We start from the raw sequence: 44,188 nt of genomic DNA on the forward strand, positions 1-44,188 counted from the left end.
CGTGGTTTTCCGACGGACAGAAATGGGATGTATTCCCTGCCGGAGCATTGGCATGGCGTATTTCGGAAGAATCGTTTATGGAAAATACCAAAGATTGGCTTGATAACCTGAAACTCAGATTTGGCTATGGAGTAACCGGGAACTCGGGAGGTGTAGCCCCTTACAGTACGCAAACTAATGCCTATGCTTACTCGTCGGCCGGAATTTCTATTGATGGTAAAAATGTACCGTTCACTCAATACACAGGTACATACGGAAGTAAAGGTTTGGGCTGGGAAAAATCGTATAATATGAACATCGGACTAGACTTTACGTTATTCGGCGGCCGTATCGATGCGGCATTCGAATGGTTTAATACCAAAACCAAAGACCTCTTGTTTATGCGTACTATGCCTATTACCAGCGGTGCGACCGGTTGGGGATCACCTCTGAAAAGCTGGGAAAATATAGCTGAAACCAGTAATAAGGGAATAGAACTGACAGTTAATTCGCGTAATATCCGTACCAATGATTTTACGTGGAACTCGACCTTAACATTTACATGGAGCAAAGAAAAAATAGAATCGTTACCTAGCGGTGATCTGGTCGCCGAAAATCTATTCGAAGGCCAGCCTATCGGTAGTTTCTATGATTATAAGTATCAGGGTATCTGGGGATCTGATACTCCGGCATCGGTACTCGAAGCTTATGGCGTGAAACCCGGCTGGATTATACTGGCGACCAATCCGCAGATAGTGGACGGCGTTAGTGACGAAGGTGTACATAAATATAGCGAGAAAGACCGTTACTTGCTCGGACATTCAAATCCCGATTGGATTGTCGGATTCAACAATACATTCCGGTACAAAGATTTCGATCTGTCTGTTTTTGTGATGGCACGTTACGGACAAACAGTTAAAAGTAACCTGATGGGTTGGTATAATGCTAAGATAGGCGATAATAATAATCAGATATCGGGTGCCGATTATTGGACGGAAACTAATCAGGGAGCTTACTTTCCGGTAGCAGGTAGCGGCGATGAGCAAGCCGCTTATATGCCTTCACTTCAATACCGCGACGGATCGTTCGTGAAAGTGAAGAACATCACGTTAGGTTATACATTGCCCCTGCGAATATCGCAAGTAGCGTTGATGGATCGCTGCCGGTTTTATTTCACAGCTTATAATCCGTTTATCTATGTAAAAGACAAACAACTGAGAGGTACTGATCCCGAAACAAAGGGCTCTGATTCGTTCCCCCTATACAAGCAGTTTGTATTTGGCGTGAATCTCACATTCTAAGGCATTACCGTATGTTTGTTTAACTCATTAATAAAAGAAATCCAATATGAAAAAGATATTTAATAAAAATATATTATTAGCCGTAATGCTGGCATCTGGCCTTTGCCTTCCTTCTTGTTCACTTGAAGAAGAGAATCCGGCCGGTTTTACTCTGGAGATTACAGCTGAAACAATTCAAGGGTACGAATCGCTGATCAATCAATGTTATTTCTCGATGCAGCGTTATTTCTACGGAACCGATAACTGGATGACATTGACAGAAGGGGGAACCGATTTATGGACATATCAGGGCAATCTGTCTACAACGTGGACTCAGTGGTTCTGGTATTTTGCCGGAGCAGCACCCAATACCACTTATACTAATGGATGGTGGAATGGTACTTACGATGGTATCGGCTCATGTAATGTAGCTATCTCGCTGGTTAATAAGCCACCATATAAGACTGAAGAGGAGCGGAATGCAGTTGTGGCACAGGCTTACTTTCTGCGTGCGGTATATTATTTCAATGCCGTGGAACAATTCGGAGGGGTAACTATGATAACCGAACCTGCAACAGGAATGAACTTCCATCCCGACCGGACAGACCCGCTTACGATATACAAGGAGGTAATTATCCCCGATCTCGAATTTGCATTCAAATGGTTACCTAAAGGAGATGATAATACGACAAAACCGACTAAAAAAGCAGCTCTCGGATTTTTGGCGAAAGCTTGCCTGCAAACAATAGAGTATGATGCCGGAAAAGAGTATGCGGCCAAAGCCCTCGAATATGCCAAAATGCTGATACAGGATGCCGAGTCGGGTGGGGCGCAATACAATGCCTATATGTATGAGCAGTATACCGATGTATTTAAAGAATCGAATAACTGGACAAATAAAGAAGCTCTGTGGAAGCATCGCTGGTATGCCGGATCTGATGGACATGGTTCGAGTAACGGAAACTATAAGCTGAACCGTAACAATGAATATTTCTACTGTAAAGTAACCAATTTCGGTGCGCGTATCGACGATCAGGCTACCCGTCTTCTTTGGGGTGGTAATCAGCCCGGAATATTTATGCCTACACAACATTTGTTAGAATTATTCGTGCAGGAAGACGGAACTCTCGATCCGCGTTTCCACGAATCGTTCCAGACCGAATGGGATGCAAATACCGTTTACTCGTGGGATGAAAGTTCCGTGAATCGATTTGATAAAGTAGCAGCCGTTAAAGGTAAAAGTTTGGCGGTAGGAGATTTGGCCATTAAATTTATTATGCCACAAGATGCCGATTATGCCACCGAGTCGAAGGCGAAACATACAAGTCCTTATCTTACTATCGACTATAAAGATGTATATAACGATGCGGCAAAGAACATAAATATGACTTATATTTATCAGAATCCAACAGCCGGCTATAACTCTAACGGTACTTCGGAGAACTTGTTTAATGTATTTTATCCATCGTTGACCAAACACAATAGTAGTAACTATTTTGTGGCCAATGCTGGTAATAAACGGAACGGAAACCTCAATGCGACATTTATTATGCGTATGGCTGAAGTTTATCTTATTGCAGCCGAAGCTGACCTATATGTCAACGGCGGATCGTCGGCTTTAGGCTATATAAATAAGATACGAACCAGAGCCGGAGCCAAAAGCCTGACAGGTACACCTACTATCCGTACTATTCTCGACGAACGCGGACGCGAATTGTGTGGCGAGTACAATCGCTTCTATGACCTGAAAAGAACAGGTATGCTAAAGGATGTGAACTATTTGAAAACGACACATCCCGATCTTGCTAAATTCTTTAAGGCTGAGTATGCTTTACGTCCTATCTCGACTACTTATACCGAAGTACTTGAAGGTGGCGGAGCATATTATCAGAATCCCGGATATTAACCTTGAATCAGTAATATTCTTCAGGATTTGTTAATCGACAGGATTAATACATCTGAACATTGAAAATGCCATTCCCTCGCCTCTACATAGAGATTAGAAAATGGCATTTCTTTTTTATATATAGCGTTTTGTAATTATTATTCACTTAACAAAAATCGCATCTTTATCATTAACAAAAAGCAGATTTTAGCCGAACATAGTTACAATTCGTTTTATACCTTCAACCAAACGGTCTACTTCTTCGTGTGTATTGTAAAAAACAAACGAAGCTCTTACAGTTCCTTCTATACCCAGAACATCCATTAGCGGTTCGGCACAATGATGTCCGGTACGTACTGCAATTCCCATCTTATCAAGTAACATACCCATATCATAATGATGAATATTTCCTACAAGAAATGAAATAACCGCACTTTTGTGTTCAGAAGTTCCGAATATTTTTAGTCCATCTATATCAGACAGGCGCTTTGTAGCATATGCAAGAAGTTCGTCTTCATAGGCTTTGATATTTGCTATACCCAAAGACTCTATGTATTCTATGGCTGTACCTAATGCTATGTAGTCAACATAATTAGGAGTACCTGCTTCGAACTTGAAAGGTAACTCATTGAACGTTGTTTTAGCAAATGAAACTTTACCGATCATTTCGCCTCCTCCCTGATAAGGCGGCATTTGGTTTAGTAGCTCTTCTTTTCCATAAAGAACACCGGTACCGGTAGGACCATATATTTTATGACCGGAAAATACCAAGAAATCACAATCCAACTTCTGCACATTTATCTCAATATGCTGAACAGCTTGAGCTGCATCAAGCAGTACAGGGATATTATGCTTATGAGCTATTTCTATTACCTTTTCTACGGGATTAATAACTCCCATCACGTTAGAGACATAGGTAATAGACACTAACTTCGTCTTGTCTGAAATAAGTTTTTCGAACTCATCCAAAATAATCTCGCCCTTGTCATTTATAGGAATCACACGGAGTTTTACTCCCGTAATGCTTTCCTGTAATTGCCATGGAACTATATTGGAATGGTGCTCCATTGCACTTACGATTATTTCATCCCCTTCTTTACAAAACTGGCGGCAAAAGCTGTGAGCAACCAAATTAATACTTTCGGTTGTGCCTTTTGTAAATATGATTTCATGAGAATGTTGGGCGTGAATGAATCTTTGCACAATCTTCCGGGCATCTTCGGTTTGTTCTGTAGCCACCTGACTTAGGTGGTGCACCCCCCGGTGGATATTAGCATTAATAGTTGAATATACTTCAGCTATTTTATCTATCACACACTGGGGTTTTTGTGTTGTCGCCCCATTGTCGAAATATACAAGCGACTTCCCGTATATTTCTGTCGAAAGTATAGGGAAGTCTTTTCTTATTTTGTTTATATCTAATGACATAATCTTTTACCTGTCCTTAGGTTCTATATTCTTGAATTTTTCGAGCAAGTCTCTAAATTCATTTTCAATAACCGGCTTTATAATACGCTTGCCCGAAATTGGATATTTGTCCAGATAGCTTTGTGGTCTTATAGGCCTCCTTTCAAAGCCACCACCACAATTGGGGCAGACATTAAAGAATACCTTCTCCACACAATCTTTACAGTAAGTACATTCGAAAGAACATATCATAGCTTCTGTACTGTTGTAAGGAAGATTTTTACCACAATTTTCGCAACAAGCTCTTATATCAAGCATCGTCAAATTATTTACAAATAGCACAATCCCCGCACCGGGCATCTTCCCCTCTAAAACGCTTTTCGACTAATTCTTCAAGACGGGCTCTCAGCACATCTATATGTATTAGTTTCAAAACATCAGCAGTAAACGCCTGCATTAATAGCAGTTCGGCATCAGCTTTAGCAATACCTCTTGCGCGAAGATAAAATAATGCATCTTCATCCAATTGACCGGTTGTCAGTCCATGTGAACATTTTACATCATCAGCATATATTTCGAGCTGAGGTTTTGAATACATATGGGCATCATGAGAGGCACATAAGTTATTGTTAGTCTGATAGGCTTGTGTTTTCTGCGCATCCTTCTCTACAAGTATACGTCCACAGAAAACTCCTTTGGAATGATCCTGTAAAACGTATTTAAATAACTGTGTACTTGTACAATGTGGTTTAGCATGATCCATAAAGACAAAGTTATCTACATGCTGTTCTTTATCGGAAATAACAACACCGGCAACTTGTGCTTCCGAATGCTCACCACCAAGAACCACATTATAATTGTTACGGGTAAATCCGCAGTTTAATGTGATGTTATTTAATAAAGTAGTAGAATTCTTACCTTGTTTTACAAATGTCGAAGAAAGTCTAGTTACCTGATTCGAGTTTTCTTCCAGTTCGTAAAACTCTACATGTGCATCATCATCAGCAAATATCTCAGTAACCTGTGTTGCCAAAAACTTATTGTCAGTGACAGTATGGTCACAAGCTAACATTTTTACCTGTGCATTTTTACCAACGATAATCAGTAGGCGGCGGTTTACCAGATAATCCGTATTAGCGGTAAGTATATTGATCAGCTGTATAGGATGCTCGATAACTTTATTATCGGGAACATATACAACAAAACCATCTTGAGCAAACATGGTGTTGAAAGCTGCAACTCCGTTTTTTTCTATTTGGGCGATCTTGCCGTAATATTTAGCACAAATATCAGTGTGCTGTTCCGCAAAATCATTAAGGCTTCCGATGAATACACCGGAAGGGAAATCCATTTCGGGAAGGCCTGCTCCATGAAAACCATCATTCAAAAGAAAGAATAGATTGGTTGATAATTCAGGAACATTGCATTTATATGATTTATAAGGATCTACTTTTACAGGAAAACGGTTTAAATTAACACCGAAATCAGGGGCAAACTCTCCTGCGACATCCGAATATTGGAAGTCTTCGAGTTGCCGGTTGGGAAAACCTATTTTTTTGAAAACCTCGAACGCTTTATCCCGTTGACTGTTCAGCACATTGGCTGATTTACTGTCAATAAGATCGCGATGTTGGTTAAACAAGTCTATATATTGAGTTTCTATCATCGAATCTTTACTATAAAATGTAGTGAATAAAATAAGAATAAAGGTCTCAAACCTATTTATTACTTTTGCAAGTAAAGAGCAATACCATTTGTTATGATTTGAAAATACGTTATAAGATATTTGCCTTTACTTAATATAAATCATTAATCCGGAGATCAGTCTTTATATTCTTTAATAATCCAGTCATAGCCTTTTTCTTCAAGCTCAAGAGCTAGTTCCGGGCCTGCACTTTTCACAATACGCCCTTTGTAAAGAACATGTACAAAATCGGGCTTAATATAGTCTAGTAACCGTTGATAGTGAGTAATTACAATAGTAGCATTGTCTTTGCGTCTCAGCTTATTTACACCTGCTGCAACAATACGCAAAGCATCGATATCGAGACCTGAATCTGTTTCGTCCAAAATGGCTAATTTAGGATCTAACATAGCCATCTGGAATATTTCGTTACGCTTTTTTTCTCCTCCGGAAAAACCTTCGTTAACCGAACGGCTGGCAAGTGTACTGTCCAGTTCAACTAATTCACGTTTTTCTTTCATTAATTTTAAGAAATCTGAAGCGGGAATCGGGTCTAATCCTTTATGTTTGCGGGTTTCGTTTACCGCTGTACGCATAAAGTTTACCATACTTACACCCGGAATTTCTACCGGATATTGGAAACTAAGGAACAAACCTTCGCAGGCTCTTTCTTCAGGATCAAGTTCAAGCAGGTCTTTACCTTGAAATTCTACTTCACCTTCAGTTACTTCGAAAGCAGGGTTACCAACCAAAACTGAAGCAAGAGTACTTTTTCCGGCTCCGTTAGGTCCCATGATAGCATGGATTTCGCCTTCTTTTACTTCAAGGTCTAAACCTCTTAAAATCTCATTTCCTTCTACATTTGCATGTAGATTCTTTATACTTAATAATTTAGTCATTATACTTTAATAAATTATATGAATAAAACCGGGCTTTTCCGGCTCTCATCCAGACAAGGATATCTTGCCAGAGACAAATTTATTCTTAAACAGAGTTAATTTGTGATTTAGAACAACGAAAATAGTAAAAAGTTTTACTATACCGTCTCTATTGAGGATATAATAAATTTATAAGGTCATATCCAGTTCCACTCTAACCGGGCAATGGTCTGAGTATTCGATCTCGCGGAATATGGATGCGCTTTTCAGCCTGTGTCTGGCTTCTTCGGATAATAAATGATAATCGATCCGCCAGCCCAGGTTTTTACCCTTAGCTCTGGCTCTAAAACTCCACCATGTATATCTTTCGGGGCTTTTGTCGAATACGCGGAAAGTATCGATCATTCCCGTAGCAACAAAACCATCGAACCATTCTCTTTCTTCGGGAAGGAAGCCCGACATTGTGGTATGTTTCTCCGGATTGTTTATATCTATAGCCTTGTGGCATATATTGTAGTCTCCGCAAATCAGTATTTCTTTGCGTTCCTTTCTTAATTCGGAAATAAAGACAGTAAAGTCGGCCAGAAATTCCATTTTAAAAGCCTGGCGGGCATCGCCGGTTGTACCCGACGGCATGTAAACACAGATAATAGTTAATGGACCGAAATCGGCACGGATTACGCGGCCTTCGTCATCGTATTTTTCTATTCCCATTCCTATCTTAACAAGATCGGGCTGGGTTTTAGAGATAAGGCCTACGCCACTATACCCTTTCTTTTTAGCCGGATGAAAATAACAATAAGGATATCCTATCGAATTCAAGCTTACAGTATCAATCTGATCTTCTTGTGCTTTTAGTTCCTGAAAACAAGCTACATCAGGTTGTGAAATCTCGAGCCAGTCATGCAGACCTTTACTTGCGGCCGAACGAATACCATTGACATTATATGATATAATCTTCATGAATGTAAAAAATAGAATATGTGAAAAAAGAATTTATTCTTGATCTCTAATTTCTTTAATCTCAACCTCTTTTACCTTTTTAAACAAATCGGAAGCGAATACAAAGTCATTCAGGGCTTCATTATCAGCCATCAGTATATCCTGATTTGTACCTTCCCATTCGAGATTACCTTCCTTTATAAAGAAAATCTTTTCTCCGATATTCATAACGGAGTTCATGTCGTGGGTATTTATTATGGTTGTGATTTTGAATTCAGTAGTAATCTCATGTATTAACTGGTCTATAACCAGAGATGTCTGCGGATCGAGACCCGAGTTGGGCTCATCGCAATACAGATATTTCGGGTTGAGCGATATGGCTCTGGCTATGGCTGCACGTTTCATCATACCTCCACTTATTTCAGAAGGATATAAGTGTCCTGCATCAGAAAGGTTTACACGATCGAGACAAAATTGGGCTCTTTCTTTCTTTTCGCTTCTAGACATGGAAGAAAACATATCTAGCGGAAAATAAACATTTTCGAACACTGTCATTGCATCGAAAAGTGCTGATCCCTGAAAAATCATGCCCATTTCCTGACGCAAAGCTTTCATCTGGGCTGTAGACAGTTTTGTGAGATCCCTCCCATCATAAAGTATCGAACCGCTGGTAGGGCGCATCAGTCCAACCAGATTTTTCAGTAATACCGTTTTACCCGAACCGCTTCGTCCGATAATCAGGTTTGTTTTGCCTTCTTCGAATATCATGCTTACTCCTTTGAGTACTTCACGACCTTCGAATGATTTCCTCAGATTTTTTACTTCTATCATCTTATCCCATCATTAAATCGGTGATTACTAAGTCTGAAATAAGTATCAGTATACTCGTAATAACAACGGCATTTGTACTGGCTTTACCTACATCAAGCGACCCTCCTTTGGCATAGTATCCATAGTATGCAGATATGGAGGCTATTAAGAAAGCGAAAAATATAGTTTTCATGATGGCATACCAAATGTAGAATTCTTTGAAGAAGCTTTGGAGCCCGTATTCAAAGTCGACAATAGTCACAGCATGGGTTATAAAACACACGGCAAACCCTCCGAGTATACCGAAGAACATACTCAATACGACTAGTACGGGAACAAATACCATTAACCCGATAGTTTTCGGTAATACTAGGTAATTAGCAGAGTTAACTCCCATTATTTCAAGTGCATCGATCTGTTCGGTAACTCGCATAGTCCCTATTTCGGATGAAATATTCGAACCTACTTTTCCTGTTAGTATGAGGCACATGATGGTTGATGAGAATTCGAGAAGAATAATCTCTCTGGAAGTAAACCCGACAGTATAACGGGGTAGAAGGGGATTGGATATGTTTAACGCGATTTGTATTACGATTACAGCACCGATAAATAACGAAATTATAATAACAATGCTGATTGAATCTACCCCTAATTTATTGATCTCCTTTATTAGCTGATTGAAAAATACTCTCCATTTTTGAGGACGGGTGAATACTTTCCGCATCAATAAGATATACTGTCCCAGTTTTTCGAATGAACTTAGCAACATATGATTGGTTATTTCTGCTTGTGACTAATTACGATTGATAACTTATCAACTGGACAAAGGTATAAAAAAATTACAGATTTACGGTGTTCATGCTTTGGGGTTCGTTAATATTAACCATCCCATTATCGTTATTGATAAATGTTTTTTTCGCTATATTCCCTGCTATTTTAGTCGTGGCTGCATCGAACGAAGCTCCTATGATACCCCCCATGAACGGAATCATTTTTGTAATATTCCCCAGGCTTTTACCTCCGGCTTTAGTTGCGGCTTTTTGGGCTGCTTTTCTAATCATTTTTTCACCGGCTTTTATCCCCGATTCTTTTGCCAATTCTTTAGCTCCGTTGCCTGCCATACATATATAGATCATCGATTTTACCCGGTCGCTTTGCAAGTCATGACCACCCATATAAGCAATAGCGGCAATCATTCTTATTTGTATGTATATCACGCTGGCTATATTTGCCGGAACTGCAAATGGCATCATGGTAAAACCTCCGAATCCGGTGATAAATCCGCTTGTGGCAGATTTGGTTACCTGCCATTTAATCAGACGGTCAGCCTTTTGTTCAAGTGTTCCCTGGGTAATCATATAATTGTGCGCCAGAGAATATGCTGATTCGGTACCGCTGAACCCTGTCAAGGCCTTATTATAAGCCCAGTCCAGGAGTTTTGTGGTGATACTTTTATTATTTGACATATTATTTATTTATGTTGATTTGAATATCAAATATATAATAAGATATGGGATTATATATTTAAGAAAATCTAATATTATTAAATTTATCCGGTCAGATATAAAAACGGAACAAGCATTACGCTTATTCCGTCCTAATAAAATATATTGATGTTGTTTAAGTCTACTTACGACCGTGCCTGTTACTGAGCGTCTGTTTCATAAAGTCCTCTTCTGCCTGTAGGTATTTGTATATTTTTTCGGCAGAAAGTACTTTTTTGAATTTAACCAGATATTCTTTATTTAACTGGGCTTCTTTTAGTTTCGCTTCTGTACTTTCATTGATTAAGCGTTCGTAATCCGCTTCGGTCTTATTATTTTTTTTCCGGAGTTCACGTACATTCTTTCTAACCTCTCTGTTTATTTCGAAACGTTTATCCATTAATTCGTTCGTAATGGGGATAAATGCTTTTGCCTCGGCGTCAGTCAGTCCTGTTTTCTTAATTATAAATTCAGCTTTCTTCTTTTTGAAATCATTTATATCGAAAGCATTTTTTTGGGCCAACAATTGTATGTTACAACTCAAAAGAAGCAACAGTGTTAAGAGTGTATATTTAAATTTTGAATTTGACATAATCTTGTTCAGAATTAAAAATTATTCATAAAAAGAATCTTTATAAGCGAGTAACGTAGCTTCCTCTTCGATAAAATCATAATAATCATTTTCGAGAGAAGCCGTAGTGTCAGTAGTAGAGCCAGATTCTATGGACGTTGGGTGTGAACTGTTCGATTCCAGATAATTGATACCTACCAGTGATACGGCAACAAATACAGCTGCAGCCGCAGACCAAGTCGTGATAGATCTCCACAGAGGCACTTTCTTTACCGAAGGAGCCTTTTCGGGGAGCTTATCCATAATCTCGAGATTAAAGTTCTCAAAATAATTTTCGGGAACTCTAAACGGATTTCTTTTGTCATTGTCGTTTAGCATATATTCTCCTTTCTTTATAATAAAGTCTCAACTTACTTTTTTGCAGAAATACAATAGCTTACAGTTAGTATATACTATTGATTTCTGATCTTTACATATTAATAGACTAACCAAAAAACAAAAGGTTTAATTGGGTAGTGATAAAAATTCTTCAATTTTTTTTACGGCATGGTGGTAGGATGCTTTTAATGCACCTACGGATGTGTCGAGTATTTTCGACATATCTTCATATTTCATGTCGTCAAAATATTTCATATTAAATACAATCCTTTGTTTCTCCGGAAGAGTAAGTATTGCCTTCTGTAGCTTCAATTGGGCTTCATCGCCGTCGAAATACGAATCACCTTCGAGTTTCGAAAGCAGGAAGGAATCGTCGTCGTCGATAGCTATATTCTGGGACTGTTTTTGTTTATTGATAAAGGTAATGCTTTCGTTTATAGCTATTCGGTATAGCCATGTTACTAATTTAGCATCGCCACGGAATGAGTCCAGATTTGTCCAGATTTTTATAAATGTATTTTGTAATACATCATTTGCATCATCATGAGATAATACCATCTTTCTTATCTGCCAGTACAGTTGTTCACTGAAAGCCTTTACAAGATCACTGAAAGCTGCTTTTTGCTCTTTCGGATCCTGTAACCTGTCGATCAATTTATGTTCGGCTTCTTCGGTCATAATTTGTTTTCAAATATAAGGCAAATAATAAAATATTGGATTATCACATGTCGGAGTCGTCCCCGAAATCGTCATTGTCGTTGGCTGTTGTACCTTGTCCGTCTTCGAACCATGAGATGAATCCATCAACTTTATTTGTGTTGCTGTTCCACCATTCGAGTGAAACAGGGAAATAAGAAACGCTTGTATACCTGCAATAGGTGTCAAAATATCCGGATTCTAAAATTTCAGAATAGATAGGAACGAAAAAATCCCAAAGAAGACCTTTACGCGAATCGTCTTGCATCTGTCCTAGTGTGAAAAATATCTGGCGTGACGCTTGTTCGAAAAAAGCATATTGGAAACGCTGGTCGTCTATCTTGGGTTGTATATTTCTTAATTGGTCATATAACTTCTGACGGTCGATACCATCTTCCGGAGTCAAAAGAGGCGAGCCATTCGGTATTTTTTGAGTAATTATATCATACATCTCGCCGAATGCATCTTTAGACCTGTCAGTATTAGGTTCGAGTAAAAGGAAGAAATGGAATGCCATGAAGCTTTGTACCCATCTTTCCGAATCACTTAATACATACGCATATAATAGGAAAGCACTGGGATGTGTGGTATCTATTTCTATAGCCTTTTGTAAATGATAGATAGATAACCTAAGGTTCTTCATTTTGAAGTAACTTAACCCCAGATTATAGTGTATCAAATACTCATCGCCACATCTCTCCAGCCCTTCATTCAATAACTTAATAGATTGATCCAGTTTGTTCATTTCCGATAAAGCCGTGCTCTTTACACAGTACGCATCTACTAAAAGAGGCTTGAAGTTGGCATTGATAACCTTGGTACTATATTTTAGAGCATTATCGTAATCCTTCAGCATCAGATATGAAAGAGCCATTTCGTAAGTGGCAGACATAGACGAAGGGTTTGCTTTTAATGCTTGCTGATAATAGCTGATAGCATCATTGTATCTACCCTTATCGTGTAAGCTAACTCCTTTACGGATTAATTTATCCGATGAAGGTTGAGAGTATGCTGTTAATGAGCAAGAGATGAAAATAAAAAATGAAATAAGTAAAAAACGCATCCCGAATTATATATGTGTGTAAAAATCAGATATATTTTACATATAACTGACAATAAAAGCATTGCAGCCTTTGAGAAATAATTTAACCCTAAAAATACAGGTCAAATACTAAAAGCGTGTAAAATTAAGAAAAAAGTAGCTTATAATCTAATGATTCGAAAAGACATGTTCTGTAAAAATTCTAAACGGTTCCTTTTTTTACTTTGATATTAATTAAGTCTGGAGTTTGGTGCAAAAAAAGCTTAAAATATTTTACCTTTGTGAGCTAAACCAAATCTGCAATTTACAGATGAGGTGTGAATAAGGTGCTTTTTTTATTAAAGCTTGATAATGAGCTAATAAATAATTATATAGAAAGAAGATGTTAACACTGAAGACTATCAATGATAATCCGGAAGCGGTTATCTTGAAACTGGCAAAAAAGCATTTCGATGCCAAAGAATTGGTTTATAAAGTACTGGATGAAGATAAAAGACGTAAAGAAACTCAGTCGGAACTAGACGGCCTGTTGTCGGAAGTGAACTCTAAATCGAAGAGTATTGGCGCTTTAATGAAAGAAGGTAAAAAAGAAGAAGCCGAAACTGAGCGGAATTTTGTACAGGAACTAAAAGTCCGTATCCAAAGTTTAGAAGCCAATCTTAAAGAAGCGGAACGTGAATTGCAGGAGCTATTGGTTTTATTACCCAATATTCCATCTGATGAGGTTCCGGAAGGACGTGTAGCTGAAGATAATGTCATAGAGAAGACCGGTGGAATTGTACCCCAACTGGAAGAAGGTGCTGTTCCCCATTGGGATTTAGCAAAGAAATACGATTTGATCGATTTTGAACTGGGTGTGAAAATATCCGGAGCAGGCTTTCCTGTATATAAGGGAAAAGGCGCACGTTTACAGCGCGCACTTATAAACTTCTTTCTGGATAAGGCTCGTGAAGCCGGATATCTTGAAGTACAACCACCATATGTTGTAAATGCAGCATCGGGATATGGAACAGGGCAATTGCCCGATAAAGAAGGACAGATGTACCACGCAACAGCAGACGACCTTTATCTGATTCCTACAGCCGAAGTACCTGTAACCAACATCTACCGGGATACTATTCTGGAAGAAAAAGACCTGCCGATAAAAAATACAGCATATTCGGCATGTTTTCGCCGTGAGGCAGGCTCATACGGAAAGGATGTACGGGGGCTTAACCGCCTGCATCAGTTCGATAAGGTGGAAATTGTTCGTATAGATACGCCCGAACATTCTTATGAATCGCTCAAGGAAATGGTTGCTTATGTAGAGTCTCTGGTTACAGAGCTCGAACTACCTTGGCGTATACTCCGGTTATGCGGAGGCGATATGAGTTTTACTTCAGCCTTGACGTTCGATTTTGAAGTATTCTCAGCAGCACAACAGCGATGGCTGGAAGTAAGTTCCGTTTCCAACTTCGAAAGCTATCAGGCAAACCGTTTGAAATGCCGCTATCGTACAACTGATAAAAAGACCCAACTGGTGCATACATTGAACGGAAGCGCATTAGCATTGCCACGTATTGTAGCAGCTTTACTCGAAAATAACCAGAAGTCTGATGGTATACATATACCCAAAGCATTAGTTCCTTATACAGGATTTGATATAATAGATTGATATAGACTGAAATGAGATTGAAAGAATTAAATATTTACATGGTATTACTGTCTGTAGTTCTACTTCTGTCATCGTGCGGAGACGATTACAAAGAAAGTGGTATAGAAGGGCAATGGCAATTACAGACAATAGAAATGGCCAATGGAAAAAGCGTCAAAGTTGATACTGTCTTTTATTCTTTCAAAAAAGATGTTTTTCGTTATCTGAGATTGAAGACAAACACACAGACATTTACCTGTTTCGGTAATTATTCTGTATCGGATGAGAAATTGGAAATAGATGTAAACAGAGACTCATTTGAGCCGAACGATGATACAGCCGGGTTGGATTGGGATACCCTGATACGTACTTTTACAATCAAGAAGCATTCGTCATCGACTCTTGAGCTTGAATTCGAGGGAGATACTTACTATTTCCGCAAGTATTGAGAGGCTTGTTCAGCTATTATTTTACTATCTGATGAGGTCGAAAGATATAATTCTTATCATTATTTAAAGGATATTAGCAGAAAATGTTTAAACTATTTTAAGTATTGGGCTGTTATTCCATATAAACTAAATTTATTACTTTTGTAAAATAACTATTAACAGTGAGATTATGAATAAACTACTAGGGTTTGGATTGATGTTGTCTTTGCTGGTTGCATTTGGCTCTTGTAAGCCTAAGCAAAGCGCATATAAATCTATATACGAATCGGCAAAAGAAAGAGAATTAGAAGAAAATAAAACAGCCAGTAATTCTGCTGCTGCACAACCTTCTACGCCGGCTTATCCCGTATATAACTCAGATGTTTCGAACGAAGCCGTTAGATCTGAAAAAATTACACCGGTTTACGATTCGGATGCAGCAGGTCTGAGAGCTTACAGTGTAGTAATTGCTTCACTTAGTGTAAAACCAAATGCAGAGGCTCTAAAAGCTAGAATGGAACAAGAAGGATACAGCATTATCTTGGCTCAGAACGAACAAGGTATGTATCGTGTTATTATTGCCAGCTACGATGATAAGGCATCTGCTGTAAACAGTAGAAATGCTATCCGTGACAAATATTTGGCAAAAGGTTCGAGTGATGTTCTAAGAAGAACTTACGGTATACCTTTCGATGATCTTTGGATACTTCAAAGACAATATTAAAAACTGGGAAGATATATAAAACTTTAAAACGAATGGCTATTTCTGGAAAACAGGATAGCCATTTTGTTTGATTCTTTAATAATCATTATGCAGATTCGTTTTTTAGGCACAGGTACATCAACAGGGGTACCCGAAGTAGGATGTAATTGTGATGTGTGTAAATCGTCGGACAAACGCGATCAGCGCTTGAGAGCATCTGTCTTGGTCCGTACAAGAGGTAAAAATATACTCATCGATTGTGGGCCCGACTTTAGGTATCAGATGCTACAGACCGAATACGAACCTATTGCAGGGCTTCTTATTACACATGAGCATTACGATCATGTAGGAGGTATAGATGATTTACGTCCTTTTTGCCGTTTTGGAGATATAGAAGTGTATGCCGAATCGTATGTAGCTGATGCCATCGTAAAACGTATACCTTATTGTTTTTCAGAGTACAAGTATCCGGGAGTTCCCAATTTAATATTGAGCAGGCTCGAGAATAAATCTTTTTTATTAGGAGATATTGAGATTACCCCTATCCGTGTATTGCATGCCCAACTCCCTATATTCGGCTATCGAATAGGAAATATGGCTTATCTTACGGATATGAAAACCCTTCCGGAAGAAGAATACTCAAAACTTCAGGGATTAGACATTCTTGTAATGGATGCCCTTCGTATCAAAGAACACATATCACATCAAAATCTCGCAGAAGCATTGATTCAAGCTAAACGAATAGGTGCTAAGCGTACTTATTTTGTCCATATGAGCCACCATATAGGCTTACATGCCGAAGTTGAGAAAACACTACCCGAAAATGTGTATTTAGCTTATGACGGGCAGGAAATAGAAACTATGGATTAATCTCTTTTATCCGTATACTTTTAGGGCAAACTTTTAAAATAGAAATGTGCGTTTTGTTCCTTCATCTTAAGTATCTCTAAAGGTGGCATACCCGATAATAACCTGCATTCTTTGATAAAATGCGCCTGGTCGAAATAACCGTTATTTAAAGCAATCTGTAAATAGTCTTTATCAGGCGATAGTAGCAATGCTCTGATAGTCGCTTGGAACCGGCTCGTAATCTGAAACTTTTTCGGACTGATATTAAATTCATTTTTGAATAAACGTTCAAAATGCCTAAGGCTGATATTTAAATCTTTAGCTAATAAGCCTAGCGAAAGACTATCGTGATTCCCATAAATATAAGAGATTGAATGATCAAGTAGGGGGATAATACTACTATGTTTATAGAATTGCTTTAAAAAGAAATCATTTAATATATCTATTTTACGGCTCCATAATTGTTCTTCCTGTAGTCTATCTACAGTATTTTTCCCTTCGTTAGCCCAAATCTCATTAAATGAAAGAAAGTTATTGGAGAATTCTTTAAAGTTTAACGAGCAGAAATGGCGGAACGCTCCACTCCTGAATCTGATCGCCAGAAAGTCTAAATCTCCATCAGAGGATATTAAGATTGGTTTTCGCGGACAAAAAATATGAGATGTTGGCAATATATTTTCCTCTGTACGAAATGAAGACGAAAAGTGTATAAATAGATCAAGCCCTGTACCTGTAAATAAAGGGAATAATCCGGGCGATTTTTCTCCATTGGAATTACAACGCCAATACCTGTCGATATAAGGCCGTAAAGATATTGGCGGTTTGTAATATGTATACTGCATTATTATTAAGCTATCAAGCGATAATTTTAACAATGGCTTCTTTCGACTGTAGACTATTCAACACAGCAGAAAAAGATAAATAATGTCCGGTTTTTAAGTGAAAATTAAAACTTTCGGAATCTTTAAATTTTTCATAAAAGATAAAATCTGTCGGACTTTCGATAGATTGGTATAGTTCATAAAATAAACAGCCCGATTCTGATCTTGTTCCTTTTATTAAGTCTACTGTTTCAGCTTTAAATTTATCAATACATTCTGGTTTCACAAAAAACTGCGCGATTATAACTTGTTCCATCTTGATAAAAATTAGGTCGATTAATAAATTTTTTTCTGGAGTAAAAGTATTAAAGACCTATATTCTATGATTGTAAAAAAACGACATCGGGCAAATTTATAATAAAATTTGCCCGATGAGAGTTTTATCTCGAAAGATGGAACTTACTCTAAGTAAGTATATCCGTACAGTCCCGAACGATAATTGGACAAGAATTCTTTGCCTTCTTCTACTGTTATCGACCCTTGTTTTACACAACTTGTCACCCATGTTTCGACAGTCCGAACCAATTTCTTTGCATTGTATTGCGCGTAATCAAGAACTTCTGCAACAGTTTCACCATCGATCATTTGTTCAATCTTATAGCCCGATTCGTCAACCGAAACGTGTACAGCATTAGTGTCACCAAACAGATTATGAAGGTCTCCTAAAATCTCCTGATAAGCACCTACAAGGAAAACTCCTAAATAGTAAGGTTCATTCTTTTTCAGAGAATGTACAGGTAGATATGCCGACTGGTTAGCAGCGGGGATAAAATTGTCAATTTTTCCGTCCGAATCACAAGTTACATCTTGTAATGTTGCCATCTTGTCTGGCTTTTCACCTAATCTGTGTATCGGTATGATCGGAAATATCTGGTCTATAGCCCATGAGTCCGGTAGAGATTGGAACAGTGAGAAGTTACAGAAGTATTTATCCGGTAAAAGCTTCGACAATTGTTTCAATTCTTCGGGAGCATGTTTTATTCTTCCTGCCATCGAACACACTTCGCGGGCGATAGAAAAGTATAAACGTTCTACCTGAGCCCGTGTTTTCAATGTTACCATTCCGAGGCTGAATAGGTCAAGCGCTTCTTCCCTTATTTGTTGCGAATCGTGCCATGCTTCGAGCATACTTCTCTGATTCAGGTCGTCCCATATTTGGTACAGTTCACGAACTAATTCGTGATCATCCTCTGCAATTTCTTCATTTTCATTCCATTCGGGTAATCCGGCTGTTTCGAGAACTTCGAATACCAATATGGAGTGATGTGCTGTCAGAGAACGCCCCGATTCAGTTATGATATTAGGGTGGGGCAGATTATTCTTATCGGCGGCATCTACTATTGTCGAGATTGAGTCATTTACATATTCCTGTATGCTATAGTTTACACTACTCTCGCTGTGAGAAGAGCGTGTTCCGTCATAGTCGATACCCAAGCCTCCGCCGATGTCTACAAACTCAACATTAAAACCTAATGAATGAAGTTGTACATAGAACTGAGATGCCTCACGCAAAGCGGTTTTGATGCGTCGTATTTTTGTAATCTGACTGCCAATATGAAAATGGATCAACCGAAGAGACGATTGCATATTGTTTTTCTCAAGAAAAGCCAGTGCTTCTAATAATTCACTGGAATTGAGCCCAAACTTACTGCCGTCTCCACCCGATTCTTCCCATTTTCCACTTCCGCTGCTCGCTAATTTGATACGTATTCCGATATTCGGTTCAATCTTCAGACGTTTAGCTATTCGGGTTATAAGGGACAATTCGTTCAGTTTCTCGACAACAATAAATATGCGTTTACCCATCTTTTGAGCTAACAATGCCAATTCTATATAACTTTCGTCTTTATATCCGTTACAGATAATTAAAGAATTGGGATCGGTATTGATTGCGATTACAGCGTGTAGCTCAGGTTTAGAGCCGGCTTCGAGTCCGATATTAAACTTTTTACCGTGACTGACCAATTCCTCTACTACAGGGCGCATTTGATTAACCTTGATCGGATAAATAATATGGTTCTGAGCCTGATAACCATATTCTTTTGATGCTTTCTGAAAGCACGTCGAGATTTTCTCGATACGGTTATCCAAAATATCCGGAAAACGAACTAATACAGGTGCTGCTACATCCCGTAACTGCAACTCGTCAACTAGTTCCTTAAGATCAACTGCTACTCCGTCTTTACGTGGAGTAACTATGACATTACCTTTGTCATTGATTGAAAAATAATTAACACCCCAACTGGTGATGTTATACAATTCTTCCGAATCTTCAATACGCCATTTTCTCATTATTGCAAATAGCCTCCTTTTTATAAAATTAATACTCTGAAAACTAAGGTACCAGACCTCTTTTATTATTTTATAAAGCGTAACAAATCAAGGGCTGTTACGACTTCGAAATGTGTTACAAATTTATTCCTTTTCCAATACTTTGGTTATTTCTGCTATATATAAGTAATGGAAGTCTTTGCTTGGATACCAATGGCCGATTAAGCCTTTCTCTAAAAAAGAATTTTCGGTTATTTCCTGTACAAACAATTTCCTCGCAAAAATACTGGTATGCGCTTCCTCGAAGAATGGAACTTTATTGTCATGGATAATATGTAAATCTGCTTTTAAGATTTTATCTTCGTCCCGTCCGGAGGCATTTCCCAGATATGCAAGCTTCTTCTTAAATGAATTATCGAAAAATGTCAGGGAAAAAGAATCAGCATTGTCTACAAACTCTTTAGTATAACGCTGTGGACGTATAACAACAAATACTACCTCCTTGTTCCACATAATACCTAGTCCGCCCCAACTGGCAGTCATTGTATTGACTACTCCGTCTTTTTCGGCAGTAACGAGCATCCATTCGTTTTTGAGATCAAAAGGCGAAAATTTCAACTCATTAGCTTTTATTTCTTTGAAGTTATCCATATCAGTACTTGTTTAATAAGATTCTTAATCTACTAATAACAAATCTAATCTGTCAACCAAAGTATCCAGATCAGTTGTAGATATATTAAGAGGGGGAAGCAGTCGTATAGAATTGTTTTTGTATCCGGTTATTATTCCGTTCTCGAACAATCTGTGATGAATATTTTCTCCATCAATATCCATTTCAAGTTCTATAGCCATCATCAGCCCTTTACCCCGTATATCCTTTATTTTTCCGGAATGTTTCTGCTTGATTCTCTCCAGTTGTTCTTTGAAATAAACACCCATATTCAAAGAAGCTTCAACAAGCTTCTCTTCTTCTATAACTTTAATAACTTCCAAAGCGATAGCACAGCCTAACGGATCATTCTGATGAGATTGGGCATAACGAAAAGGTTTATTCTCGAATTGTCTGAGTACATCATTACTGATAGTTATCGCACTGATCGGAAAACCATTTCCCAGAGCTTTACCGGATACTACTATATCAACAGGAATATTGTAGTGCTGATATCCATACCATTTTCCGGTTCTACCCATTCCGGTTGTGACTTCTTCTGCAATAATCATGCAGTTATTTTCTTTCGCCAGATTGACAATTTTTCGGACAAACTCATATTCCGGAAATTGGACAATGTCTATTGATGCACCTCCTGTCTCCAGAACAAATGCAGAAATATCTCTGAAATCGATATTCGAAATATCGTCTGTTTTGTTAAACCTGATGTTGACAATATTTTCGTTTTCTTCAGAAATTTGTCCCCAGCCGTATGCACTCAAATAGGTATTATCTATTTTCAGTATTTTTTTACGCCCTGTCAGATGACGAGCTAAAGAAATAGCCAGATTTACAGCCTCGGAACCCGAACTAAGAAAAACACTGGAACCATTATGTAAACCTGTTATCCTTAATAGTTGTTCAGATAAGTCCTCTGCAAATCGATTCGTGAATTTATATCCGTGATGAATAGCTAGTTTAGTCTGTCTCTCTATAACTTCCGTAATTCTTTTGTGGGAATGTCCGATATTGGCACACCATACCCCCGATTCGAAGTCTATATATTGCTTACCATCCGAATCATACTGATAATATCCCTCAGATTTTACCAATACTTTTTCCGCAGAGGGATAAAAGGGTATGATTTTTTTCATTATATGTAAGTAGCAGAAACTATTAATAGTATATCTAAACTTATGATCAGCTTTGTCTTTATTTACCAAAGCTATAAAAAGTATATTCTGTTGAAATGCTTTCTTTTAATCCAGTTTCAAAACAGCAAGGAATGCTTTTTGTGGAACTTCTACGTTACCCACTTGTTTCATACGTTTCTTTCCTTCTTTTTGCTTTTCCAGAAGTTTACGTTTACGCGAGATGTCACCTCCATAACATTTTGCCGTTACATCTTTACGTACTGCCTTAATAGTTTCACGGGCTATGATCTTTGCTCCGACAGCTGCCTGTATAGCAATATCAAATTGTTGGCGTGGGATAAGTTCTTTCAATTTCTCACACATGCGCCTACCAAAATTTACGGCATTATCCTGATGGGTTAATGTAGATAGTGCATCCACCGGTTCACCATTAAGCAGAATATCCATCTTGACAAGCTTTGCCTGACGATAATCATGCATATGGTAATCAAAAGAAGCATATCCTTTCGAGATACTTTTCAACTTGTCATAAAAGTCGATAACGATCTCACCTAGAGGTATATCGTATGTAATCTCTACACGGTCTCCCGATATATACTCTTGTTTGAGGAGTATACCTCTTTTCCCTAAACAGAGGGTCATAATAGGACCGATATAGGTCGTATTGGTAATCACCGATGCCCGTATATATGGTTCTTCTATATAGTCAATAAGAGTAGGATCGGGGAGTCCCGACGGGTTGTGCACTTCTTTTACATTGCCTTTCTTATCATATACAAGATACGAAACGTTGGGGACGGTAGTAATTACATCCATATTAAATTCTCTGTCGAGACGTTCCTGTATAATTTCCATATGCAGTAGTCCGAGGAATCCGCAACGGAATCCAAAACCAAGGGCAATCGACGATTCGGGTTGGAATGTCAGGGAGGCATCATTCAATTGCAGTTTTTCGAGGGAAGCGCGCAGGTCTTCAAAATCTTCACTTTCGATAGGATATACCCCTGCAAACACCATTGGTTTTACTTCTTCAAAGCCATCGATCGCTTTTTCGCAAGGATTTTTCACATGAGTGATAGTATCACCTACCTTTACTTCCTTCGATGTTTTTATACCCGATATGATATACCCGACATCTCCGCAGGTTACTTCCTCACGAGGTGACATATCGAGTTTGAGTACACCAATTTCGTCGGCATCGTACTCTTTACCTGTCGCGAAGAATTTTACAAGGTCCCCTTTACGGATACTCCCGTTTACTATTTTAAAATATGCTATGATTCCCCGGAATGAGTTGAAAACCGAGTCGAAGATCAATGCTTGTAAGGGAGCCTCCGGATCACCTTTAGGTGCGGGAACACGATCTATAATAGCATCTAGTATATCATAAACACCTTGTCCGGTTTTTCCACTGGCGCGGATTATTTCTTCACGTTTACATCCAAGTAGTTCAATAATCTGGTCTTCTACTTCATCGGGCATGGCACTCGGTAAGTCTATCTTATTTAAGATCGGGATGATCTCAAGGTCGTTATCGATAGCCATATACAAGTTCGATATGGTTTGAGCTTGTATCCCTTGTGCGGCATCTACTATAAGCAGTGCACCTTCGCATGCAGCGATAGACCGTGATACCTCATAGGAAAAATCGACGTGTCCCGGAGTGTCTATCAGGTTCAGTATATATGTTTCATCTTGGTATGTATATTGCATTTGTATAGCATGGCTTTTGATTGTGATACCACGCTCTCGCTCTAAATCCATATTGTCCAACACCTGTGCTTGCAGGTCTTTACCTTCTACAGTTTTAGTGTATTCCAGTAAACGGTCAGCCAAAGTACTTTTACCGTGGTCAATATGTGCTATAATGCAAAAATTACGTATTTTATTCATCTTCTAGAAAGGCAATCTGTTGATTTTTTATCATTGAGATACACTACCCCAATTTATGGATTGCAAATATACACAAAGAATTACAGTCTCGAAATAACATTGAGTTATAAAATCACAATGTCAGCCTGTATATCCACAAAAGAATCCCCGGATATCATACAGGTATCCGGGGATTTTGATTTATAGCTGACTAAGTTATTTTATTTGTACGAAGCAGCGATTTTTTCTAAAGCTTGAGGATTGGATATTCCTTTAGCTACATCCATTAAAGCGATCTCATCCCTGTCCCCTGTTCCGGTTGCAAGAGGTAGTTGTTGAGGTATTTTAGGCGTTTCTCCGAATAATGTTTGATATAAAACGATTGAGTTTAAGAAAACTGCATCATTCAACATATGGCGAGAACTGTCGGTGTGGCGTAATACATCCTTGCCTTCTTTCTCGGCAGAATACCCTTCTTTCCCTTGATAAGCGGCACCTAAAGCAGTTGCAAATTTAAGGATACCTGTGTTAGTCAATGCTTTTGCTACTTTTACGGCATTATCACTCAATACTTTCTGGTAGTCGTCATAATCAGAATCTTCATAATCGATAGGGAACATAAGTTCGTAGATATATGCTGCTACATCAGGACTGTTCTTGATGATCAGGTCATGGATAGATTTACAGTCGGCTATATATTGCTTTTCATCTTGAGCAGCTACCGGGGTTGATTCCTGTAAGATTACATAGTCGAAGTAGTTCCCATCCTGATCGGTTTCAGCAAAAAGTTTATTTGCTTTCGCTTTGTTTGCCGACAATATCTTGTCGATGCTGACACCCATTTCTATTAGTGTTGCAACTTCAACTTGTTTACCGTTTTCTTTAGCCAGAGCCTCGAGCATCAACGGAAAACTTGCGAAATATTCGGTGTGGCTGTTCCCTACAAATAAAACCCTTATAGGTCCTTCCGACTTTGGCGGTATGGGTTTTGCAACAGTTTCTTGTTTAGCTTCTGTTGTACTCGCATTATTACTGTCCGTTTTGTTACCGGATGTGCATGATGTTAGGAGGAAAGCTCCAACTAAAGTGTACAAAAAGAATTTTTTCATAAAAAAAGAGTGTTTTGATTTAGTATAAAAAAATGAATAATCCCTAGTTTCGGCTTGCAAAGATATACAAAGAATCATTTAACCAAAGAGCAAACGTCCGGGTTCCGAAATAAAAGAGGGAAGTATGGTTACTTCCCTCTTTATTTATTTTGTATAGAGTAGGACAATTAAGGGATAAGGGCTGCTGCACCTAATAATCCTATATTTTCTTTTCGTGAGACAAGTATTTCGACACTTTTAATGATATGAGGGTGTAAGAATGTGTCCAGTTGTTGATACATAGTTTTAGCAAAATAATTGAATGCCGGCGCTATGTTTCCGCCGATAACGATAGCTTCCGGATCATAAACTGATAGAACTGCTTTTAGAAGATTCCCTACATGGAATCCAAACTCTTCCCATATCCTCAATGCTTCCGGATCATTATTGTTAGCTCTGAGCAGGAGTACATGTCCTGTTGTGTTAAATCTTTGAAAAAAGTGAGCCGAACAATAACTTTCATAATCGCTGTCGAGATAAGATAAGCTACCTATCTCCCCGGCACCGGTATTCATACCTTCATAAAGCATATTATTGACAATAATACCGGCTCCAACACCGGCTCCCAAAATCACACCGACAATATTCTGGTACATGGTGGCTTCGCCATAGTACCGTTCGCCGAAAACAAAACAGTTAGAGTCGTTATTCACTACAACCTGTACCTGAAATTCGGATTCTAATATTTCTTTCAGGAATATTTCTTTCCATGATGGTATATTTATAGTATTGTAAACTATGCCGTGCCTGGCATCTACAATAGAAGGAACACCTATACCTATACCTTTGATATTGGAATTCATTACTTTCCTGATAGTATTAATAAGACTATCAATTGTCTCTTGTTCCGATTTATCATAAGGAAAAGGATCTGATACTATTTTATGAATAATACCTCCATCTACAACTCCTGCGCGAACATTTGTTGCTCCTAAGTCTACACCTATTCTCATGTCATTTTCTGATAATACTTCTTAGCACCCGGCTAAACACCTGCTATTTATTTAGCATTTAATAATCAGTATATTGGATTTCAGCGAAGAAATTCCATTGGGTTATGCAAATATAAGTTAAGCAATCGGAAAAACATAAGTTCTTGTCCATTAATTACCGAATAAAAAAAGAACATAAGTATTGAAATATGAGAAAATAGAGAACTATTTTTACGAAAAATACAAAAAGAGCTGTCCTCCATAATTGGAAACAGCTCTTTTTCTTTTTCTCATATTTTTTATTCTACGAATCCTCTGTTTTTCAATAAATAGATCGGATTGGGTTCTGCTCCTCTGAATTTTTTATATAATACCATCGGATCCTCAGATCCTCCCTTTGATAATATATTATCGCGGAAAGATTGTCCTGTAGTGCGATCAAAGATACCTTTCTCTACAAATGCTTCGAAAGCATCAGCATCAAGCACTTCAGACCAAAGGTAGCTATAGTATCCGGCAGAATATCCTCCGTCGAATATATGTGCAAAATATGTACTTTTATATCGGGGAATAATTTCAGAAATCAGACCGATCTCATTCATTTTATCTTGTTCAAACTGATCAACATCAAATTCTTCGGACGCAGTAATTACATGCCATTTCATGTCGAGGATTGCGGCTGCAACTAATTCGGTTGTTTCGAATCCCTGATTGAAATTCGCTGCTTCCTGCATCTTTTTTACTAGATCGGCAGGGATTACCTCTCCCGTTTGATAATGCTTAGCATATATTTTCAATACTTCGGGGTGTAAAGCCCAGTGCTCGAATATCTGAGAGGGAAGCTCTACGAAATCTCTTGATACAGCTGTTCCCGACAAACCATTGTAATTGACATGCGAAAGAAGTCCGTGTAGTCCGTGTCCAAATTCATGAAACAAAGTAGTTACTTGTTCCAATGTCAGCAACGAAGGTTTATCTTCGGTAGGCATAGCAAAGTTCCCGACATTGTATATGATAGGGTGGATGAATTCCCCGTTTTTGACACTTTGTTTACGGAAACTGCTCATCCATGCGCCATTGCGTTTGCCTGTGCGTGGGAAAAAGTCGAGGTAAAGTATACCGATATAAGATCCATCGGCATTATTAACTTCAAATACCTGAACATCTTTTTCGTATACAGAAACATCGTTCAATGGCTTAAAAGTAATTCCGTACAGTTGATTCGCTACGAAGAATGCTCCGTCACGAACATTATTAACCATGAAGTAAGGACGTATAGCCTCTTCGTCTAAAGAGTATTTTTCTTTGCGAAGTTTTTCAGTGTAATACCACCAATCCCATGACTCGAGTTTGAAATTACCTCCCTCACGGTCGATCATTTTTTGTAATTCAGCTGCTTCTTTTTTAGCTTGAGGAAGTGCATATTCCCATAACTTGTTCAACAGATCAAATACATTATCCGGAGTTTTAGCCATTGTTTCGGCTAACACATAGTCGGCATGAGAATTATATCCCAAAAGATTTGCCTTTTCAAGACGAAGATTAACAAGGTTGCTGATAATCTGCTTATTGTCGAATTGATTGTTATTGTTGCAACGGTTGTACATTGCTTTATACAGTTTCTCTCTCAGAGCTCTGTTATCAGCATATTGAAGGAAAGGCAACCAGCTTGGTTTGCTTAAGGTAAATACCCATTTCCCGTCTAGTCCTTTAGCTTTAGCTGTTTGTGCTGCGACTGAGACCACATCAGCAGGAAGTCCCGCTAGATCCTGCTCATTATCAATTTCTAACTGAAAATTATTAGTTTCGGCTAATAGGTTTTTGCCGAACGAAAGTGAGAGTAGACTTAGCTCTTTATTGATCTGGCGTAAACGGTCTTTCTGTTCTTTGTTCAAAGCAATACCCGAACGTACAAATGACTTGTAATACTTATCTATCAAGCGTTTTTGTTCTGTTGTTCGGTTTGTGTTCAAGCTGTCATCATAAACAGTTTTGATACGGCTGAATAGTTTTTCATTCAGGTAAATGTTATCATTGTGTTCAGATAGCAGTGGGGATATTTCTTCTGCAATTGTCTGAATGTCCTGATCGCTATCGGCTCCGCGTATGGCACCGAATACAGTCGATACCCGGTCGAGAATCTCTCCGCTTTCATCTAATACAAGAACTGTATTATCGAAAGTAGCAGCAGCCTTGTTATTTACTATTGCTTCTATCTGTTGTGATTGTTGTTCGATACCTTTGATGAAGGCCGGTTTGTAGTCTTCTTTTTTGATGAGGTCGAATGGGGGAGTACCTTTCGGTGTTTTGAAATCTTCCAGAAAAGGATTTTTTGCATCCATTTTAATGTTGTTTGGATTATCCTGTGCATTTGTTGATGCACACAGAGCTAAACTTAATACAATTAAGAGTTTCTTCATAAATATGTAAATATGTCAAAATTTTATTTTACTCGGAGGTACTATCAGCCATACTTGCAGCATTCATATTATCTATTTCAGTGTCAGTAGGCCATTTATCTTTTGATGAAAGATAGGTAAACTGGGTACACGAAACCAAATTATCTATTTCGTTACAACTTTTAATAACCAGCCGTTCGGAAGAAAGTTCCAGAATCTCCATCATTTGAGCCGAGCCGTCATCCGGCCCAACCATTACAAAATGGGTATCATCTACAATTTTCCAACCGTCTTCCAATACATCATTACCTATTTTGCTGTACACAGAGTATACCTTGTCTTTCTCGAAAAACATACTCGAGACATCGTCTTTTTTGAAAAACTCGTCTTGACTGATCGATTCATTATCTGCCGTCTTTTCTTCGATACGCGTAGCATAAAGAAACCATACCCCTTGCTTCATTAATTCGTCGGACACATCATTCTGTGCATTTGTTTGAATTATGGAACAAAGAAAAATGAAAAGTAATGTTGTCGTTCTTAAATAGTTCATAATTATATCAATTTCAGAGTCTGCATCTGTGGCTTAGTCCAATCGGTATCCGAAATTGCGTAATATGTTGTCCCTATTGCGCCAGTCTTTTTCCACTTTTACAAACATTTGTAAAAATACTTTTTTATCGAAAAATTTCTCAATGTCTTTACGTGCCATTGCTCCGACTTTTTTTAGAGCCAGTCCTTTATTTCCAATAATAATTCCTTTTTGGGAATCGCGTTCTACAATGATCAGAGCACGGATATTTATTATATCCTTTTCTTCCTTAAACTCTTCGACCACGACTTCTACCGAATAGGGAACCTCTTTCTGATAATACAGTAATATTCTGCCACGAATGATCTCCGTAACAAAAAAGCGTGCGGGACGGTCTGTCATAGCATCTTTTTCGAAATAAGGAGGAGATTCCGGAATAAGTTCCAATATCCGTTTTTTGACGGTGTCTATATTGAATTTATTCAAAGCAGAGATCGGGTATATTTCTGCTTTTGGCAATAGGACTTTCCATTCTTCGATTAAGGTTATTAAGTCTTTTTGATTGGTTTGGTCTATTTTATTGATGAGGAGTAATACCGGCGCATCCATGTGTTGCACTTTATGAAGAAACTCTTCATTCTTAGAAGTCTTCTCGATCACGTCCGTTACATATAACAGAACGTCGGCATCACCCAGTGCCGATTCAGAGAAGTTTAGCATAGATTCTTGTAGCTTATAATTGGGACGAAGCACTCCCGGAGTATCAGAATATACGATCTGGTACTCTTCAGTATTTACAATTCCCATAATCCGGTGCCTGGTTGTCTGAGCTTTAGATGTTATTACGGAGATTTTTTCTCCTACTAATTCATTTGTTAGCGTCGATTTTCCAACATTCGGATTACCAACAATATTTACGAATCCTGATTTATGCATTAATTGATGATTACTTTTGCAGTTTTTCGAATAAATTCATTCGTATACAAATATATAATAAAAAACGCACCTTACAAAGATGCGTTTCTTATTGTGTATTGTAAGATATTTTAAATGAACCGGTTATTTACTACCGTCATATGCCCATTTGATATACACAGAACCCCATGTAAATCCGGCACCAAATGCAGCTAGAATAATGTTATCTCCTTTTTTGAATTTATCTTCCCATTCGAATAAACACATAGGGATAGTTCCTGCACTTGAGTTTCCGTATCTGTCAATATTTACAATTACTTTGTCTTTGGTCAACCCCATGCGATTGGCGGCTGCATCTATTATGCGCAGGTTAGCCTGATGAGGTATAAACCAATTAACATCGTCTTTAGTCAAATTATTGCGTTCCATTATCTCGGCAGATACATCAGCCATACGCGATACTGCATGCTTGAATACAACCTGACCTTCCTGGTATACATAATGCATATCTTTTTCGATCGTTTCGCTACTGGCCGGATAAGCAGACCCACCTCCATACATATGTAGATGAGGAGTACCAAATCCGTCGGTATGTAGTATTGTATCTCTTACTCCGTACTCGTCTTCGGTGGGCTCAAGCATCACAGCTCCTGCAGCGTCTCCAAAGAGTGGGCAGGTGGTTCTGTCTTTATAGTTGGTTATAGAAGTCATTTTATCTCCGCCTATAACAATTACTTTCTTGTATTTTCCTGATTTGATGAAATTAGAACCAACTTCAAGTCCAAATATAAAACCTGAACAGGCTGCCTGAATATCGAATGCCATCGAATTTTTGATTCCACAATTGTGTGCAACAAGTGTTGCTGTAGAAGGGAATGGGTAATCCGGAGTAGTAGTGGCACAGATAATTACATCTACATCTTCGGGTTTAGTATTTGTTTTTGCCAATACTTGTTTTACGGCTTCGGTAGCCATAACGGAAGTTCCCTTGCCTTCACCTTTTAAAATATGACGTTCTTTGATTCCGACACGTGACATAATCCACTCATCATTGGTCTCAACCAGTTTCTCAAGATCCTGGTTTGTAAGTATATCTTCGGGAGCATATCCTCCAACGCCGGTTATCGCTGCTTGAATCATAATTTTATCAAGTTTGTTTATAAAAAAAATGCCCTATGTTATTAGGGCTTTTATTGTTTAGACAATTAAAGAGCAACTTCTTTCTCTATTGCTAATTTGCCTCTATAGTGACCGCATTCTCCACAAACCGTATGGTAAACATGCCATGCACCACAGTTAGGACATACAGCTAATGTAGGAGTTACAGCTTTGTCGTGAGTTCTTCTTTTTGCTGATCTAGACTTCGATTGTCTACGCTTAGGATGTGCCATTTTATCTAATTATTTAATTTAAATTTTATACTTTGTTATTTATATTTATTCTTCGTCTCCAACTAATCCTTTTAAAGCATCCCAACGAGGATCGGTAACGTCTTCGTCGATGCTTTCTTCTGTTGAATCATCAAAATCGTCATCATCCGAATCATCATCCGAAGAGCTGACGGCTTTGTGCTTATTCAGCTTGGTTGACATAGTCTTGTTACACTTACCCGGAGCATGCACTCGTTTCATAGGTATGCTTAGTGTAACAAATTCATAAAGAAACCAAGCGATATTTATTTCACCTTCTTCTTCGGGAATGATCACGACTTCGTCACTCTCTTCCGAATATTCTTTTCCGAATTTAACTATAAGCCTGTTATTTGAATTGACTTCAATGATTATATCATCAAGACATCTGTCACAAGGCACAGTTACTGTTCCTTCTAAAGAAAAATTAAATTCGAAAGTAGAAGACACCCTTTTTACAGTAGCTTCCACCTTCACATGCCCTTTTTTTACATCCGAGTCAGAATCTCCAATTAACTTGAAGTACTGATCGCCAAGGGTATAATCCAACTGGTGGATTCCCTCGCTTAAGTTCCTTAAAGGAACATTATAGAGACTAAATTTTCCCACTTTTACAAACAGATCCTATTAAATAAAACAGAATGGCTGCAAAGATAAAAACTTTTTTCCTAAATCCCATGCCTATAACATTAAAAAAGATTGGTAGCCGTATCTAATGATGCAATATAAATTAAGGTTCGAAATTTATCTTATTTTAAATGTTATTTTCCTTCATGAAAATTTGTTTGTAAATATGTTTTTATATATTTAGTTTGTATTTCTTATACTTAAAGTCCGGCGGCGTAATGCCGGCTTCAAAAAACGGGAATGAATCAGCTTTAATGAAAAAATATTATATATTATTTGTATTGTTCCTTCTGGGAGGATGCCTTGCCTGGGGACAAGGCTCTAAGAGGGTTATATACTATACTGCAACTTTTGTAGATGGTGATACAATATATAATGCTTATCTGCCCGAAACAATAGTATTTGGCCCCTTGAAGTTTAAGAATGATAAGGAACGGCAAGAATATACGAAACTGGTAAGAGATGTGAAAAAGGCTTTGCCGTATGCAAATCTAGTATCTCAGAATATTATCGAAACATATGAAATGATGGAAACCCTTCCGGATAAAAAGGCGAAGCAAAAGCATCTGGAACAGGCTCAGAAATATATTATGGCGGAATATAAACCCAAAATGAAAAAGTTAACCAAAAATCAGGGGAAGATATTGGTAAAGCTGATCGATAGGCAAACCAATAGTTCTACATATGATATCGTGAAATCATTAGTTGGTCCCCTCAGGGCTACTATTTATAATACATTTGCAGGAATATTCGGTAATAATCTGAAAACAGAATATGACCCTGAAGGAAAGGATAAGATGATAGAACGCATCGTAGTCGAAATAGAACAGGGTAAACTGTAAAGGAAAATATTTTTTTATCTAAGATTATTTCGGAATATAAGATAATCCGAATATTTTTGCAGACTATATATAAATAGAATAATATAGAATCTCAACTTGAATTATGTATGTAATAGGTATTGCCGGAGGCTCCGGATCAGGAAAAACAACATTGGTCGAAAGTATTTTATCAGGCATTCCCCGGGAAGAGATTTCTATATTGCCTCAAGATGCTTATTACAGGGACAATAGTCACATTCCATTAGAAGAACGTTTTACGCTCAATTACGACCATCCCGATTCGATAGAATGGGAGCTTATGCACAAGGATATACAAATGCTAAAGGCGGGGGAGACTATTGCTTGCCCTACTTATTCGTATTTAACATGTACCCGCTTGCCCGAAACCATTCCTGTAGTTCCTAAAAAGATACTGCTGGTAGAGGGTATCCTTATATATACATCATTGATGCTTTGCTCGGAGCTGGATATGAAAATATTTTTAGAGGTTCCCGCAGATCAGCGATTGACTCGTATTATTCAGCGCGATATGGCATCGAGAGGACGTACAGCTCTGGAAGTAATAGACCGTTATTATAAAACGGTACGTCCTATGCACGAAGAGTTTATCGAACCTTCGCGCCAACAAGCCGACATGCTGGTGATGGGTGGAGGGTTAAATAATAAGGCAGCCGAATTTATTGCAGCTGCTATCTTGGAAAAACTAAAATAAATCTTGTTCAGAATAAAAAGAGCGGAGGTGTCAAGAATATCTCCGCTTTTTTTATCTATTTATAGCTTGAGCCACCACAATGATAAGTTGAAAAGGCTCTTATTATTAAATACTTACTTAAATAAATATTCGGGCTCTTCGCCAAATACGAAATTAGAAAAGCCAATCTCACCCAAATAAGAATATTCGGACAGAACCTCTTTCGCTATTTTCATAAATGCTTTTTTATCGTAGATAATAAAGTCCATATACGAAAAATAGAATCCGGTTGCTCCGCCTATTGTATCTGCTATACGTTCTTTTTGTGTAATTGCAAGGATCTTGTCTTCTATCTCACCTCTTAAAGGAACCATCTGATCTTGCGGGATATTGGTGTTCTTGTAAAATAGGAAGCCGTATACAATACCATCCTGTTCGAATTTTTCGAAAAGTTCGGCTGTCTGGTTGTAAAATGCATTGAGCACAGGTATACATGCTGTATAACCGATAAATATATCTTCGCGTAGTTGCCAGTCTTTAGCTTTCGATGGTTCCATCTGGTAACTGCTGCATTTTTCTATAATATTTTCGGCCGGAAACCACTTGTACTTGTTTATACTTTCGTCAATCAGAGCTTTCAGACTGCTTATAGGAGTAGGGTTTCCGTTTAGAGGTTTATCTATAAACTCAATCATTCCTATATATTCCATTGTATATAATTCTCCGATAAACTGGTCGAGTAAGATAAAGAACATACTGTAGCGCTGGTTCTCTTCCAGGGTCAATAGTTCTTTCGAATATACACTTATATCTACTTTCTGATTCTGTTCGTTTACTTCGGCAAATATTTGTACTTTATCCTTATCCAGATTTGTATCGTACATTCTAAGACCGAATTCAGAATCGGCTTTACCGGGTTTGGAAGAATAAAAATTCCATATCTTCTTCAACTCTTCAGGTGCAGCTTGCTTCCAGTATTCGAGCGGGAATAAAGATGCGCGGTCTCCTTCGGGAGTAAGTATCAATTCGTACTTGCCTTCTTCGTTTATACCCATCTCGAAATATACATTATGGAAAGCATCCGATAATGTTTTGTTTACAGTGTCGAGTAGTTCTTCTGCTTCTGTTTTATTGTCCATCATTTCGCGGATAGACGCTTCCTCTTTGGCAAATATTTTCCAACATTTGTCTACTCCTTCTTTAAAAGATTTACTCATGCAAATAATTTTATGTGTTGTAAAAAGTTATAATTCTTTGTTGAATATGAGTTGCATTACCACAAAGGCCGGTGATGTATGGTGTTGAGGGCCTGTTATCCATTTAGGCATATGCTTGATCAAGCGGTAAGCTTCGTAATCGAGATGTAAATTGCAACTGTCTATTATTTTTATATTGTTCAAATATCCGTCTTTTTCTACAATAAAACAAAGAACCAGATATGCATGTTTATCTAAATCTTCTTTATTTGTTTCTAAAGAACTTATCCGGATATGCTCATTCAGGTAGCTTATCATAGACTGATAGCCTCCGGGAAAAACGGGAATATGTTCCGACGAAACACTTGGCATAAAGGTGGGGTTGAGTGTGATATAACGTATATCATCAACCAGTTCTTGTTCAATCGCATTACCTTGTAATATAATGGCAGCGACTTTCTTTTTTTCGGTAGCCGAATACTGAGGGTCGTTGAATAAAAACCTAAATTTTTCTTCTTCACCATCTTTGTACATCGGTAGGTACGAAACAGGCGGTAGAAATGATATATATCCATTTCCTTTGTTATAATCTGTCCTGCTTTTCTTTATCTTCAAAGCTTGCATAAGCGAGTCGCGATGAGGCGAATCGTTATATTTCAGATAGATAACATCCTTTATAGAGTCGGGTTGGGCAGATGTTTTTAAACTGAAAGAAAAAATACAACCCAAAACAATAAATAAAAAATACTTCATACTTCAATTAACAACTTTTAAAAACCTATTCAGGTTTATAACAATGAAAGGAGAAAAAGTGTTTTCTCTTTAGAATTAAAGCCTTTGAACTAAGTCAAAGGCTTTACATGTGTATAGAAGGAGAAGCCTAATCTTCCGTGGTCTGAGTTGCTTCGTATGCTTTCAGTAATTTATCCTGTACGTCTGATGGCACAAGTTCGTAACTTGAAAACTTCATGATAAACGAAGCCCTCCCTCCAGTTAATGAGCTGAGAGTTATGGAATAATTAGACATTTCTTTTAATGGGACTTTAGCATTAAGTACCTCTATTTCGTTATCGCTTTCCATACCGAGAATAGTTGCCCTGTGATTTTGTAAATCACTCATGACATCTCCTAATTTATCAGCCGGAGTGAATACGGTAACATCATATATCGGCTCAAGTATTTTAGGTCCGGCGTTCCGGAATGCTTCGTTAAAGGCATTCCTGCCTGCCAGCATAAAGGATATTTCATTGGAGTCTACCGGGTGCATTTTGCCGTCGTAAACAATTACGCGGACATCACGGGCATACGACCCTGTCAGTGGACCTTGTTCGAGGCGTGCCATGATACCTTTTATAATAGCAGGCATGAAACGCGAATCGATAGATCCGCCTACTATACTGTTGACGAATACAAGTTTTCCACCCCATTCGAGATCGAATGTCTGTACATCCCGCGATTGTACTTTAAATTCCTGTCCATTAAACTTATAACTGTCGGGCATAGGCATACCTTCGCTGTATGGCTCTACAATAAGGTGTACTTCTCCAAACTGCCCGGCACCTCCCGATTGTTTTTTGTGGCGGTAATCTGCCCTCGAAGGTTTTGTTATTGTTTCTCTGTAAGGAATTTTCGGTTCGGAATATGTAATAACTATTTTGTCATTGTTTTCGAGTCTCCATTTTAAAGTTTTCAGATGGAATTCTCCCTGCCCCGAAACGATCATTTGTTTCAGCTCTTTCGAGTTTTCTATCAACCATGTCGGATCTTCTCCGTGCATACGCTGTAACGCCTCATTCAGTTTTTCGGCATCTCTTTCGTTTACAGGTTTAATGGCTCTGCGATATTTAGGGTCGGGATATTTGATGAAGTTGAATTTATTCTCGATACCTTTTCCGTTCAGGGTGTTACCGGTACGTACATCCTTTAGTTTGACGGCAGCACCTATATCCCCGGCAACCATTTCATCTACTTTGACCCGTTGTTGACCTGCTACAGAAAATATTTGCCCCATGCGTTCTTTAGAACCCCTGTCTGAATTTACCAAATCATCTCCTTCATGGACAGAACCGCTCATTACCTTGAAGTAAGAGATATCTCCAACATGTGGTTCAATAGTCGATTTAAAGAAAAATAAACTGGTTGGGGCCTTAGAGTCCGGCTTCACTTCTTCTCCTTCGGTATTGATCGGGTGAGCCATATCAACAACGTAGGGAACTACGTTACCTAAGAATTCCATTGTACGCCTGACACACATATCGCGAGCTGCACAGACACAGAAAATAGGGTAGATGTCTCGTTTAACCAAGCCCCATCGTATTCCGAATCTCATTTCTTCTTCGGTGAGGGAACCCTGTTCGAAAAATTTCTCCATTAGTGAATCTTCGTGTTCGGCAGCTGCTTCCACTAGCTTTTGATGAAGTTCTTCGGCTTTTTCTCTTTCTTCATCGGGTATTTCGAGTACTTCCGGAACACCGCCTTCGGGTTTCCATCTGTACATTTTTTTCTTTAGTACATCAACTACTGCATTGAAGTTTTCGCCACAATTAAGTGGATACTGCACTAATACAGCTTTTTCGCCGTATCGTTCTTTTAGCTGGTATACAGTATTGTCAAAATCTGCTTTTTCGTGATCAAGTTGGTTGACTATGAATATAACCGGCTTATGTAGTTTCTTTGTGTATCTTAATTGGTTTATCGTTCCTACTTCCAGTCCATGCTGGGCATTCAGTACCATTAGTGCTGTATCTGTAACATTGAGTGAAGTAACTACATTGCCTATAAAATCATCTGATCCGGGGCAGTCAATAAAGTTAAGTTTACGGTTCATCCATTCTACCGAGAATATACTGGAAAAGACCGAATAGCCATATTCCTTTTCGACCGGAAAATAATCCGTGACGGTATTTCCTGCTTCCACAGTTCCTCTGCGTTTAATTACTCCGGCCTCGAAAAGCATAGCTTCGGCCAAGGTCGTTTTACCGGAGCCTGAGCTCCCGAGAATTGCAATGTTTTTGATTTCGTTAGTTTGGTAAGTCTTCATGGTACAAAATATTTATAGGTTGTCGATAAATTAGGACTTACATCCTGTTTGTTGAATTCACTAACCACAGGCACCTTATTATATTATAATATAAGGTGTATCTATGATTAGGAAGTATATCATAAAATCCTTTATTCTTATTTTGCGTATGAGTTGAATCGCTATTCTTCTGCGTGAATAATGCCGTGTTTTCGTCCCGAAAAACGGTCTTTTCCAAAATTAATAAATGTTCTGCTTATATGATGGAGTTAATTTGCTGAAAATTATATGTTATTGAGCAGGAATTACAAATTGATTAAAGGTATGTAAGGTGTCAGTTTTCCTTTAAATGAATATATAGTAACACCGGATAACTAGGTGAGTTATCCGGTGTTACTAGAGTTCGTCTTATTGTTATTTATATATACCTATATAATATACCGATCAAAAACCAAGGTAAATAAAGGTATTAACTGCCAGATATGCAGATCTGTTGTCTAAAGCAGTTCCACTACCAAGTGGCAAATATCCCGTACCACTGTATGTATGTGTATGGGCAGTGCCTCCACTGGCAGACGTTCCGCTATATGCGTGTGTATGTGCTGCTCCTGCACTACTTGATGTTGCACTATATGTATGTGTATGTGCTGCTCCTGCAGATGTTACGGATGTGCCGGAGAGAGTATGTGTATGTGCTGCACCTGCACTAGCGGCTGTACCTGTGTATGAGTGTGTATGTGCACCATTACTACTAGTTGTAGCTGTTTGTGTAGAGGTTAAACTCCAATAACCGGAATTAGCCCCCACATGGCTGAAAGTACCTCTGGTCGGCACTTGAAAAGTGTGTGTATGTGCACCATTACTACTCGAATTAACCGAACCATATGTATGTGTATGCGCAGTATTGGTTGAGGTTAAGCTGATACTATGTACGTGTCCGGTACTGCCGGATGTTGCACTCAGGGTGTGCGAATGTCCTACACTGGTAGATGTTGCACTGTAGGTATGATTGTGAGAACCTTCGGACGAAGACGTTCCGATCATAGTACCTGTCATAGTAACATTGGGGAGGTTTACCTGAGCTATTGTCTGGCTGTTGGCTCCTCCGGTACTACCCAGAGCTTCGGTTCCGGTTTTAGCCTTTAAGACCCTGTCTGTAGCATTCGGGAGATTGGCTGTGAAGCCAAGACTGGTCGCTATTGCTTGCGCATTAGCCGAAAGACTTGTTATGGCTCTGCCGTCTAAGAGATACCAACCATCGTGATCTGCTGTTCTGAAAGAATTGACAACATCTCCCGGCCTGTACAGGTCACTGAAAGGATTCAGTTTCTGCCAAAGGCTACCATCGAAATAGTAGTATCCTATGGTTGTGATGTTTGCTCTTTGTCCCGTGTTACCACCTCCTGTTATGGCTGTAATGTATACAATGGTTCCCTTCTGATCTGCTCCATATAAAGAGTTTCCTTTGCCGGTAAGATCAGCTAGAGTAAGTCTCGGCGCCTGCATTCCGGCAGCACGATCTGTTTCGGGGTCGGCTATAATATCTAAAGTCGATTTAGGTGTTTGGGTTCTGATACCAACTTGGCTGAAGACGGGTGTATTATATGTGAATAATATGATTATGAACATTAATACAGCTTGATATGACTGTTTTTGCTGTTTCATCGTTTTTTTGTTTTTAAGAATTAAACTGGTTTTACAAACCGAGATAAATAAAAGTGTTAACACTCATAAACGGAGCCCTGTTTTCTAATGTAGTAGCACTTCCGCCCGTCATTACCGACGAAGTTCCGCTTACTGTATGTGTATGAGCTCCGGCACTACCCGATGTCGCGCTGAAAGTATGTGCGTGCCCGACACTGGATGAAGTTCCTGCCAGTGTATGTGTATGAGTCGTGCTTCCAGTTGCTCCACTGTAAGTGTGCGTATGTGTATTGCTACTCGAAGTTGCGCTGAATGTATGTGTGTGTGCTCCGGCACTACTTGATGTAAAGGTCATATCGTTATCGACACTCCAAAGTGAATTCAAAGAAGTTACACCGCGGTGCGAAGCACTGTTTCTGTTAGGGCGTGTAAATGTATGCGTATGTGCCCCGGCGCTGCCTGATGTTCCGTTTGCTGTGTGTGTATGTGCAACACCTCCATTGGCAACTGTCATAGTACTGTATGCATGTGTATGCGCAGTACCTCCACTGGCAGATGTTCCACTGAACGTATGTGTATGCGCAGCACCTCCACTAACGGATGTTCCACTGAATGTGTGCGTATGCGCGGCTCCTCCGCTTTCGGATGTTCCGCTTATACTGGCTGATAAGGTTATGTTCGGTAAATTTTCCTTAGTTATGGTTAAGCTGTTTGTACCTCCGGTGCTTCCTAAAGTTTCGGTACTCGATTTTGTTTTTAATACTTTGTCTCTGGCATCCGGAAGGGTGGTGCCGAAGCCAAGGCTGGCAGCAGCAGTCCGCGCATTTGCAGGAAGGCTCGTAATAGCCCTGCCATCTAACAAATACCATCCATTGTGATCTGCTGTTTTGAACGAATCTTTGATATTTCCGGCTGTTTGCGACGGTGCATAAAGGTTGAATCTTACCCAACTGCTGCCATCAAAATAGTAATATCCGGGTACGGCAATGTTAAGCCTTTGTCCGGTATTACCACCTCCTGATATATCGGTAATGTATATTATACAACCTTTTTGGGCTATTCCGTACAGAGATTCTCCTTTAGCTGTTAACTGTGCCAAAGTGAGCCTTGGTGCAGTGAGCCCGGCTATATGGCTAGTGCTTGATACTGCTGCAATATCCAGTGTTGATTTTGGGTCCGAAGTATTAATGCCTATTTGAGAATGGACAGGAGTATTATATATAGATATAATGAATAAAGACATTAATATGGGAAGAAATGCTTGTCTTCTTTGTTTCATTGTTTTATATTTTTGTTGAATTTAAGTATATCAAAAACAGCTCTACAGCCATTTTATTATTGACCTAGATATATAAAAGTATTTACTACCATATATGCCGATCTGTTATTTAAAGCTGTTCCGCTACCTCCGGTCGGGAATGATGCTGTCCCGGATATTTGATGTTGGTGTGCTCCTGTAGAAGCGAAAGACCCGCTTACCGAGTGTGTATGTGCATTGGCTGTGGGTAGTGTTCCGCTTACGGTATGTGTATGTGCATCGGCTGTAGCTAACGATCCGGTAACGGCATGTGTATGCCCTCCGGCAGAACCTGTTGTTCCACTCACTGTATGCGTATGTGCTCCGGCACTGGATGTAGTAGTGTTTGTAGATGCTAACATACTCCAGATAGCTCCGGCATTAGGTCCTCTGTCGACATCGGAGTTTATATAATAAATGGATGTAGCGGTGTGTGTATGTGCTCCGGCTGAGGCTAATGTTCCACTTACAGCATGTGTATGTGCTCCGGCAGCAGCCAAAGTGCCGGCAACTGTATGTGTATGCGCCCCTGCTGCAACCAGATTAGTACTAACTGTATGGGCATGCGCATCAGCGGTATTCAGGGTTACTGTACCTGTAGTATGTGTGTGCGCTCCGGCAGAAGCCAGATTTGCAGTAAGAGTCCCGGCTAAAGGTGCGGATGGCAAGTTGGCCTGAGTTATCGTTTTAGTAGTAGTTCCGCCCAGAGTACCCAATGCTTCCGAAGTAGTTTTCGTTTTTAAAGTCCTGTCACTTGTATTCGGTAGGTTGGTAGTAAATCCAAGGCTGGTTGCTTTTGCCTGAATGGCTGCCGGGAGGGTAGAAATAGCCCTGCCATTCAGTAAGTACCAACCTTGATGGTCTACAGTCATGAATGAGTATTTGACATCTCCGGCTACATCGTCGGTAATTTCAAAGGCACCGAGTTTTTGCCATGCCGATCCGTCGAAATAATAATATCCGGCAATAGTGATATTTACTCTCTGCCCGGTTTTATTTCCTCCTGATATATCGGAAATAAATATAATTGTCCCTACCTGAGCTGTCCCGTATAAAGAGTTTCCTTTGGCTGTGAGTTCTGCTAATGTCAGTCGGGGTGCCTGTATACCTGCAATGTGGGTAGTCGCATTGATGGCGGTAACATCTAATGTCGATTTCGGGCTTTCGGTATTGACTCCTACCTGAGCGGAGACAATTCCCATCGAAAAAAGTCCGAGGATTAGTAAGCTTGTTTTCTTCATTGTCATTTATTTGAGTTGTTGTTTTTTATATTGAGTGTTGTTTTATTTTTATAATAGACAGCAAAGTGCAATCACTGCACTTTGCTGTAAGTATAGAAGGTCTTTTGCCATATTTCTTCAGAAGTAGTATTCGAACGACAACAAAACAACAATTTTTCTACTTGAAATAAATTGGCAGACCAACTAATGTTAATATATGGTAATGTTATTAGATATCTATATACGTGAGGTATTAACGTGTTTTTACTACACATTAATAAAGAGTTATAGTGATACTTAGTGCTTTTTACAATAAATCAAATCAAAAGCTATTTTGATATACAAAAAATAAATACTATATATTACGGATATATGCGCATGTGGAGTCTCTCTCTCTCTCTCTCTCTCTCTCTCTCTCTCTAATATTTCAGCGCATAAAGACAAATTTAAATTGTTAAAATTTAAATTTGAACTATTTATAATGTTGTTATGTGTGAAATTATTCGCCACAGTAATCTGTTAAAAAAAATGTTATTGCGACAAATTTAATAGTTTTTTTGAATTAAACAAAACCCGACTATCTAAATGGGATAATCGGGTCGTTTTTTATTTTATCTTAAAGTGAATATAATATTAACAAATGCATCATAATTAGGCAGAGTATTAACAGTATAACTTAAAACCCCTGTATTACTTATTCCCGTTATTGTTATGCATGGATCACAGTAAGTTACATAATAATTTAATTGCGAATTATTAAAGTATGAAATTCTAACCGGAGCACTGGTGCTTTTTACTTTCGGTGTGTTAAACCCTGTATAGTATATATTGTATAAATCGAGAGTTTGAGTACCTGTCAGTAAACTACCCGAACCATCCGACGTCGGAATATTCACCGAAGGCATATACAAAAAGTGGCGGTTATAAAGAGTTAAACAAGACCACGAAAAAGTCCCCGGATTAGCAGGCGTATCTTTATACTGAGATACGCATTTATAATCCGTATCATACACCGTTAAGCCCGAAGCCGGACTTGCGATAGCCAATTTCTGAGAAGTTGTCATTCGAGGAATAAGCAAGCCTTTGTCATTGTTGTACGCATTGATATCCAACACTGACGAGCTGCTGGGATTATCCGTATTCACCCCTATCTGGGCTATGCAATATGATGTTGTATATAAGACATAGATAATTGTTAAGAGTATGTGCTTCATATTTATTCCATTAATTGTTTTGAGTTTAATAGATCGGAACGGGTCATCCTGTTCGATTTTAGGGTACAATTTACAATGTTAGCCTCCATAGTTATGGGAGTAAGGGATGTTCCATCCGATTTATAAGGTATAACAGTAATAGTGTAAAGTCCACTATTGTTGTAAGAGTGTAGCTGCTTATATATGCTCTGAGAGGTTGTTACTGTTTGGTTGATGATTGCCGTTCCATCACCAAAATTCCAAGTAAGCCTTGAGGGAGCATTTCCACCCGATAGATCGACTTCTACGCTATATGTCCGGTTATGTGAAGTACATGCAAACGGAAGTTCTTTAGGGATAATACGGATAAAACCTGCTGCGAAAGTGGGTAGTCCTAACCCGGATTCATACTTTAGGTAGTTAGGGAAATATTTAATAGTAGATCCACCTGCATCCGGATTGATTATTACATACAAATGTTTACTGTAATTGAGCCCTATTAAGGATTCGATTCCGTATAATCTGCCATCCATCGCCTTTTTTGCATTGGTCACCCCATGTCTTAATAAGGTCATGGCAGAACCGGCTCTTAAATTATTCCATGTTTGGACAAAAAGAGAGCCTGATTGGTTCGTGCCTGAAACTGAGTTTGCACTACCAATATATAGATATTGATTATTGGGGGAAAATGTACCTCCATAGGATGCCAAAGCCATAGTTGATATTCTTATATCAGATAAGAGTCCTGTTGTTGGATTAAATATAGAAGTAATCACTTGCTGACCAGCCCAGTTGCAAGCGAATACTTTAGTGTAATCGCTCGAAATACCTATTTCTCCCTGATATGTGCTACTTGCAGCTGATATTGAAGTATTCGAAATAGTTTGATGAGGTGTAGTTGAAATACCGCTTGAGGTTATTGCCCATACGTAAAAAGTTTGAGCTGTACGGTGAATAAGCCAGTAGTCCAGACCATTAGTGTTGGGTACAACGGCAATGTTTTCATATACAACCCCGGCCTTGATGACATTGTTTTTGCTTGTTACAGCTCCGAGTCCTCCATTTTGAGACAAATCGACGATAGAATAACAAAGACCATCGGGATCTAAAGCCTGAGGTACAGTTATTACATAATATTCGGTAGTACTCCCCGGTTTTGGCACGGCTACTCCCGATTGTGTAGATGAATAATTACCCAACAGTCCCGTTCCGTTTGTCATTACACTGCCGTTTTTATCATAAACAGTCGACCCATCCGACGAAAACAGCAATCGTCCATCATACGTCGCCACCGTAAAACAGCCCTCCCTCGTAGAAAGCGGACCAACAATAGATTCCGGCATATCCGTAACAGTAGAACCATCACTCGCCGTAGCACTACTCAACGAATTAAAATTCAGCCCCGCATTAAAACCAAAATACCACCAGCTGGTTTCCTTCTGAGCAAAAGTGTTTAATTGGACTATTAAAAACAATAATCCTGCATATATCAGTTTTTTCATTGTTATTCGTTCTAATTAGAAAAATAAAAAAGTCAGAGACCTTACTTCAGTACAAACACCACCGTCAAAAACGAATCATAATCCGACTCCACCTTAATATCATACGTCATCACCCCATTATCATTAATCGAAACATTCCCCATCAC

Annotated in this window: 42 protein-coding genes (1 of these 42 only partly in view); 8 read left to right on the top strand and 34 right to left on the bottom strand. The window is 38.7% G+C overall.

Annotated features, from left to right (window positions below):
- Both BUC12_RS06740 and BUC12_RS06745 read left to right on the top strand, forming a co-directional pair.
- Nucleotides 1-1,280: the 3' portion of a SusC/RagA family TonB-linked outer membrane protein gene (locus BUC12_RS06740; RefSeq protein WP_062177853.1), read on the top strand. 1,810 nt of this gene lie to the left of the window's left edge; only the last 1,280 of its 3,090 coding nucleotides appear in the window; its start codon lies off the left edge, out of view; it ends in the stop codon at nt 1,278-1,280.
- 46 nt (nt 1,281-1,326) lie between these two features.
- The gene (locus BUC12_RS06745; protein WP_062177677.1) at nt 1,327-3,165 is read left to right on the top strand and encodes a RagB/SusD family nutrient uptake outer membrane protein; all 1,839 of its coding nucleotides are present in this window, start codon (nt 1,327-1,329) and stop codon (nt 3,163-3,165) included.
- Between the two features lie 186 nt (nt 3,166-3,351).
- Here BUC12_RS06745 and BUC12_RS06750 read toward each other — a convergent pair whose 3' ends face one another.
- The 12 genes from BUC12_RS06750 to BUC12_RS06805 form a co-directional block, all read right to left on the bottom strand.
- Nucleotides 3,352-4,572: an aminotransferase class V-fold PLP-dependent enzyme gene (locus tag BUC12_RS06750; protein WP_062177680.1), complete on the bottom strand. Its 1,221-nt coding sequence runs from the start codon at nt 4,570-4,572 to the stop codon at nt 3,352-3,354.
- 6 nt (nt 4,573-4,578) lie between these two features.
- Nucleotides 4,579-4,869: a DUF1272 domain-containing protein gene (locus tag BUC12_RS06755; RefSeq protein WP_062177683.1), complete on the bottom strand. Its 291-nt coding sequence runs from the start codon at nt 4,867-4,869 to the stop codon at nt 4,579-4,581.
- 7 nt (nt 4,870-4,876) lie between these two features.
- The gene (sufD, locus tag BUC12_RS06760) at nt 4,877-6,217 is read right to left on the bottom strand and encodes a Fe-S cluster assembly protein SufD (RefSeq protein WP_062177686.1); all 1,341 of its coding nucleotides are present in this window, start codon (nt 6,215-6,217) and stop codon (nt 4,877-4,879) included.
- A 155-nt stretch (nt 6,218-6,372) separates the two neighbouring features.
- Nucleotides 6,373-7,134: a Fe-S cluster assembly ATPase SufC gene (gene sufC, locus BUC12_RS06765; protein ID WP_062177689.1), complete on the bottom strand. Its 762-nt coding sequence runs from the start codon at nt 7,132-7,134 to the stop codon at nt 6,373-6,375.
- 168 nt (nt 7,135-7,302) lie between these two features.
- Nucleotides 7,303-8,076: an exodeoxyribonuclease III gene (locus BUC12_RS06770; protein ID WP_062177692.1), complete on the bottom strand. Its 774-nt coding sequence runs from the start codon at nt 8,074-8,076 to the stop codon at nt 7,303-7,305.
- 33 nt (nt 8,077-8,109) lie between these two features.
- Nucleotides 8,110-8,886: an ABC transporter ATP-binding protein gene (locus tag BUC12_RS06775; RefSeq protein ID WP_062177694.1), complete on the bottom strand. Its 777-nt coding sequence runs from the start codon at nt 8,884-8,886 to the stop codon at nt 8,110-8,112.
- A gap of 1 nt (nt 8,887) precedes the next feature.
- Nucleotides 8,888-9,631: an MlaE family ABC transporter permease gene (locus BUC12_RS06780; protein ID WP_394333928.1), complete on the bottom strand. Its 744-nt coding sequence runs from the start codon at nt 9,629-9,631 to the stop codon at nt 8,888-8,890.
- Nucleotides 9,632-9,704: 73 nt separating this feature from the next.
- Nucleotides 9,705-10,331 (bottom strand): EcsC family protein, encoded by a 627-nt coding sequence (locus tag BUC12_RS06785; protein WP_062177699.1) that lies wholly within the window; start codon nt 10,329-10,331, stop codon nt 9,705-9,707.
- Between the two features lie 160 nt (nt 10,332-10,491).
- Nucleotides 10,492-10,941 carry a hypothetical protein gene (locus tag BUC12_RS06790; protein WP_062177701.1) on the bottom strand — a complete coding sequence of 150 codons (450 nt, stop codon included), beginning with the start codon at nt 10,939-10,941 and terminating at the stop codon, nt 10,492-10,494.
- Between the two features lie 21 nt (nt 10,942-10,962).
- Nucleotides 10,963-11,298 (bottom strand): hypothetical protein, encoded by a 336-nt coding sequence (locus tag BUC12_RS06795; RefSeq protein WP_062177705.1) that lies wholly within the window; start codon nt 11,296-11,298, stop codon nt 10,963-10,965.
- A 126-nt stretch (nt 11,299-11,424) separates the two neighbouring features.
- On the bottom strand, nt 11,425-11,976 hold the full coding sequence (locus BUC12_RS06800; RefSeq protein WP_062177709.1) for an RNA polymerase sigma factor: 552 nt from the start codon (nt 11,974-11,976) through the stop codon (nt 11,425-11,427).
- 43 nt (nt 11,977-12,019) lie between these two features.
- On the bottom strand, nt 12,020-13,057 hold the full coding sequence (locus BUC12_RS06805) for a tetratricopeptide repeat protein (protein ID WP_062177712.1): 1,038 nt from the start codon (nt 13,055-13,057) through the stop codon (nt 12,020-12,022).
- A 361-nt stretch (nt 13,058-13,418) separates the two neighbouring features.
- Here BUC12_RS06805 and serS point away from each other — a divergent pair, with 361 nt between their 5' ends.
- The 4 genes from serS to BUC12_RS06825 all read left to right on the top strand — a co-directional run bounded on the left by serS (nt 13,419) and on the right by BUC12_RS06825 (nt 16,670).
- Nucleotides 13,419-14,690: a serine--tRNA ligase gene (gene serS / locus BUC12_RS06810; RefSeq protein WP_062177717.1), complete on the top strand. Its 1,272-nt coding sequence runs from the start codon at nt 13,419-13,421 to the stop codon at nt 14,688-14,690.
- Between the two features lie 11 nt (nt 14,691-14,701).
- Nucleotides 14,702-15,118: a lipocalin-like domain-containing protein gene (locus BUC12_RS06815; protein ID WP_070808562.1), complete on the top strand. Its 417-nt coding sequence runs from the start codon at nt 14,702-14,704 to the stop codon at nt 15,116-15,118.
- A gap of 169 nt (nt 15,119-15,287) precedes the next feature.
- Complete coding sequence (locus tag BUC12_RS06820) at nt 15,288-15,821, top strand: SPOR domain-containing protein (protein ID WP_062177722.1); 534 nt, start codon at nt 15,288-15,290, stop codon at nt 15,819-15,821.
- Nucleotides 15,822-15,908: 87 nt separating this feature from the next.
- Entirely contained in the window at nt 15,909-16,670 is a 762-nt protein-coding gene (locus BUC12_RS06825) for an MBL fold metallo-hydrolase (RefSeq protein WP_062177725.1), read from the top strand.
- A gap of 20 nt (nt 16,671-16,690) precedes the next feature.
- Here the strand turns inward: BUC12_RS06825 and BUC12_RS06830 are convergent, their stop codons facing one another.
- The 14 genes from BUC12_RS06830 to BUC12_RS06895 form a co-directional block, all read right to left on the bottom strand.
- Entirely contained in the window at nt 16,691-17,491 is an 801-nt protein-coding gene (locus tag BUC12_RS06830) for a helix-turn-helix domain-containing protein (protein WP_062177728.1), read from the bottom strand.
- 13 nt (nt 17,492-17,504) lie between these two features.
- The gene (locus BUC12_RS06835) at nt 17,505-17,786 is read right to left on the bottom strand and encodes a putative quinol monooxygenase (protein ID WP_062177731.1); all 282 of its coding nucleotides are present in this window, start codon (nt 17,784-17,786) and stop codon (nt 17,505-17,507) included.
- Nucleotides 17,787-17,929: 143 nt separating this feature from the next.
- On the bottom strand, nt 17,930-19,822 hold the full coding sequence (gene speA, locus BUC12_RS06840; protein ID WP_062177734.1) for a biosynthetic arginine decarboxylase: 1,893 nt from the start codon (nt 19,820-19,822) through the stop codon (nt 17,930-17,932).
- Between the two features lie 123 nt (nt 19,823-19,945).
- Entirely contained in the window at nt 19,946-20,452 is a 507-nt protein-coding gene (locus tag BUC12_RS06845; protein ID WP_062177737.1) for a flavin reductase, read from the bottom strand.
- A 24-nt stretch (nt 20,453-20,476) separates the two neighbouring features.
- The gene (locus tag BUC12_RS06850; protein ID WP_062177740.1) at nt 20,477-21,604 is read right to left on the bottom strand and encodes a class-III pyridoxal-phosphate-dependent aminotransferase; all 1,128 of its coding nucleotides are present in this window, start codon (nt 21,602-21,604) and stop codon (nt 20,477-20,479) included.
- Nucleotides 21,605-21,709: 105 nt separating this feature from the next.
- Nucleotides 21,710-23,497, bottom strand: coding sequence for a translation elongation factor 4 (gene lepA / locus BUC12_RS06855; protein ID WP_062177743.1), 1,788 nt, complete (start codon nt 23,495-23,497; stop codon nt 21,710-21,712).
- Nucleotides 23,498-23,697: 200 nt separating this feature from the next.
- Nucleotides 23,698-24,585 (bottom strand): hypothetical protein, encoded by an 888-nt coding sequence (locus BUC12_RS06860; protein ID WP_062177746.1) that lies wholly within the window; start codon nt 24,583-24,585, stop codon nt 23,698-23,700.
- Between the two features lie 167 nt (nt 24,586-24,752).
- On the bottom strand, nt 24,753-25,577 hold the full coding sequence (locus BUC12_RS06865) for an ROK family protein (RefSeq protein ID WP_062177749.1): 825 nt from the start codon (nt 25,575-25,577) through the stop codon (nt 24,753-24,755).
- A 278-nt stretch (nt 25,578-25,855) separates the two neighbouring features.
- Nucleotides 25,856-27,976, bottom strand: a complete 2,121-nt coding sequence (locus BUC12_RS06870) for a M3 family metallopeptidase (protein ID WP_175552615.1) — start codon at nt 27,974-27,976, stop codon at nt 25,856-25,858.
- 28 nt (nt 27,977-28,004) lie between these two features.
- A complete protein-coding gene (locus BUC12_RS06875; RefSeq protein ID WP_139262016.1) occupies nt 28,005-28,508 on the bottom strand; it encodes a hypothetical protein in 504 nt (167 codons plus the stop codon).
- Nucleotides 28,509-28,541: 33 nt separating this feature from the next.
- A complete protein-coding gene (era, locus tag BUC12_RS06880) occupies nt 28,542-29,423 on the bottom strand; it encodes a GTPase Era (protein ID WP_062177756.1) in 882 nt (293 codons plus the stop codon).
- Nucleotides 29,424-29,546: 123 nt separating this feature from the next.
- Complete coding sequence (locus BUC12_RS06885) at nt 29,547-30,542, bottom strand: beta-ketoacyl-ACP synthase III (RefSeq protein WP_062177758.1); 996 nt, start codon at nt 30,540-30,542, stop codon at nt 29,547-29,549.
- A gap of 65 nt (nt 30,543-30,607) precedes the next feature.
- On the bottom strand, nt 30,608-30,793 hold the full coding sequence (rpmF, locus tag BUC12_RS06890) for a 50S ribosomal protein L32 (protein ID WP_073357300.1): 186 nt from the start codon (nt 30,791-30,793) through the stop codon (nt 30,608-30,610).
- 45 nt (nt 30,794-30,838) lie between these two features.
- Nucleotides 30,839-31,420, bottom strand: a complete 582-nt coding sequence (locus BUC12_RS06895) for a YceD family protein (protein ID WP_062177760.1) — start codon at nt 31,418-31,420, stop codon at nt 30,839-30,841.
- A 272-nt stretch (nt 31,421-31,692) separates the two neighbouring features.
- On the opposite strand from BUC12_RS06895, the gene BUC12_RS06900 reads away from it, so the two are divergent.
- Nucleotides 31,693-32,280, top strand: a complete 588-nt coding sequence (locus BUC12_RS06900) for a DUF4294 domain-containing protein (RefSeq protein WP_073357302.1) — start codon at nt 31,693-31,695, stop codon at nt 32,278-32,280.
- Nucleotides 32,281-32,383: 103 nt separating this feature from the next.
- Nucleotides 32,384-32,992 carry a uridine kinase gene (udk, locus tag BUC12_RS06905; RefSeq protein WP_062177765.1) on the top strand — a complete coding sequence of 203 codons (609 nt, stop codon included), beginning with the start codon at nt 32,384-32,386 and terminating at the stop codon, nt 32,990-32,992.
- A gap of 113 nt (nt 32,993-33,105) precedes the next feature.
- Here udk and BUC12_RS06910 read toward each other — a convergent pair whose 3' ends face one another.
- The 8 genes from BUC12_RS06910 to BUC12_RS06945 all read right to left on the bottom strand — a co-directional run bounded on the left by BUC12_RS06910 (nt 33,106) and on the right by BUC12_RS06945 (nt 44,042).
- The gene (locus tag BUC12_RS06910; RefSeq protein ID WP_062177768.1) at nt 33,106-34,188 is read right to left on the bottom strand and encodes a hypothetical protein; all 1,083 of its coding nucleotides are present in this window, start codon (nt 34,186-34,188) and stop codon (nt 33,106-33,108) included.
- A 27-nt stretch (nt 34,189-34,215) separates the two neighbouring features.
- Nucleotides 34,216-34,920, bottom strand: a complete 705-nt coding sequence (locus BUC12_RS06915; protein ID WP_062177771.1) for a hypothetical protein — start codon at nt 34,918-34,920, stop codon at nt 34,216-34,218.
- A 127-nt stretch (nt 34,921-35,047) separates the two neighbouring features.
- The gene (locus tag BUC12_RS06920; protein ID WP_062177774.1) at nt 35,048-37,207 is read right to left on the bottom strand and encodes an elongation factor G; all 2,160 of its coding nucleotides are present in this window, start codon (nt 37,205-37,207) and stop codon (nt 35,048-35,050) included.
- A gap of 423 nt (nt 37,208-37,630) precedes the next feature.
- Nucleotides 37,631-38,851 carry a hypothetical protein gene (locus BUC12_RS06925; RefSeq protein WP_062177778.1) on the bottom strand — a complete coding sequence of 407 codons (1,221 nt, stop codon included), beginning with the start codon at nt 38,849-38,851 and terminating at the stop codon, nt 37,631-37,633.
- A gap of 31 nt (nt 38,852-38,882) precedes the next feature.
- On the bottom strand, nt 38,883-40,109 hold the full coding sequence (locus tag BUC12_RS06930) for a serine-rich family protein (RefSeq protein WP_139262017.1): 1,227 nt from the start codon (nt 40,107-40,109) through the stop codon (nt 38,883-38,885).
- 56 nt (nt 40,110-40,165) lie between these two features.
- The gene (locus BUC12_RS06935) at nt 40,166-41,368 is read right to left on the bottom strand and encodes a hypothetical protein (protein WP_175552616.1); all 1,203 of its coding nucleotides are present in this window, start codon (nt 41,366-41,368) and stop codon (nt 40,166-40,168) included.
- Between the two features lie 590 nt (nt 41,369-41,958).
- On the bottom strand, nt 41,959-42,561 hold the full coding sequence (locus tag BUC12_RS06940; protein WP_062185286.1) for a hypothetical protein: 603 nt from the start codon (nt 42,559-42,561) through the stop codon (nt 41,959-41,961).
- 2 nt (nt 42,562-42,563) lie between these two features.
- Nucleotides 42,564-44,042, bottom strand: coding sequence for a PKD domain-containing protein (locus BUC12_RS06945; protein ID WP_062185291.1), 1,479 nt, complete (start codon nt 44,040-44,042; stop codon nt 42,564-42,566).
- Between the last annotated feature and the right edge of the window lie 146 nt (nt 44,043-44,188).

The organism is Indolivaga macrotermitis, assembly GCF_900128985.1.
Classification (GTDB): Bacteria; Bacteroidota; Bacteroidia; order Bacteroidales; family Dysgonomonadaceae; genus Dysgonomonas_A; species Dysgonomonas_A macrotermitis.

Coding starts and splice junctions, on each gene's coding strand:
- BUC12_RS06745 (WP_062177677.1), top strand. CDS start 1,327: ATGAAAAAGATATTTAATAAAAATATATTATTAGCCGTAATGCTGGCA.
- BUC12_RS06750 (WP_062177680.1), bottom strand. CDS start 4,572: ATGTCATTAGATATAAACAAAATAAGAAAAGACTTCCCTATACTTTCG.
- BUC12_RS06755 (WP_062177683.1), bottom strand. CDS start 4,869: ATGCTTGATATAAGAGCTTGTTGCGAAAATTGTGGTAAAAATCTTCCT.
- sufD (WP_062177686.1), bottom strand. CDS start 6,217: ATGATAGAAACTCAATATATAGACTTGTTTAACCAACATCGCGATCTT.
- sufC (WP_062177689.1), bottom strand. CDS start 7,134: ATGACTAAATTATTAAGTATAAAGAATCTACATGCAAATGTAGAAGGA.
- BUC12_RS06770 (WP_062177692.1), bottom strand. CDS start 8,076: ATGAAGATTATATCATATAATGTCAATGGTATTCGTTCGGCCGCAAGT.
- BUC12_RS06775 (WP_062177694.1), bottom strand. CDS start 8,886: ATGATAGAAGTAAAAAATCTGAGGAAATCATTCGAAGGTCGTGAAGTA.
- BUC12_RS06785 (WP_062177699.1), bottom strand. CDS start 10,331: ATGTCAAATAATAAAAGTATCACCACAAAACTCCTGGACTGGGCTTAT.
- BUC12_RS06790 (WP_062177701.1), bottom strand. CDS start 10,941: ATGTCAAATTCAAAATTTAAATATACACTCTTAACACTGTTGCTTCTT.
- BUC12_RS06795 (WP_062177705.1), bottom strand. CDS start 11,298: ATGCTAAACGACAATGACAAAAGAAATCCGTTTAGAGTTCCCGAAAAT.
- BUC12_RS06800 (WP_062177709.1), bottom strand. CDS start 11,976: ATGACCGAAGAAGCCGAACATAAATTGATCGACAGGTTACAGGATCCG.
- BUC12_RS06805 (WP_062177712.1), bottom strand. CDS start 13,057: ATGCGTTTTTTACTTATTTCATTTTTTATTTTCATCTCTTGCTCATTA.
- serS (WP_062177717.1), top strand. CDS start 13,419: ATGTTAACACTGAAGACTATCAATGATAATCCGGAAGCGGTTATCTTG.
- BUC12_RS06815 (WP_070808562.1), top strand. CDS start 14,702: ATGAGATTGAAAGAATTAAATATTTACATGGTATTACTGTCTGTAGTT.
- BUC12_RS06820 (WP_062177722.1), top strand. CDS start 15,288: ATGAATAAACTACTAGGGTTTGGATTGATGTTGTCTTTGCTGGTTGCA.
- BUC12_RS06825 (WP_062177725.1), top strand. CDS start 15,909: ATGCAGATTCGTTTTTTAGGCACAGGTACATCAACAGGGGTACCCGAA.
- BUC12_RS06830 (WP_062177728.1), bottom strand. CDS start 17,491: ATGCAGTATACATATTACAAACCGCCAATATCTTTACGGCCTTATATC.
- BUC12_RS06835 (WP_062177731.1), bottom strand. CDS start 17,786: ATGGAACAAGTTATAATCGCGCAGTTTTTTGTGAAACCAGAATGTATT.
- speA (WP_062177734.1), bottom strand. CDS start 19,822: ATGAGAAAATGGCGTATTGAAGATTCGGAAGAATTGTATAACATCACC.
- BUC12_RS06845 (WP_062177737.1), bottom strand. CDS start 20,452: ATGGATAACTTCAAAGAAATAAAAGCTAATGAGTTGAAATTTTCGCCT.
- BUC12_RS06850 (WP_062177740.1), bottom strand. CDS start 21,604: ATGAAAAAAATCATACCCTTTTATCCCTCTGCGGAAAAAGTATTGGTA.
- lepA (WP_062177743.1), bottom strand. CDS start 23,497: ATGAATAAAATACGTAATTTTTGCATTATAGCACATATTGACCACGGT.
- BUC12_RS06860 (WP_062177746.1), bottom strand. CDS start 24,585: ATGAAAAAATTCTTTTTGTACACTTTAGTTGGAGCTTTCCTCCTAACA.
- BUC12_RS06865 (WP_062177749.1), bottom strand. CDS start 25,577: ATGAGAATAGGTGTAGACTTAGGAGCAACAAATGTTCGCGCAGGAGTT.
- BUC12_RS06870 (WP_175552615.1), bottom strand. CDS start 27,976: ATGAAGAAACTCTTAATTGTATTAAGTTTAGCTCTGTGTGCATCAACA.
- BUC12_RS06875 (WP_139262016.1), bottom strand. CDS start 28,508: ATGAACTATTTAAGAACGACAACATTACTTTTCATTTTTCTTTGTTCC.
- era (WP_062177756.1), bottom strand. CDS start 29,423: ATGCATAAATCAGGATTCGTAAATATTGTTGGTAATCCGAATGTTGGA.
- BUC12_RS06885 (WP_062177758.1), bottom strand. CDS start 30,542: ATGATTCAAGCAGCGATAACCGGCGTTGGAGGATATGCTCCCGAAGAT.
- rpmF (WP_073357300.1), bottom strand. CDS start 30,793: ATGGCACATCCTAAGCGTAGACAATCGAAGTCTAGATCAGCAAAAAGA.
- BUC12_RS06900 (WP_073357302.1), top strand. CDS start 31,693: ATGAAAAAATATTATATATTATTTGTATTGTTCCTTCTGGGAGGATGC.
- udk (WP_062177765.1), top strand. CDS start 32,384: ATGTATGTAATAGGTATTGCCGGAGGCTCCGGATCAGGAAAAACAACA.
- BUC12_RS06910 (WP_062177768.1), bottom strand. CDS start 34,188: ATGAGTAAATCTTTTAAAGAAGGAGTAGACAAATGTTGGAAAATATTT.
- BUC12_RS06915 (WP_062177771.1), bottom strand. CDS start 34,920: ATGAAGTATTTTTTATTTATTGTTTTGGGTTGTATTTTTTCTTTCAGT.
- BUC12_RS06920 (WP_062177774.1), bottom strand. CDS start 37,207: ATGAAGACTTACCAAACTAACGAAATCAAAAACATTGCAATTCTCGGG.
- BUC12_RS06925 (WP_062177778.1), bottom strand. CDS start 38,851: ATGAAACAGCAAAAACAGTCATATCAAGCTGTATTAATGTTCATAATC.
- BUC12_RS06930 (WP_139262017.1), bottom strand. CDS start 40,109: ATGAAACAAAGAAGACAAGCATTTCTTCCCATATTAATGTCTTTATTC.
- BUC12_RS06935 (WP_175552616.1), bottom strand. CDS start 41,368: ATGAAGAAAACAAGCTTACTAATCCTCGGACTTTTTTCGATGGGAATT.
- BUC12_RS06940 (WP_062185286.1), bottom strand. CDS start 42,561: ATGAAGCACATACTCTTAACAATTATCTATGTCTTATATACAACATCA.
- BUC12_RS06945 (WP_062185291.1), bottom strand. CDS start 44,042: ATGAAAAAACTGATATATGCAGGATTATTGTTTTTAATAGTCCAATTA.